The 55,608-nt window shown below is 63.2% G+C and carries 58 protein-coding genes (2 of these 58 only partly in view); 33 read left to right on the top strand and 25 right to left on the bottom strand.

All coding sequences use genetic code 11. The annotated features are described in order from the left end of the window. Together K289_RS0108260 and K289_RS0108255 are read right to left on the bottom strand one after the other, a co-directional pair. On the bottom strand, positions 1-897 hold the 5' portion of the coding sequence (locus K289_RS0108260; RefSeq protein WP_027551064.1) for an ABC transporter permease. 216 nt of this gene lie to the left of the window's left edge; the window shows 897 of its 1,113 coding nt (coding positions 1-897); its start codon is at positions 895-897; its stop codon lies off the left edge, out of view. Beyond that, entirely contained in the window at positions 894-2,003 is a 1,110-nt protein-coding gene (locus K289_RS0108255; RefSeq protein ID WP_027551063.1) for a BMP family ABC transporter substrate-binding protein, read from the bottom strand. The genes K289_RS0108260 and K289_RS0108255 overlap by 4 nt, the downstream gene beginning before the upstream one ends. A 405-nt stretch (positions 2,004-2,408) precedes the next feature. On the opposite strand from K289_RS0108255, the gene K289_RS0108250 reads away from it, so the two are divergent. Continuing rightward, the gene (locus tag K289_RS0108250) at positions 2,409-3,683 is read left to right on the top strand and encodes an allantoate amidohydrolase (RefSeq protein WP_027551062.1); all 1,275 of its coding nucleotides are present in this window, start codon (positions 2,409-2,411) and stop codon (positions 3,681-3,683) included. 102 nt (positions 3,684-3,785) lie between these two features. Then, positions 3,786-5,159 carry a hypothetical protein gene (locus K289_RS0108245; protein WP_027551061.1) on the top strand — a complete coding sequence of 458 codons (1,374 nt, stop codon included), beginning with the start codon at positions 3,786-3,788 and terminating at the stop codon, positions 5,157-5,159. Positions 5,160-5,177: 18 nt separating this feature from the next. Here K289_RS0108245 and K289_RS0108240 read toward each other — a convergent pair whose 3' ends face one another. After that, on the bottom strand, positions 5,178-6,497 hold the full coding sequence (locus tag K289_RS0108240; RefSeq protein WP_027551060.1) for a dicarboxylate/amino acid:cation symporter: 1,320 nt from the start codon (positions 6,495-6,497) through the stop codon (positions 5,178-5,180). 162 nt (positions 6,498-6,659) lie between these two features. Beyond that, the gene (locus K289_RS0108235) at positions 6,660-6,881 is read right to left on the bottom strand and encodes a hypothetical protein (RefSeq protein WP_027551059.1); all 222 of its coding nucleotides are present in this window, start codon (positions 6,879-6,881) and stop codon (positions 6,660-6,662) included. 369 nt (positions 6,882-7,250) lie between these two features. On the opposite strand from K289_RS0108235, the gene K289_RS0108230 reads away from it, so the two are divergent. Continuing rightward, positions 7,251-7,433: a hypothetical protein gene (locus K289_RS0108230; RefSeq protein WP_027551058.1), complete on the top strand. Its 183-nt coding sequence runs from the start codon at positions 7,251-7,253 to the stop codon at positions 7,431-7,433. Between the two features lie 36 nt (positions 7,434-7,469). Here K289_RS0108230 and K289_RS0108225 read toward each other — a convergent pair whose 3' ends face one another. From K289_RS0108225 to K289_RS0108215, 3 genes are all read right to left on the bottom strand, one after another. After that, positions 7,470-8,846 (bottom strand): VWA domain-containing protein, encoded by a 1,377-nt coding sequence (locus tag K289_RS0108225; protein ID WP_027551057.1) that lies wholly within the window; start codon positions 8,844-8,846, stop codon positions 7,470-7,472. Between the two features lie 5 nt (positions 8,847-8,851). Beyond that, positions 8,852-9,799, bottom strand: a complete 948-nt coding sequence (locus K289_RS0108220) for a MoxR family ATPase (RefSeq protein ID WP_027551056.1) — start codon at positions 9,797-9,799, stop codon at positions 8,852-8,854. A 147-nt stretch (positions 9,800-9,946) separates the two neighbouring features. Then, positions 9,947-10,147: a hypothetical protein gene (locus K289_RS0108215; protein ID WP_027551055.1), complete on the bottom strand. Its 201-nt coding sequence runs from the start codon at positions 10,145-10,147 to the stop codon at positions 9,947-9,949. Positions 10,148-10,371: 224 nt separating this feature from the next. Between K289_RS0108215 and K289_RS0108210 the strand changes: the two genes are divergently transcribed. Further along, positions 10,372-11,346 carry a quinone oxidoreductase gene (locus tag K289_RS0108210; protein ID WP_027551054.1) on the top strand — a complete coding sequence of 325 codons (975 nt, stop codon included), beginning with the start codon at positions 10,372-10,374 and terminating at the stop codon, positions 11,344-11,346. Between the two features lie 39 nt (positions 11,347-11,385). On the opposite strand, the gene K289_RS0108205 is transcribed toward K289_RS0108210, so the two are convergent. Both K289_RS0108205 and K289_RS0108200 read right to left on the bottom strand, forming a co-directional pair. After that, positions 11,386-11,661: a hypothetical protein gene (locus tag K289_RS0108205; protein WP_027551053.1), complete on the bottom strand. Its 276-nt coding sequence runs from the start codon at positions 11,659-11,661 to the stop codon at positions 11,386-11,388. 114 nt (positions 11,662-11,775) lie between these two features. After that, on the bottom strand, positions 11,776-12,384 hold the full coding sequence (locus K289_RS0108200; RefSeq protein ID WP_027551052.1) for a S24 family peptidase: 609 nt from the start codon (positions 12,382-12,384) through the stop codon (positions 11,776-11,778). A gap of 169 nt (positions 12,385-12,553) precedes the next feature. Here K289_RS0108200 and K289_RS0108195 point away from each other — a divergent pair, with 169 nt between their 5' ends. Both K289_RS0108195 and K289_RS0108190 read left to right on the top strand, forming a co-directional pair. Then, the gene (locus K289_RS0108195) at positions 12,554-13,087 is read left to right on the top strand and encodes a GcrA family cell cycle regulator (RefSeq protein ID WP_027551051.1); all 534 of its coding nucleotides are present in this window, start codon (positions 12,554-12,556) and stop codon (positions 13,085-13,087) included. Positions 13,088-13,132: 45 nt separating this feature from the next. Continuing rightward, positions 13,133-13,708 carry a hypothetical protein gene (locus K289_RS0108190; RefSeq protein ID WP_027551050.1) on the top strand — a complete coding sequence of 192 codons (576 nt, stop codon included), beginning with the start codon at positions 13,133-13,135 and terminating at the stop codon, positions 13,706-13,708. A 42-nt stretch (positions 13,709-13,750) separates the two neighbouring features. On the opposite strand, the gene K289_RS0108185 is transcribed toward K289_RS0108190, so the two are convergent. Further along, on the bottom strand, positions 13,751-14,107 hold the full coding sequence (locus K289_RS0108185) for a hypothetical protein (protein ID WP_027551049.1): 357 nt from the start codon (positions 14,105-14,107) through the stop codon (positions 13,751-13,753). A gap of 195 nt (positions 14,108-14,302) precedes the next feature. Here K289_RS0108185 and K289_RS0108180 point away from each other — a divergent pair, with 195 nt between their 5' ends. From K289_RS0108180 to K289_RS0108170, 3 genes are all read left to right on the top strand, one after another. Then, entirely contained in the window at positions 14,303-14,767 is a 465-nt protein-coding gene (locus K289_RS0108180; protein ID WP_027551048.1) for a hypothetical protein, read from the top strand. 459 nt (positions 14,768-15,226) lie between these two features. Then, positions 15,227-15,412, top strand: coding sequence for a hypothetical protein (locus K289_RS0108175; protein WP_027551047.1), 186 nt, complete (start codon positions 15,227-15,229; stop codon positions 15,410-15,412). 144 nt (positions 15,413-15,556) lie between these two features. Then, positions 15,557-15,898 carry a phasin gene (locus tag K289_RS0108170; RefSeq protein WP_027551046.1) on the top strand — a complete coding sequence of 114 codons (342 nt, stop codon included), beginning with the start codon at positions 15,557-15,559 and terminating at the stop codon, positions 15,896-15,898. 105 nt (positions 15,899-16,003) lie between these two features. On the opposite strand, the gene K289_RS0108165 is transcribed toward K289_RS0108170, so the two are convergent. The 3 genes from K289_RS0108165 to K289_RS0108155 all read right to left on the bottom strand — a co-directional run bounded on the left by K289_RS0108165 (position 16,004) and on the right by K289_RS0108155 (position 19,342). Beyond that, positions 16,004-16,312, bottom strand: a complete 309-nt coding sequence (locus tag K289_RS0108165; RefSeq protein WP_371260795.1) for a cytochrome c — start codon at positions 16,310-16,312, stop codon at positions 16,004-16,006. Between the two features lie 258 nt (positions 16,313-16,570). Further along, entirely contained in the window at positions 16,571-17,401 is an 831-nt protein-coding gene (locus K289_RS0108160) for an alpha/beta hydrolase (RefSeq protein ID WP_027551044.1), read from the bottom strand. A 144-nt stretch (positions 17,402-17,545) separates the two neighbouring features. Further along, the gene (locus K289_RS0108155; RefSeq protein ID WP_027551043.1) at positions 17,546-19,342 is read right to left on the bottom strand and encodes a ShlB/FhaC/HecB family hemolysin secretion/activation protein; all 1,797 of its coding nucleotides are present in this window, start codon (positions 19,340-19,342) and stop codon (positions 17,546-17,548) included. A 130-nt stretch (positions 19,343-19,472) separates the two neighbouring features. Between K289_RS0108155 and K289_RS0108150 the strand changes: the two genes are divergently transcribed. Together K289_RS0108150 and K289_RS0108145 are read left to right on the top strand one after the other, a co-directional pair. Then, positions 19,473-20,669 (top strand): FecR family protein, encoded by a 1,197-nt coding sequence (locus tag K289_RS0108150; RefSeq protein WP_027551042.1) that lies wholly within the window; start codon positions 19,473-19,475, stop codon positions 20,667-20,669. Positions 20,670-20,730: 61 nt separating this feature from the next. Beyond that, positions 20,731-23,475, top strand: coding sequence for an EAL domain-containing protein (locus K289_RS0108145; protein WP_027551041.1), 2,745 nt, complete (start codon positions 20,731-20,733; stop codon positions 23,473-23,475). 27 nt (positions 23,476-23,502) lie between these two features. Here K289_RS0108145 and K289_RS0108140 read toward each other — a convergent pair whose 3' ends face one another. Next, positions 23,503-23,763, bottom strand: a complete 261-nt coding sequence (locus K289_RS0108140; RefSeq protein ID WP_027551040.1) for a hypothetical protein — start codon at positions 23,761-23,763, stop codon at positions 23,503-23,505. Positions 23,764-24,047: 284 nt separating this feature from the next. Between K289_RS0108140 and rocF the strand changes: the two genes are divergently transcribed. After that, a complete protein-coding gene (gene rocF, locus K289_RS0108135) occupies positions 24,048-25,025 on the top strand; it encodes an arginase (RefSeq protein WP_027551039.1) in 978 nt (325 codons plus the stop codon). A 124-nt stretch (positions 25,026-25,149) separates the two neighbouring features. Further along, complete coding sequence (locus tag K289_RS0108130; RefSeq protein ID WP_027551038.1) at positions 25,150-25,440, top strand: hypothetical protein; 291 nt, start codon at positions 25,150-25,152, stop codon at positions 25,438-25,440. 2 nt (positions 25,441-25,442) lie between these two features. Here K289_RS0108130 and K289_RS0108125 read toward each other — a convergent pair whose 3' ends face one another. Then, the gene (locus K289_RS0108125) at positions 25,443-26,657 is read right to left on the bottom strand and encodes a mandelate racemase/muconate lactonizing enzyme family protein (protein WP_027551037.1); all 1,215 of its coding nucleotides are present in this window, start codon (positions 26,655-26,657) and stop codon (positions 25,443-25,445) included. Positions 26,658-26,831: 174 nt separating this feature from the next. Between K289_RS0108125 and K289_RS0108120 the strand changes: the two genes are divergently transcribed. Then, the gene (locus K289_RS0108120) at positions 26,832-27,020 is read left to right on the top strand and encodes a hypothetical protein (protein ID WP_027551036.1); all 189 of its coding nucleotides are present in this window, start codon (positions 26,832-26,834) and stop codon (positions 27,018-27,020) included. Between the two features lie 153 nt (positions 27,021-27,173). On the opposite strand, the gene K289_RS0108110 is transcribed toward K289_RS0108120, so the two are convergent. Together K289_RS0108110 and K289_RS0108105 are read right to left on the bottom strand one after the other, a co-directional pair. Beyond that, positions 27,174-28,460, bottom strand: a complete 1,287-nt coding sequence (locus tag K289_RS0108110; protein ID WP_027551035.1) for an NRAMP family divalent metal transporter — start codon at positions 28,458-28,460, stop codon at positions 27,174-27,176. A 249-nt stretch (positions 28,461-28,709) separates the two neighbouring features. Further along, a complete protein-coding gene (locus K289_RS0108105; protein WP_027551034.1) occupies positions 28,710-28,895 on the bottom strand; it encodes a hypothetical protein in 186 nt (61 codons plus the stop codon). Positions 28,896-29,227: 332 nt separating this feature from the next. On the opposite strand from K289_RS0108105, the gene K289_RS0108100 reads away from it, so the two are divergent. The 4 genes from K289_RS0108100 to K289_RS44075 all read left to right on the top strand — a co-directional run bounded on the left by K289_RS0108100 (position 29,228) and on the right by K289_RS44075 (position 30,681). After that, positions 29,228-29,437, top strand: coding sequence for a hypothetical protein (locus tag K289_RS0108100; protein ID WP_156917863.1), 210 nt, complete (start codon positions 29,228-29,230; stop codon positions 29,435-29,437). 329 nt (positions 29,438-29,766) lie between these two features. Further along, on the top strand, positions 29,767-29,985 hold the full coding sequence (locus tag K289_RS0108090) for a hypothetical protein (protein WP_245283866.1): 219 nt from the start codon (positions 29,767-29,769) through the stop codon (positions 29,983-29,985). Positions 29,986-30,137: 152 nt separating this feature from the next. Continuing rightward, on the top strand, positions 30,138-30,473 hold the full coding sequence (locus tag K289_RS0108085) for a hypothetical protein (RefSeq protein ID WP_245283865.1): 336 nt from the start codon (positions 30,138-30,140) through the stop codon (positions 30,471-30,473). A gap of 37 nt (positions 30,474-30,510) precedes the next feature. Next, complete coding sequence (locus tag K289_RS44075; protein WP_198024681.1) at positions 30,511-30,681, top strand: hypothetical protein; 171 nt, start codon at positions 30,511-30,513, stop codon at positions 30,679-30,681. Between the two features lie 723 nt (positions 30,682-31,404). Here the strand turns inward: K289_RS44075 and K289_RS0108075 are convergent. Next, a complete protein-coding gene (locus K289_RS0108075; protein WP_027551030.1) occupies positions 31,405-31,740 on the bottom strand; it encodes a GYD domain-containing protein in 336 nt (111 codons plus the stop codon). Positions 31,741-32,167: 427 nt separating this feature from the next. Between K289_RS0108075 and K289_RS50280 the strand changes: the two genes are divergently transcribed. Continuing rightward, a complete protein-coding gene (locus K289_RS50280; protein ID WP_156917861.1) occupies positions 32,168-32,434 on the top strand; it encodes a hypothetical protein in 267 nt (88 codons plus the stop codon). A gap of 47 nt (positions 32,435-32,481) precedes the next feature. Here the strand turns inward: K289_RS50280 and K289_RS0108065 are convergent, their stop codons facing one another. Continuing rightward, entirely contained in the window at positions 32,482-32,946 is a 465-nt protein-coding gene (locus K289_RS0108065) for a GNAT family N-acetyltransferase (protein WP_027551029.1), read from the bottom strand. Positions 32,947-33,120: 174 nt separating this feature from the next. Between K289_RS0108065 and K289_RS0108060 the strand changes: the two genes are divergently transcribed. The 4 genes from K289_RS0108060 to K289_RS0108045 all read left to right on the top strand — a co-directional run bounded on the left by K289_RS0108060 (position 33,121) and on the right by K289_RS0108045 (position 36,978). Further along, positions 33,121-33,411 carry a hypothetical protein gene (locus K289_RS0108060; RefSeq protein WP_371260794.1) on the top strand — a complete coding sequence of 97 codons (291 nt, stop codon included), beginning with the start codon at positions 33,121-33,123 and terminating at the stop codon, positions 33,409-33,411. A gap of 386 nt (positions 33,412-33,797) precedes the next feature. Next, positions 33,798-35,066 carry a CaiB/BaiF CoA-transferase family protein gene (locus tag K289_RS0108055; RefSeq protein WP_027551027.1) on the top strand — a complete coding sequence of 423 codons (1,269 nt, stop codon included), beginning with the start codon at positions 33,798-33,800 and terminating at the stop codon, positions 35,064-35,066. Positions 35,067-35,175: 109 nt separating this feature from the next. After that, positions 35,176-36,405: an acyl-CoA dehydrogenase family protein gene (locus K289_RS0108050; protein WP_027551026.1), complete on the top strand. Its 1,230-nt coding sequence runs from the start codon at positions 35,176-35,178 to the stop codon at positions 36,403-36,405. 9 nt (positions 36,406-36,414) lie between these two features. Continuing rightward, positions 36,415-36,978 (top strand): flavin reductase family protein, encoded by a 564-nt coding sequence (locus K289_RS0108045; protein WP_027551025.1) that lies wholly within the window; start codon positions 36,415-36,417, stop codon positions 36,976-36,978. Positions 36,979-37,004: 26 nt separating this feature from the next. On the opposite strand, the gene K289_RS0108040 is transcribed toward K289_RS0108045, so the two are convergent. Next, a complete protein-coding gene (locus tag K289_RS0108040) occupies positions 37,005-37,913 on the bottom strand; it encodes an NAD(P)-dependent oxidoreductase (RefSeq protein WP_027551024.1) in 909 nt (302 codons plus the stop codon). 157 nt (positions 37,914-38,070) lie between these two features. On the opposite strand from K289_RS0108040, the gene K289_RS0108035 reads away from it, so the two are divergent. The 6 genes from K289_RS0108035 to K289_RS0108010 all read left to right on the top strand — a co-directional run bounded on the left by K289_RS0108035 (position 38,071) and on the right by K289_RS0108010 (position 44,429). Beyond that, positions 38,071-39,054, top strand: a complete 984-nt coding sequence (locus tag K289_RS0108035) for an ABC transporter substrate-binding protein (protein WP_027551023.1) — start codon at positions 38,071-38,073, stop codon at positions 39,052-39,054. A gap of 76 nt (positions 39,055-39,130) precedes the next feature. Continuing rightward, the gene (gene ilvD / locus K289_RS0108030) at positions 39,131-40,825 is read left to right on the top strand and encodes a dihydroxy-acid dehydratase (RefSeq protein WP_027551022.1); all 1,695 of its coding nucleotides are present in this window, start codon (positions 39,131-39,133) and stop codon (positions 40,823-40,825) included. A gap of 127 nt (positions 40,826-40,952) precedes the next feature. Then, a complete protein-coding gene (locus K289_RS0108025; RefSeq protein WP_027551021.1) occupies positions 40,953-41,798 on the top strand; it encodes an ABC transporter ATP-binding protein in 846 nt (281 codons plus the stop codon). After that, entirely contained in the window at positions 41,795-42,580 is a 786-nt protein-coding gene (locus tag K289_RS0108020) for an ABC transporter permease (RefSeq protein WP_027551020.1), read from the top strand. The genes K289_RS0108025 and K289_RS0108020 overlap by 4 nt, the downstream gene beginning before the upstream one ends. Further along, on the top strand, positions 42,577-43,344 hold the full coding sequence (locus K289_RS0108015) for an ABC transporter permease (RefSeq protein ID WP_027551019.1): 768 nt from the start codon (positions 42,577-42,579) through the stop codon (positions 43,342-43,344). The genes K289_RS0108020 and K289_RS0108015 overlap by 4 nt, the downstream gene beginning before the upstream one ends. A gap of 38 nt (positions 43,345-43,382) precedes the next feature. Next, positions 43,383-44,429: a peptidase M29 gene (locus K289_RS0108010; RefSeq protein ID WP_027551018.1), complete on the top strand. Its 1,047-nt coding sequence runs from the start codon at positions 43,383-43,385 to the stop codon at positions 44,427-44,429. Here the strand turns inward: K289_RS0108010 and K289_RS0108005 are convergent. From K289_RS0108005 to K289_RS0107985, 5 genes are read right to left on the bottom strand one after another with little or no spacing between them, the layout of a single operon-like run. After that, on the bottom strand, positions 44,426-45,418 hold the full coding sequence (locus K289_RS0108005) for a 3-hydroxybutyryl-CoA dehydrogenase (protein WP_027551017.1): 993 nt from the start codon (positions 45,416-45,418) through the stop codon (positions 44,426-44,428). The two genes, K289_RS0108010 and K289_RS0108005, sit on opposite strands and share 4 nt — an antisense overlap. Continuing rightward, the gene (locus K289_RS0108000) at positions 45,415-46,509 is read right to left on the bottom strand and encodes an NAD/NADP-dependent octopine/nopaline dehydrogenase family protein (RefSeq protein ID WP_027551016.1); all 1,095 of its coding nucleotides are present in this window, start codon (positions 46,507-46,509) and stop codon (positions 45,415-45,417) included. Before K289_RS0108000 ends, K289_RS0108005 begins: the two co-directional genes overlap by 4 nt. After that, positions 46,506-48,041, bottom strand: a complete 1,536-nt coding sequence (locus K289_RS0107995; protein WP_027551015.1) for a class I adenylate-forming enzyme family protein — start codon at positions 48,039-48,041, stop codon at positions 46,506-46,508. The genes K289_RS0108000 and K289_RS0107995 overlap by 4 nt, the downstream gene beginning before the upstream one ends. Before the next feature lie 2 nt (positions 48,042-48,043). After that, positions 48,044-49,333, bottom strand: a complete 1,290-nt coding sequence (locus K289_RS0107990) for an acyl-CoA dehydrogenase family protein (RefSeq protein WP_027551014.1) — start codon at positions 49,331-49,333, stop codon at positions 48,044-48,046. Then, positions 49,330-50,160 carry an alpha/beta fold hydrolase gene (locus tag K289_RS0107985; RefSeq protein WP_027551013.1) on the bottom strand — a complete coding sequence of 277 codons (831 nt, stop codon included), beginning with the start codon at positions 50,158-50,160 and terminating at the stop codon, positions 49,330-49,332. Before K289_RS0107985 ends, K289_RS0107990 begins: the two co-directional genes overlap by 4 nt. A 198-nt stretch (positions 50,161-50,358) precedes the next feature. On the opposite strand from K289_RS0107985, the gene K289_RS0107980 reads away from it, so the two are divergent. The 4 genes from K289_RS0107980 to K289_RS0107965 all read left to right on the top strand — a co-directional run. Beyond that, positions 50,359-51,120 (top strand): SDR family NAD(P)-dependent oxidoreductase, encoded by a 762-nt coding sequence (locus tag K289_RS0107980; protein ID WP_027551012.1) that lies wholly within the window; start codon positions 50,359-50,361, stop codon positions 51,118-51,120. Between the two features lie 42 nt (positions 51,121-51,162). Then, on the top strand, positions 51,163-51,999 hold the full coding sequence (locus K289_RS0107975; protein WP_027551011.1) for an enoyl-CoA hydratase family protein: 837 nt from the start codon (positions 51,163-51,165) through the stop codon (positions 51,997-51,999). Between the two features lie 101 nt (positions 52,000-52,100). Further along, a complete protein-coding gene (locus K289_RS0107970; RefSeq protein WP_027551010.1) occupies positions 52,101-54,452 on the top strand; it encodes a bifunctional salicylyl-CoA 5-hydroxylase/oxidoreductase in 2,352 nt (783 codons plus the stop codon). 51 nt (positions 54,453-54,503) lie between these two features. After that, on the top strand, positions 54,504-55,608 hold the 5' portion of the coding sequence (locus K289_RS0107965) for a flavin-dependent oxidoreductase (RefSeq protein ID WP_027551009.1). 146 nt of this gene lie beyond the right edge of the window; 1,105 of the gene's 1,251 nt are visible here — the first part of the coding sequence; the start codon lies at positions 54,504-54,506; the stop codon falls past the right edge of the window.

Genomic DNA, 55,608 nt, shown 5'->3' with positions numbered 1-55,608 from the left:
GGTGAAGCCGTAGCCTGCGGCAAGGTTCGCATTGGTGCGCCCCTGCACCGCCGCGACCTCGACCATGCCGGCAAGGCCCGCGGCGCCGCCGGCGAGAAAGCAGATGGTGAGAATGAGCTTGCCGACGCCGAGGCCGACGATCTTCGCGGCGCGGATGTTGCCGCCGGCAACCCGCGCGGCGAAGCCGAACACGGTGTGATAGATCAGGATATAGGCGGCGACCGCGGCGACCAGGCCGAAGACGAGACCCCAATGCACGTCCGTGCCCGGGATGGTGCCGATCATGTTGACGGCACCGATCTCGCGGGTCGACGGCTTGTTGAGGCTCGCGGGATCCCGCATCACGCCTTCGACGAGATGGTTGAGGATCGCCAGCGCGATGTAGACGAGCAGCAGGCTCGAGATGGTCTCGTTGACGCCGCGATACTGACGCAGCGCGCCTGACAGCATGATCCACAGGCCGCCCCCGATCACGCCGGCGCAGACCATGGCGATCTGAATGACGAGCGGCGGCATGCTCTGAAGCGCCAACGCGGCGCTGGTCGCCGACAGCGCGCCGATCAGAAGCGCGCCTTCGCCGCCGATGATGACCATGCCGAGCTGCGCCGGCAGTGCGGTGCAGAGCGCGGTGAGGATCAGGGGCGCCGCGCGCGTCAGCGTGTTCTGCCAAGAGAACCAGGTGCCGAAGGCGCCCTGGTACATGTAGAAATAGAGATCGAGCGGGTTCTTGCCGAACAGCGCGACGAAGACACCGAACAATGCGAGCGCGCCGACGAGCGCCGCGCCCGGGATCAGAACATACTCGATGGTCGCGCCGTGACGCTGGAGAAATCCCGCATCGGCGGCCGGAGCGACGGCTCCGACCGCACTGACCGGATCCGCCGCTTCCGTCGTCACGAAGTCGCCCCGAGCACGCCTTCGACGAGATAGTCCATCTTCTCGAGCTCGGGATCCTGCTGGCTGCGTTCGGTGCCGGCCGTGATCACCGTGTTGCCCTTGTTGTCGGTGATCGGGCCCTTGAAGATGACGTAGTTGCCGGCCGCGAGCTTCGCCTTGATGTCATCGGCGTGCTTGCGCGCCTCGGCCGAGACCGCCTCGCCATAGGGCGAGACCTTGACGACCTCTTCCTTCAGGCCACCGCGATAGAAGTTCGGGATGACCTCGCCCGCGGCGATCATCTTGACGAACTTCGGATAGAGCACTTCCCAATTCCATTCGGCGCCGGTGAGATAGGCTTTCGGCGCCAGCGCCGACTGGTTGGTGTGATAGCCGCAGACCATGGCGCCGCGGCGCGCCGCGTTCTCGACCATGGTCTTCGGGCCGTCGACATGGCAGGTCAGCACATCGACGCCCTGGTCGATCAGGCTGTTGGTGGCTTCGGCTTCCTTGACCGGCATCGACCAGTCGCCTGTGAAGATCACCTGCGTCGTGGCCTTCGGATTGGCGAGCCTTGCGCCGAGCGTGAAGGCGTTGATGTTGCGCAGCACCTGCGGGATCGGCTTTGCAGCGACGAAGCCGAGCTTGCCGCTCTTCGACGTGTAGCCGGCGACGATGCCGGAGATGTACTGGGCCTCGTCGATATAGCCGAAATAGCTGCCGGCGTTCTTCGGGTCCTTGTCGGACCAGAGGCCGCCGCAGTGCTCGAAGCGCAGCTTCGGGTACTTGTTGGCCATCTTGACCATGTGTGGATTGTAATAGCCGAACGAGGTCGGGAAGAGCAGGGTGGCGCCGTCGAGATTGATCATGGACTCGATCGTCTTCTCGACCGCGTCGGTCTCCGGCACCTTCTCTTCCTCGATGACCTTCAGGCCCGGGATCTTCTTCAGCGCCGCTGCCCCCTGCGCATGCGCCTGGTTGTAGCCGTAGTCGTCGCGCGAACCGACATAGATGAAGCCGATGGTCGTCTCGGCCGCGAAGGCCGGACGGGCGCTGACTGCGGCGCCGAGGGTGAGGGCCGCGCCGCCCTGCAGCAATTGCCGTCGTGAAATCCTGCCAAAATCCATTGGTTGCTCCCTTGGCGGATGAACCGCTTAAATCTCTGGCGGCTGCGCCGGTCTGGCGGAGCCCAAGCCAAGGTGTCGCAAGCTTCGTGCCAGAGGCTAGCGCGGGGGCATTCAGGATTAAGATATTGATTTTACGATAAAAGGAGGTTCGTCTGAATCTTGGGCAGACGAGGTTTTGCTTATTTTTTAGGCTGTATTTTTTAATTGTATGCAAGGGAGTTAAGCAACCTTAACCGGCTGGTGCGTGTGCAGTGTTGGCTGGAAGATCTGCCGGCCGTGGCAACCGTGCTAACCAGTCGCTGACTTGCTCGGGCGCCGGTCGCCGATTTCGCTGGCACCGAATTTGTATCGATTGTCACCGGGACTGCTCCTTGGCGGGTCCTTAGGATGGAAGCTTTGATCGCGATGGCTGCTGGTAGCGCCGTTCAAGATGCATCGCTCGGCGAACAGATCGTGCGCCGGATCGACGAGCTTGCTGGGATCTCGGAAGAGGCGGGCAGGCTCACCCGCATCTATCTCAGCAAGGAGCTGCGCGCGGCCTCGGAGCTCATCCTCGGCTGGATGCGCGAGGCCGGCATGAGCGCACATCTCGATGCGATCGGAAATGTCTGCGGCCGCTACGAGGGCGAGCGTGTGGGTGCGCCTTGCCTGATGCTGGGCTCGCACTACGACACCGTGCGCGACGCCGGCAAATGGGATGGGCCGCTCGGCGTGATCACGGCGATCGCCTGCGTCGCCGACCTCAACCGCCGCGGCAAGCGCCTGCCGTTCGCGATCGAGGTAATCGGCTTTGCCGACGAAGAGGGTGTGCGCTTTGCCTCGACGCTGCTCGGCAGCCGCGCGGTCGCCGGCACTTTCGATGAGAGTGTTCTGAATGTGCGCGACCGTGACGGCGTCTCGATCCGCGATGCGCTCGTGCAGTTCGGCCTCGATCCCGACCGTCTCGGCGCCGCGGCGCGCACCCGGGGCGAACTGCTCGCCTATCTCGAGTTGCACATCGAGCAAGGGCCGGTGCTGGAAGCGCAGAACCTGCCTGTCGGCGTCGTCACCGCCATTGCCGGCGCGACGCGGCTCGCGGCGCGCCTGACCGGCATGGCCGGTCACGCCGGAACGGTCCCCATGGCGCTGCGGCGGGACGCCCTGACCGGCGCCGCCGAGTGCATCGGCGCGATCGAGCAGTTCTGCCGCACCGATGAAAGCGGGCTGGTCGGCACCGTCGGCTATATCCGCGCCATGCCCGGTGCGACCAATGTCATCCCGGGCGAAGTGTCCTTCACCATCGATATGCGCGCGCCGACCGACTTGCATCGCAAGCGCGCGGTGGCCGAAATCGTCCGCCAGATCGAGGCGATCGCGAAGCGCCGGCAACTCGCGCTCCAGCTCGACGTTACCCATGAGAACCGCACGGCACCCTGTGCGCCCTGGCTCAAGGAGCAGATCGCGCAGGCGGTCGCCGCGGAAGGTTTTGGCGTGTTCGAACTGCCGAGCGGCGCCGGCCACGACGGCATGGCCATGATCGTTATCGCCGACGTCGCCATGATCTTCGTCCGGTGCCGCGGCGGCATCAGCCATCATCCCGACGAGCATGTCGATCTGGCGGACACGGACGCCGGTGCGCGCGTGCTATTGCGGGCGATCGAGAATTTTAGGCCGTGGGAGGGCCGCGCCGGCGCGAATTGACCGTCAGGAGCCCGCAAGTCACCGGGTAGAGACACGAATCAGACATGTTTAGAATGGTGACGGCCATCACCGGGATCACGAGACACCAGCCGACTTACGCAGATGAACAGCGACATCTCTTTTCCACCACATCGCGAGAACCGATTTTATCAGGGCATGGCCGCGACCTTCGTCGCCAACGCCATTCAGGCGGTCAACTTTCTCGGTGATCGATTCCTGAGAAAGTCGCATCTATTGTCGACGGCGATCGAGGACCTTTACCGGCACTCGATGGACAGCGCCTTTTCGGTGACCGAGGCTTTCCTCGTCACGGGCGCACCGCACGCATCGGCCTATTACCCACGCGATTTCGCCTGGTTCTATCCCGACGTTCTCGATCCCGAAACAATCATGGATTCGCAGGACGCGATCCGGCGTGTCCGATTGCTTGAAAAAAGCGTCCGTCTGTTGCTGGAGGCAGTTCGTGCCGACGTCGTCACGACGACCATCGTGCCGGCGGGACGCGGCCGGTATCTCGGCGTAAACTATTTCTCGCGGCCCTCGGACACGCTGCTCGGCATTCTGGCGGGTCTCCAGCAGATGATCTCTGCCGAGGAGAGGGCGTCGTCCTATCTGGCGATGTCACAATGTGCACATGCCGGCCGTCTGTTGCTGGCGGAATACGGCGTCGACCTGAAGCGCGCGATCTTGCAGCTCGCAAGCGAGCTGGATTCGTTCGATCACAACGGAGCCAGGTATTTGCTTTGCGATGTCACCACCCCGCGTTCCGCGGCAACGGACACTCGCGCCGAACGCCAGCGTTTCGTGACGAATGCGTGCGTCTACACGACGTTTGTGTGGGGCGTACAGCTCGGAGTGGTCGACGAGAACGAGCTGAAGATGCTGCTCGGGCGTGACCTCGCGCAGTACAAGAGGGACCTGCTCCGTCTGTTCGGCAAGGACGGCTATATCAGGCATTCCCTGGACGGCCCGGCGGACTCGCCGGTGTCCTCGGTTGCGCTGGATTTCGTCAGCGTGCATCGCGGATTTTGGAATCTGAACGATGCCAGCGAGCGCGCGCTGTTCGCGGCCACGACGGATCTGATCATCGCCGAACCGCGGTTTCGCATACCCGGGACGTTCCACTTCCTGGTGTCGGCGGATAATCCACGAAACAAGGTGATCCACAAGATTGCGGCGCCGGCCTACCAGGGGCGTTCCTCCTGGCCGACATTCAACGTCGAATTTGCCGATCGCATGCTGGACTATGATGCAGTTTCAGGGACCGATACCTACCGGTCCTACGCCCAGGGGATATTGAAGGACATTCGTACCGCGACCGAGGTTCACGGCGGATATCAGGAGCTGCTGTCGGAAGAAGGCCTGAAATATCGCACCTGGGCCTATAAGGGCGCGGTTGCTCATTCCTGGTTTCCCCGCTTCCTGTCCGTGTGGAGCAGGGCCTTCGGGACGCCGCTGCTCCATTGGAATGACTGACCCGCCGGGTCGATCTCGCTACCCCGCCGTAACATCCACCATCTCGCCGCCATCAAGCACCTGAGTCGCCTTGGCGCGGTCGAGGTCGCCTTCCCAGGCAGCCACCACGACGGTCGCCACGCAATTGCCGACGAGATTGCCGAGCGCGCGCGCCATGCCGATGAACCAATCGACCGAGAGCACCAGCACGAGGCCGATCGCAGGGATGCTCGGCACCGCGTTCAGCGTCGCCGCCAGAATCACGATCGCCGAGCCCGGCACTCCGTGCGCGCCTTTCGAGGTGATCAGCGATACGCCGAGCACGAGGAGGAGATCGCCGAAGGACAGCGGCGTGTTGGTCGCCTGCGCAATGAAGACGACGGCGAGCGTGAGGTAGATCGAGAACGCATCGAGGTTGAAGGAATAGCCGGTCGGGATGACCAGGCCGACCACGGAATCCTTCACGCCCATCCGCTCCAGCTTCTTCATGATCTGCGGCAGCACCGCGTCGGAGGAAGCGGTCGCCAGCACAATGGTCAGCTCCTCGCGCAGGTAGGCGAGGAATTTGAGGATGTTGATTCCGGCGAGCGCCATCACGCCGCCGAGCACGCCGAGCACGAAGATGCCGACCGAGATGTAGAACAGCATCACCAGCGAGACGAGCTGCTTCAGCGAGCCGACGCCGTACTTGCCGACGGTGTAGGCGACCGCGCCCAGCACGCCGAGCGGAGCCACCCGCACAATCAGGCCCATCACGCGGAACAGCACGGTGGAGGCCGCGTCAATGATGGAGGTGACGAGCTTGCCCTTCTCGCCGCCGACGAGCGCAAGGCCGACGCCGAATAGGACGGCAAAGAACAGCACCTGGAGCACGTCGTTGCGCGACAGTGCATCGAACGAGGTGCTCGGGATCACGTTGAGCAGGAATGCCCCGATGCCGCCGCCTTGCAGCTTGTGGGCGTTATCGGCATAGCTGTTGAGCGCCTTGGCGTCGAGCGCCGACGGATCGATGTTCATGCCGTGGCCGGGGCCGAAGATGTAGGCGAGCAGGAGGCCGACCACGAGCGCGACCGTGGTCATCACCTCGAAATAGACCAGCGCCTTGACGCCGACCCGGCCGACCTTCTTGAGGTCGCCTGCGCCGGCAATGCCGTGCACCACGACGCAGAACACGATCGGTGCCACGATCATCGAGATCAGCTTGAGGAACGCATCGCTGAGGATCTTGAGGCCGATAGCGAAGTCCGGGACGGTCACGCCGAGGATGATGCCCAGGATCAGGGCCGCCAGGACCTGAACGAACAGCGAGGTATAAAGCGGCTTCGGCTCGGTGGCCGGCGCAGCGACGATCGTAGACATGGTGGGCTCCCCCGGTTTGACGCGTCTTGGACGTCAAAAAAGGAGCAACAACCGTGCCAGATTGTCGTTGCCTAAGGCAGGGCAGTCCGATTTCGGAGAGGAGAAAAAGAGACTACCTTGCTGTTGGGGTCTTCGTCCGGCCCGCGCCAGAGGCAACCTTCGTCATGCCACAAGATCCAGCAGCCGGCACGATCCCCGCACCAGCACCTTGCGCCCGGTCGGCGTTATTGCGGGCACGCCATCGTTGATAACGATGAGGCCGAGCTTGACCAGGCCTTCGACGACATAGGCCTTCGAGAGGCGGCCGGTCGACGCCGGATTGCGAAGTCCCTTCAGCACTTCCCATTGGTCCGATGAAAGATCGAAGTCGACGTCGTTGCTCATGCTGCCTCAAGCGATAGTACGGTTCGCACGCACCACTTAGCCGCGGTGCATGAAAACCATGCGACGACATTGAGTCCGGAATTCGGTGAGGTGTTTGGAACCTCTCTTCACAAATTGCCGCACTTCATTGCACCACAAGAGCTTCATTGCGCCACAAGGGTTAAGATCGTTCGCGTATGAAGATCGTCCCAGTTCTTCGATCACTAATTGCTGATCCGCACTTGATGTTGCGCCGCGAACTACCGCAGTGCACGGGAAGCACGCCTGTCCCATTCTGGTCGCGATGTGCACAGAAATCTGAAACGAGCCCTTCAAGACTCTGTTACGGTGATTCCCGAGGAATGGCTTCACACGGCAGGAGTGGAGTGCATGAACAGGCTGGTGGAAATCCGCAGTCAGGAGTCCCTCTGTCGCGAACGTGCGGCGTTCGATTCAGAGCGCCGGGGTTTCTGGCTCGCGCAGGCCGAGGAATGGAAACAGCGCGGGCTGGACGAAATCGCCTATCACTTCCGGGAATGCAATCATGCCCACACGGAGCTGGCGCGAGGCTGACCGCCGGCTCGTATTTTCCGCTAATGTGATCGCCGTTTACTGGTAGGTCGCCACGATATCGGACACCGCGCGCTCGAGCTGCTGTGCGGTGGCGCACTGACGCACCACGCTGCAGAAGGTCGCATAGCGCGGCATCTCGGAATCGCCAAATCCCCAGGCGAGCCGTCCTTCCGGATTGAGCCAGACCAGCCGCTTCGAGCGCTCGGAGATGCGTCGCAGGATGTCAGCGCGCGGATCGAGATTGTTGCTGCGCGCGTCGCCGAGCACGATGACCGTGGTCTGCGGTGTCAGCGTGCTCATGAACTCCTTCTCGAAATCGACCAGCGCAGATCCATAGTCGGATGAGCCGAAGCCGACCTTGGACATGATCTCCTGCATGGCGTCCTCGGGCGACTTCGTCTCAAGGATGTCGCTGACCTCGATCAGGTGCGAGGAGAAGGCAAAGGAGCGGACGTCGTCGACCACCTCATGCAGCGAGTGGATCAGGAGCAGGAAGAAGTCCGATACCTGCGCCACCGAGCCCGAGACGTCGCACAGCGCAACGATCTTCGGCCGGTCGCGGTGCTTGCGCTTCCAGGCGGTGAGGAAGGGCACGCCGCCCCAGGCGGCATTGCGGCGCAGCGTGCGGCGAACGTCGAGATGGCCGCGGCGCTGGCGCTTGCGGGGCTTCGAGAAGCGCTCGCGCAGGCGCCGCGCGATCTTGCGGATGAGCGCGCGCATCTCCTCGACCTGCCGCCGCTCGATGCGCGCGAGCGGCGCGTTGCGCAAGATGTCGTTGCGAAGGTTTTCGGCCTCCTCGCGGGCGTAGAGCGCGAGCCCCTGCGAGACCGTATCACGGACCGCTTCGCGCAATGCGTCGAGCCCGGCGCGCAGGCGCTCGGCGAGCGACGGGTTGGTCGCGGTCAACTCGTCGAGATCATCGCGCAGGCGCTGGAGGCCCATGGCGTCGAGAATGCGGCTCGAGAAGATCCCGCGCTGGGTGGAGTAGCGGATGTCGGACAGCGAGGCCGCGCCCGCGGCGCTGGCGATCGCGGCGGCGATCGCATTGCGGTCCTGCGACAGCAGCATTTGCGCCAGCGAGCCCAATCCCTCGGGCGGCTCACCGCCGGCTGCCTCGCTGGCCGCGCCGGACGAGGGGGATTGATCGGTCTCTTGCGCAGTGTCGTCGCTATCGGCTTCGGCCTGCTCCTGCCGAGGTTCCGGCTGGCTGAAGAACAGATCGAAGCAGTCGCCGAGGGCGAGTTTCTCGTCCTGCGACTTGGCGAGCGTCAACAGCAGGGCATCGCGCAGGACGGCGCGGTCGGATACGCCGACCTGCGCGACGGCGCGCATCGCATCAATGCTTTCTGCGGGCGAAACACGGACACCGGCGCCCCGCGCCGCCCGAAAGAAACGATGGAGGTTCTCGCGCATCGGCGTCAACCGAAGACGTTGGACCGCGCCGCCTTGGCAATGAAGGTCGTGACTTGAGGCGCCGCCGCCTCGATGTCGGCCTCGTACTTCAGAAGCACGTTGAGCGTGTCCTTGACGATCTCGGTGTCGAGCTCGGAAGCCTGGAGCAGCACCAGCACGCGGGCCCAGTCGATGGTCTCGCTGACCGAGGGCAGCTTCTTCAGGTCGAGCGAGCGGATCTCGTGGATGAAGCCGACCATCTGCCGGCGCAGCGTCTGGGAGATGCCGGGCACACGGCTCTCGACGATGCGCTCTTCGAGCCGCTGCTCGGGGAAGCCGATATGCAGATGCAGGCAGCGCCGCTTCAAGGCGTCGCCGAGATCGCGCTCGCTGTTGGAGGTGAGGATCACGGTCGGCGGTGTGATCGCGGAGACGGTGCCGAGCTCGGGGATCGTGACCTGGAAGTCGGAGAGGATTTCCAGCAGCAGCGATTCGAACTCGGCGTCCGACTTGTCGATCTCGTCAACCAGCAGCACGCAGCCGCCGGGCTGCTCCAGGGCCTGGAGCAGCGGCCGCGGTTCGACGAATTCCTTGGAGAAGAACACGTCGCCGAAATCGTGGAGCTGGTCGAGCGCGGCGTGCAGGGTCTGCGCGCCGCCGAGAACTTCGCCGAGCTTGTCCTTGAGGATCTGGGTGTAGAGAAGCTGCTTGGCGTACTTCCACTCGTAGAGCGCCTTGGCCTCGTCGAGGCCTTCGTAGCATTGCAGGCGGATCATCTTCATGCCGCGCCAAGCGGCGATCGCCTTGGCAAGCTCGGTCTTGCCGACGCCCGCAGGACCTTCGACCAGGATCGGCTTTTCGATCTGTTGCGACAAATAGACGGCGGTCGCGATCTGCCGGCTCGCGATATAGCCCTGCGCGGCGAGGCCGCTCTCCACTGCCTCGATCGAGGTCGAGGCCTTCTGATCAGCCACGAATGGGCGCTCCCAAAGGTCTTGCTTGCGGCTTGTTCTGCCTGCGTCCCCGGCAAAGAACAAGCCTCGTTTGGGAGGAACCAGATCCGCGTGAGCGGCGGATTTTCCGTTTAGCGCAAATAGATAACCGGACGAAACGCGTTCCGGTCAGTGCCGCAGCAGCTCCGGTTTGCGGAGTGTCTGCCTGAGCTCGGCGCCGCAATCGGCGCACTCATAGACGAAGTCGATCGTGGCAAGGCTCCAGTGCGGCTCGACCTCGCGCACATACATTGGCAGGAAGCCCATGCAGGTCGGACAATTCACGGGCGCGATATCGATATCCTGATGATGCTGTACATAGGCTGGCATCTCGGGTCTCCTTCGCAGACAACCACCGAACCCCGCGCAGAAGGTACTGCCGAGCTTTCTGATACCGTCATCAACTCTTTCGAACAGAGGTGGAACGACGGGCGTTTGTCGTTCGCTGTGACATTCTTGTTACGTCTCTGTACTGTAACGGGCGGATTAAATGCCTATTTCACAGCCCGAACCGATTGTCCGGTCTCAACTCCAACAACAAGGGAGCAACGTCCATGACGCATGCCATTCGCTTTCATAAGACCGGCGGTCCGGAAGTCCTGGTCTGGGAGGAGGTCAATGTCGGCAAGCCCGGGCCGGGCGAGGCGCGCATCCGCCACACCGCCGTCGGTCTCAACTTCGTCGACATCTACAACCGCTCGGGCCTGTATCCGGCGCAACTGCCAAGCGGGCTCGGCAGCGAGGCGGCTGGCGTCGTCGAAGAGGTCGGAGCCGGCGTTACGGATCTGAAACCCGGCGATCGCGTCGCCTATGGCGCCTCGCCGCTCGGCGCCTATTCCGAGGCGCGGCTGATCCCCGCCGATCGCCTGCTGAAGCTGCCTGACGGGGTCGACGACAAGACCGCGGCTGCGATGATGCTCAAGGGGCTCACCACGCAATATCTGATCCGGCAGACCTATCGTGTGAAAGCCGGCGATACCATCCTGCTCCATGCCGCGGCCGGCGGCGTCGGGACGATCCTGAGCCAGTGGGCGAAGCATCTCGGCGCGACGGTGATCGGCACGGTCAGCAACGACGAGAAGGCCAAGCTCGCCAAGGCTCATGGCTGCGACCATGTCATCATCTACACGCGCGAGGATTTCGTGAAGCGGGTCGACGAGATCACCGGCGGCAAGAAAGTGCCGGTGGTCTATGATTCCGTCGGCAAGGACACGTTCCTGAAGTCACTGGACTGCCTCGCGCCGCTCGGCGTCGCAGCGCTGTTCGGCCAGTCCTCGGGCGCCGTCGAGCCGCTCAATCTCGGCCTGCTGGCACAGAAGGGGTCGCTCTACGTCACCCGTCCGACTCTGTTCACCTACGCCGCCAAGCGCGAGAATCTCGTGGCGATGGCCAATGAGCTGTTCGATGTCGTCAAGTCCGGCGCGGTCAAGATCGAGGTACACCAGACCTATCCGCTGAAGGACGCCGCCAAGGCGCATGCCGATCTCGCCGCGCGCAAGACGACGGGATCGACCGTGCTCTTGGTGTGAGGTGCTATCGGACGGTGACGCGGGCGTTCCACGCCTGCGTCACGTCCGTTCGTGCTTGCACAGGTCGCGGGCGTGATCCAGGCGGACCGCCTGGAGGTCGACCTCGTCAGGCGGGACCTGGGGCAGGGCGGCCTCGGTCAGGATGGCCTCGGTCACGTCCTCGACTGAACTGTCCACGATCTCGTGAATGAACGAGACGTTGCTGTATTCACCCGAGGCGACGCGGGAGATGACCTCGCGCCGCGTGATCTCGGGATCGACGATCGCCTCGCGGCCGCGCCGCCCATAGTCGATCATCACGACGAAATACTGCATCTAGGGTTGACCCTGCCGCGGCCCGCATGTCGCAGGCTCTGCGGCAGAGTATTTCCGAAAAACGGAATTAGGTCAAGTGCGATTTCTAAAAATCGGAAATCGGCCGGGCTTGCCTTACCTGCCCTTCTTGCGCGGCCGCGCGGACTTCGCGCGCAGCCGCTCGAGCTGCCCCTTGGGCATCGAGAGGCAGATCTCGCCGACCCACTCCAGCTTGACGCCGACGATCGGCTTGGCGTTGAAGCTGGTGAGGTTGACGACGGACGGACTTTTGCCGCGCTCGATGGTCTTCAGGTAGCGTTCGCCGGTCTTGAGGCGGACTACGGCCTCCTCGCCGTAGAAGCTCGACAGCGGGTAGCGCTGATCCTTGTAGACCACGATCACGTCGCCGCTCTCGTATTTGGGCAGCATCGAATCGCCGACGATCTCGAAGGCGACGGTCTCTTCCATGATCGGGAAGGGCAGCACGACCTCGCCGAGCCCTTCCGGCGGAACCTGCTCGAAATCCGGCTCGATCACGGCGCCGGCGCCGACGCGGCCCATGACCGGCGCGAGATTGAGCTCAAGATATTCCATGATCGGCAGAATTTCGGACGCTTTCACCAGGCGTTCGCCGCCGAGGATCTCCGACACCGCGCCCGGGCGCACGCCCATGGCCGCCGCCAGCCCGCCCTTGCTCTTGCCCGTCTTCTCCAGGCCCCGCTCGATCATCGCAACGTCCAACATGGTGATTCCCTCGATTACCCATGGTCCTGCCTCTTCTAATCCGAAATTCGGAATTGATGCAATTATGAATATCAGAAGTCACGCTTGACTTGTGTTTCGGAATACCGGAATATGTGTTTCGCCATCCCGGCCGTGACGGTTTGTGAATGGCGTATCACAGGACAGCAGCATGGAACCGGGCAGTTGGCCGTCGGAGCACTCCGACGCGCTTCGCGACTATTTTCTCAAAGGGATGTCTTACGCGGAGATCGGACGGGAGATTAACGCAAGATTCGGAACGGTTTATACGCGCAGCGCGGTGGTCGGCCGGGCCAAGCGGCTCGGGCTCGCCGCGCCCGCACGGATGAAGAGTCCCTCGATCGTGCCGCGCTTGCCGGGCGCAATCTCCCCGCTCGCGCCGCGCGCGCCGGTGTTGCCGAACCCGAGCCAACCGCCAGAATCGGTGCTGAAGCCCGCTCGGCCGGTGAAGTTGCGCTGCGTCGGCATCAAGCCGCGCCTGATCTCGCTGATCGAACTCGCACCTGGCGATTGCCGCTATCCCTATGGCGGCGACAAGGACGGGGAGGAGATCGCCTTCTGCGGTCATCCCCGACAGCCCGGCACGAGCTATTGCACGCCGCACTTCCATCTGACCCGCGGGCCGGGATCGGCATCGACGCGCTGCGCGGGCCCCCTCGTGCTGAGACTGGTCTCCGCCGCCTGACGGGCGGACGTCCTCTCAATTGTCAATTTTACATGGAGCATCCGAGTGGTACGCGCCAGACGCAACAAGTCCTATAGGTTGGCAAGGCTCAACGACTGGCCCTCGCACGATCTGCCATTCAATGCCGAAGTGGCCGAGGTCGCGGTCGACAATCCCCTCGCGCTCGAGCCGGGCGAGAAGATCGTCGCCATGCGCTCGATCCGCAGCGATCCGCTCGGTCGGCTGCATTCTCATCGCCAGATCGACGAGGCCCAATACCGCGGCGGTCGCGCCTTCCAGAACGACTGGGAGAGGGCGGAGCGCGGTCCCCAGGCGGTGGATCCGACCCGCGAATATGTCGACGGCACGCGCACGCGCGAGGCGGTCACCGAGAGCCAGCGCCAGGCGGTGCTGCGGCTGAACCGCGTCGAGCGCGAACTCGGCGCCGACGGTGCCGCGCTGGTGCACGACGTGCTGGTCCTGGGACTGACGATGGATCAGATCGGGCAGCGCCGCGCCGTGCGCAGCCAGCGCTGGAACGACTACTTCGCGCGACGATTCCGCGAATGCCTCGACCGGCTCGCGCTGGTCTACGGCTTTGCGACGGAAATTGGACCGCAGCGCACGGAGCGGCGCCGATGAGAGCGGCGCGCCGGCAACGCCGCCGGCGCGCCCGTTCGCCGCTTACGGATGGGGCACGATCTGGTAGGGCGTCGTGTAGGGCTCGACGCGGAGCGAGGCGTTGGCGAGGAGCCCGATCTTGGCGGTCGGCGCCTGCTGCAATTCGCCGTTCTGGCCGCGATGCACATTGTACTGCCAGACGGTGAGGTCGCCCTTCTGCGCCAGCGCATGCGCAACCGCGCTCGCATCGTTGCCGCCGATCGCCTGGAGTTCCTCGGCTGACAATCCGATGATGATTTCGTCCTTGGTGGTGACGATCTTGAAGAGGTTCATCTTGGTCTCCTGCGCCCATGCGCCCTGTATCGAGAGAGTGAAAAGCGCAACCGCGGCGCCCTTGATGACATCGCAGCGAGAAAGCATGCCGTCGTCCTTTGGTGCTGACGCGCGCCCGAATCGAAGAGGTCCAGCCATGGCGCCCGTGATCTGCGTGGCCGTTTCGCAACGGCTTGGTCGTTCGATCTTGAATCACGGTTCACGCATCGGAAAATATCGGGGATTGGTGAACCGTGACGCGGAGAACCGAGTCCAAACCTAGAGCTTGAGGGGGCACACCGGATGAAATTGATTGTCACGCTTTGCATTGTTGCGTCACTCGGCGTGCCCGGCACCGCCATGGCGGCCGATCCCTTCTATCTCGGGAACTGGACGGTCACGACGGCTGTGGTTGCGCCATGGGCCGATCCGCATCGTAAGCCCGACGGCAGCGAGCAGGCGCGGCTGATGGGCAAGGCGCTGGCCATCAAGGTGAAGGAGATCTCCGGGCCGCGTCCCTTGGCCTGCGCCAAGCCGCAGTACAAGGTGACGGACTACGGTCCCGACATGATCTTCCAGGGCGCTTTCGACGAGATGCAGCGCGCCAACAAGAAGGCCGATCCCAAGGCGCTCGCCGCATCGCTCGGCTTTGTCGGTGGCAAAATCAAGACGCTGGAGACCGGGTGCGAGATCGAGTTTCACTTCGTCGACGATGCAACCGCCGAAATCGGGCTCAACGATTACGTGTATACGCTGAAGAAGCAATAATTCGCTCGGACGGTATCCGGCGAAGGGCTCCGACGCCCCCGGATCGGCCGCCATCGCTCAAATCGAGACAATATGTCCGCATTGCGATGCGTGGCTCCGTTCACATTCAGACACAAAACAAAGGGCAAGCCCGCGGCATCGAGCTCGATCAAGGCAGTGTGTGCACCGATGTCGCTTCTTGACGCAGGTGGGTGACGTCGGTGCATATTCCTGTTATCCGGAATTGCCGTGGTGCGATGCCGACCAAGCATCGCTGCCTCGATAGATTGGCTTGCCGGAAGGGTTGTTCCTTGGCATAGTTGCAACCTCTCGGGTTGAGCCGATCCGTTCGGATGTGCAGTTCAGCGTACCAACCCCCTGGGATGCCCTGGCCGAGAATTCTTCGCCGCCACGGCGTCCAACTCTCGAGCGGGAGCTCGACGTCAGACCGCCAAGGCCGATCCTTGTCATAGGTGCGAGATGAAAAACCTCAATTTCGCGGCTGAACTGCACCTGAAGCTCGGCGCGCCCGCGAGTAGCACCGTCGAAAGCCTGCGCCTGCTGCGCGCATTTCTGAAGCTTGCGCCGCGGCAGCGTTTTGAGGTCATCAAGCTCGTCGAAGATCTCGCCACAGACGACTCTCTCCCTGAGCATCCCCTGTCGTAAGCCGGGCTACGCGCCCACGTCATGCCTCGACCACCGTCCGTCCCGCCCACGCCGGGCGTCCGGCTGCGCCTGCAGCCTGGTCTGGCCGCTGGAAGCCGACGCTGCAAATGTGATAATCAGTAAGAAAAAAGGGAGGAGTGCGACATGATTGAACCGAAGCTCGAAGTTCCGGCCGAATTGCGCGACCTGGCCGAGAAGACGATCGACCAGGCGGAAAAGGCATTCGGCCTGTTTTTCGATGCCGCCACCAAATCGATGGCGACGGTGCCGGGAGCGGGCACGGAGGTGTCGAAGCAGGCGCTCGCTTTCACCGAGCAGAACATGAAGTCGGCGTTCGAGCATGCGCGCAAGCTCGTTCACGCCACCGATCTTCAGGAAGCCATGCAGATCCAGTCCGAGTTCCTGCGCAGCCAGTTCACCAGCGCCGGGGACCACATGCGCCAGATGACCGGCAGCATCATGCAGTCCGGCAAGGGCAAGTCCTGATTGACTGGACAACTCTCGCTTGCCGCCAAATTGGTCTTGTCCACCCCTGTCGGGCTCGACCGGCAGGGGTTTGACTTTGGTAAAATGTGACGGCGTGCCCGGATTTTATCGGCGCAAGGATGCGATATAGGCCGCGATGTCGGCAGCTTCGGCCCGGCTCAGGGGAAAGTTGGGCATCTTCGGGTGCGGGTCGAGCAGGAAGAAGGCGAGCTTCTCCACGCTGAAATCGGGCCTGCGCGCGATGGAGGCGAAGGAGGGCACATCGGCGCTGGCTTGCGTCTGGGCGCTCCTCACCACGTGGCAGCTGGCACACCAGCGCTCCGCAAGGTCGGCGCCATGGTCGGCATCGGCCGCAAGCGCTGGTGTCGTGCCCAAGATCGACGCCGCGGTGAGCAAAATCCAACTCCGTCTCATGCGCGCGTGCATTGGGCGTCCCTCAAGCCATGCTCAACCGCAGCACGATCCTGGAAATTGCGAGAGATCGATGCGGGCGATGATCGATCGGAAAAGTTTGCGGGCCGAACGATAGAGATGGCGAATGAATCCTGACGTCCTTGCCGTGGGCAGGCCAAGGCTTTCAATGTGATAGGACAAAAGGTTTCTCCGATGCTCTAACACCCATTATCGCGCCTTCGCCCCGGAACTGCGTTGATCTGGCGCAAGGCTGGCGGGCTAGTAATCGGCGGGGTTCATGATCATCGGGCTCGTCGTATCGGCCGGCGCGAGCGCGTTGCTGGCGCTGTCGCGCAGGAAGCGGTCGAGTGTCGCCTGGATCTTCTCCTTGACCGCGTCGGGTCCGCGGTCGCTCATCTCCGTGTGCTGCGCGCCGGTATGGACGATGTCGATGCCGCGCGCCTTGGCCTCTTCGGGCGTCGGCAGGACGCCGGGGTCGGTCACGAAGTGCGGATCCTTCGAGCGGAACGACAGGATCTTCAGGTGGTCGTTGACCACGAAAGGCACCCGCAGATTGTCCAGCGTGATCACCTTGGACACCAGCTCCGGATGCTGATGAGCGACATACATCGAGACGTCGCCGCCGTTGGAATGGCCGACCAGCGTGATGTGATCGTATTCGACGTGCTCCTGCCTCTTCTTCAATTCGCCGAGCACGAAAAGGATGTTGGCTTCGCAGCGCATATAAACCTGGCGCCGGCCGACATACTGCTCGCCGACATGGGTCATCAGCGGTGGATCGCTCGGCAGGTCCTGCTGGATGCTCGCGACGAGATAGCCGCGCGCGGCGAGCACATTGGCGAGGAACGAATACTCGGTGGCCTTGACGGTATTGCCGTTGCTGATGATGGCGAGCGGGAGCTTCCAGAGGCCGAGATTGGCCTTGGTCTCGTAGTCACGGCGCACTGCGACGTCGACAGAGATCGGCCGCTGGCGCGTGGCGTCGAACAAGGTCACCGTCTCGTGACGAATGGCGAACTTGCTGACGACGAAATACTGGCCCACGCCAAGCACGCCGAGAAAGGCCAGAATTGCCAACACCCTCTTCATGGTTGCTTCCCAATCACTTTTGACTGAACGTGGTCATTGGGAACTCCCGGATCGAGCGATCGTGAGCAGGCTACGGGATTAAATTTAGGCAAGTCTGTGAGAAAGGTCCCAGAAGGAGCGCGTGCAGCGCAAAAAGCGGAGGGCTTAAGGACAGCCAGCCCTGCCGCGTTCCGGGCAAACCCGCAGCGCGCTGGAAAGCGTGAACAGAAAGCGCGGGGTGCGGCGCGTATTGTCCGGTGCCCGGTAGCTCAAGGGGACGGCGACGCCGAGATCGGCCTGGAAATCGTCCAAGAGGAAGAACCGCGCGCCGGCGCCGGCGGAGGTCAGTGACAGGCCGTCGCTCAGGCGGTAGCCATCGTTCCAGACTGCGCCGGCGTCGCCGAAGGCGTAGATCTGATAGCCGCTCCAGTAGCGGAAATTGACCTTCTGGTCGAAGCGCAGCTCGAACGAGCCGGCGAGGCCGTTGTCGCCGCTGATCTCGGCTGCGCCATAGCCCCGGCCGAACGCCGCGCCGCCGAGGTAGAATTGCTGCGAGGTGAACAGCGGCCGCGATGCGGTCTGGCTCGCCGCGGAGAGCTTGATCGACCAGGTGTCGTTGAGCGCCTGGTAGCGCGTGAACCAGAGGTTCAGCACCGAGAAATTCGACGAAGCGCCGTCGCGCGACAACAGATCATCGTCGAAATGCGAGGCACCAAAGATGTCGAGACCCTGGCGATAGGTGAAGGTCGCAAAGTTGGTGCCGCCGAAGCGATCCTGGAGTCGGTAGTCGGCGGTCAGGCTCGCCGTCCTGATGTGGTCGCTGTAGTACGGGCCGAACAGATCGTGTTCCGACACGTTGCTGAAGGTCCCGGCCATCGTGAGCGTGAGGGCCGACCATTGCGACATGAAGGGTACGGTGCTGGCCCGCACCTCGAAAGCTTCGGTCGTGGTGATGTCGCTGGCAAGGCGCCGGACGTCGCCCGGCCGCACCGCGCTGTACAGAACGGAGGCGCCGAGGCGCACGCCGTCGACGCCGACCGGCGCATCATAGGACAGCCGCGCGAAGCCGAGCTGGCGCGGATCGTTGGCGATGGTCGACAGGTTGACCGCGAGGGTGTCGCCCGGCGTGAGGTAGGAGTTAAAGGCGCCCGTCGCATAGGTCTGCCAGGGACCGACCGACGATGATCCGAGATTGTCCAGTCCGAACGACGTGAAGACGTGCCAGGTCTTCAAGGAGATGGTGAGACGAAAGCGGCCGGTGGGGCCGCCGATCTCCTCAAGCGCGGTATCCGTGATCCGGACGCCGGGTCTGCCGTTGATGAGGAATAGCTGGCGTTCGAGCGTTGCGAAACGCGACGGCTGCTCGGCCAGAACCGGTCCAAGCATCGGCCTGACGCCGAACCGTTCGGCATCGTCGCCCTTCAGCTCGGCCTGGACGATTGCCCCTTCGATCACGCGGATCTGGACACGGCCGTCGGTGATGTCCTGCGGCGGCACGATCGCCCGGCTCAGATGGAAGCCTTCGGCGCGGTAGAGCTCGCTGATCGCGCCGGCGATTGCGGCAAGGTCGGCCTGCGTGACCCTCTTGCCGAGATAGGGCTGATAAGTCCCGGTGATGCGCTCGCGGGAGATCGCATGGGCACCGCTGACGTTGATGCCGCGCAGCACGAATTGCGGCCCGGCATCGGCCGCGACATTCGGCTGACCGATCGTCGGCAACTTGACCGGGGGCCGGCTGAGCGATTCCTGATCGGATTGGTTATCGAAATACTTCTCGGGCTGGCGCGGATCAAACCCCGGCTGGCTCGCCTGCTGCGCGAGCGCGTGCGGCATTCCCGTAAAGATCGGTGCCAGCAACGCCAAGGTGGCAAGGAGATGCGATCTCTCACCGCGCCCACCGAACTTCTCCCCGTAGTTCAACGGAGAGGTTCGCAAGAACCGGTAAGCATTCGTTAGCCGCATGATTTTTCTTAGTTTTTTATGGTCAATGAAAGGTTAATGCGACGGTTCCGCTTGCCGGTTCCGGCTAATTCTCTCTTGAGCTATTTGGCCTATGCCTCAGGTCCGACTGGACCACGGACTGAGGATCCTCATGCTCGGCAGAGTTGGAATGCGGCGCGCTTTGATGGCGGTGCTGATACTGGGAACTGCGTCCGGCGCATCCGCCGCAGAGGATGGCGTCTGGTCGATCAGCAAGGCGTCGGGCGAAGTCTGGCGCGCAACCGACGGCGCACGGCAGGTCTCGTTGAACCAGGAAGAGACGCTGAAGCCTGGCGATACCATTCGCACCGGGCGGAACGGGCGCGTGCTGCTCGTCCGCGGCGAAGAAACGATTCTGATCTCTCCCAATTCGGTGGTCGGCTTGCCGGCCGAGAAGAAGGAGGGCCTCTCGACCACGATCATTCAGCAGGCCGGTTCGATCCTGCTCGAAGTCGAGAAGCGCAACGTCAAGCATTTCGAGGTCGAGACGCCCTACCTCGCCGCGGTGGTCAAGGGAACGCAGTTCAGCGTCACGGTGAGCGCCGGCAGCACCAAGGTCGGCGTAGTCCGGGGCCAGGTTGAAGTCTCCGACTTCAAGACGGGGCAGATCGCCCAGGTCATGCCGGGCCAGGCGGCCACCGCCTTCGAGCATGGCAAGCCGGGCCTCAGCCTGAGCGGCGCCGGTACCTTCAATCCCATCGAGCAGGGCAAGCCGCGCGCCTCGACGGTCGAGCGGATTCCCGTGCCGAAATCAGGACTGTCCGCGCCGCGCAATGCGGCCACCGGACATGCGATTCATGCGCTCGGCCAGATCGACAAGGGGACCAGGGCGGCCGGCGTGCCGACGCAATCCCATCAGGGAGCCGGTGGCGCCGGGTCGTCCAAAGCGGGCACGGTGCACATCTCAAGCTCGCTCGGCGAGGTCAAGCTCAACTTCCACAAGGTTACGCATGGGCTAGCCCATGGTGCCGCCGCAACAGGCCACGTGCACAATGCCGCCAATAGCACCGACACGGTCTGGAGCGACACGAAGCCAAGCACGACGACCGCATCCAGCAACAGCTCGACCATGACGGCGGCGACCGTGAGTAACGGCGCCGCCAGCAGTACCACAACGACGTCGTCAAGCGGGACGACCACGGTGGCCACGACTGCCGGTTCGACCAGCGACGTGTCCGGCGGAAGCTCCGGCAACGGAAACAGCGGGAATGGCGCAACCGGCAACGGGAGCGGCGGCAACGGTAATAACGGTAACAACGGCAACAATGGTCACCACTACGGGTGGTCTTGGGGCAGCGGCCATCACTAGCATCACGCGGTCAACATGAGGGGGCACATCACGGCATTGGCCGGATGTGTGGGGGAGCAAGGTGAAACGCTACAGGCCGCACATTCTGGTCGTGATTGCGCTGGCGGTCGTTCTGTCCACGGGATGGCACGCTGCGCTCCGCAACGCGCTCACCGATCTGCGCTTCACCTGGCAATCGCGTGCGGCCAGCGGCAACGTTGTCATCGTCGCGATCGATGCGCCCTCGATCGACCAGATCGGTGTGTGGCCGTGGCCGCGCCGGCTGCATGCCGAGCTGCTGCAGAAGTTCGAAAGTGCCGGCGTCCAGGACGTGGCCTTCGACGTCGATTTCAGCACGCCATCCGATCCCGCCTCCGACGAGGCCTTCGTCAAAGCACTGAGGGATGTCGGCGGCGCGACGATCCTGCCCTCTTTCAAGCAACCGGTGCCAAATGGGGGCGCGGCACATATCAATCGCCCGCTGAAGCCGTTCAGCAACCAGTCCTGGCCCGCCGTCGTCAACGTCACGGTCGAGCCTGACGGCCTCGTACGCCGCTATCCATTCGGAGAGAAGCTCGGTGACAGTTTCGTGCCGTCGATGGCTGTCGTACTGGCTGGGCAGAATGCAAGCCGCACCTCTCCGTTCCTGATCGATTTCGGTATCCGCGCGGCGTCTATTCCGCTCATGTCCTTTGCCGACGTGCTGCGCGGGGACCCCGCGACCCTGGCGAGCCTCAAGGACAAGAGGATCATCGTCGGTGCCACTGCGCTCGAGCTCGGCGATCGCTTCAGCGTTCCGAACGGCGGCATCGTTTCAGGCCCCGTCCTTCAGGCGCTCGCGGCGGAATCGATCATTCAGCAGCGCATGCTGCGCCGGACCTCGGACCTGGGCACGGTGCTCGGCCTGTCCGTGATCTGCCTCCTGATGATATTCTCATGGCGCCGCGTTGCTCCCGGCGTCCGCGTCGTGATGCTGGTCGCGGCGGGAGCTGCGATCGAGCTGATCGCAGCCCTGGTCCAGTCGAAATGGCCGTTCGTCATCGATACGTCACTGCTTCACATCGCCATCTTCGCTTATCTGACGGCGATCGCGCTCGACGAGATCGACTTCCGCAGCCTGCTCGGGCGAATCGCCGAAAGCCGCTTCCACCGCATTGCGATGTCGCTCGGCGACGGGCTCGTCTGCACCGACGAGGATCATCGGATCACGGTGTGGAATCCCGGCGCCAGCGCGATCTTCGGTTACATGCCGGCCGAAATGATCGGCCAGCCCTTCGAGGCGCTCTGTGCAAAGCCGGCCGAGGGCAGCGCAAAGCCCTTCTCCATGCGTGACGCCGCGCGGCAGGCGCTGCTCGTCCCGGGCGGTGCGGTCGTGGTCGAGTTCGAAGGCCGGCGCAAGAACGGCGAGACGTTCCCGGTCGAAGCGAGCTTCTCGGGCTGGCAGGGCACGGATGGCTTCCAATACGGCGCGATCCTGCGCGACATCTCGGTGCGCAAGCGCGAGGCCGAGCGCGTCAGATATCTTGCCGAGTATGATGCACTGACCGGTCTTGCCAATCGCAACACGCTGCATGCCGGGCTGGTCGGCCTGATCGCGGATGCCGATCCGCAGTCCTGCGAGGTCGCGCTGCTCGTGATCGGGCTCGACGGCTTCCAGCGCATCAATGACACGCTGGGACACGCGGCCGGAGATCTCGTGCTGCGGGCGGTCGCCGCGCGTCTGAAATCAGAGGCGGGGGACGAGACGGTCATTGCGCGGCTCAGCGGCGACGAATTCGCCATTGCGCGCCAATGCACGGAGGACGGCGAGCCGGTTGCGGAATTCGCCGAGCGCATTGCCCGCGCATTCGAGCTGCCGCTCGCCGCGGGCACGCGCCAGCACCGCGTCAGGGTCAGCGTCGGCGTTGCCGTCTATCCGGACGGCGGTCACAGCGCGGAGGATCTCCTGAGCAACGGCCATCTCGCGCTCTCCAGGGCAAAAGCGACCCGGCGCGGCAGCCATGTGATCTTCGAGAGCACAATCAGGCAGGAATTGGAGAACAGGCTGACGCTCGAAAGCGAGCTCGCGCTCGCCGCGGACCGCGGCGAGTTCGAACTGTTCTACCAGCCGCAGGTTCGCCTGGTCGACGGCGGTCTGGTCGGAGCCGAGGCGCTCATCCGCTGGCGGCATCCCGTGCGGGGCTACGTCTCGCCCGGCGAGTTCATGCCGGTGGTCAACACCTCGGCACTGTCCGAGCGGATTGCGAGCTGGGTGATGGAAACCGCCTGCTGGCAGGCGCGGGCCTGGGAGCTGTCCGGCCAAAGTGTGCGCGTCGCGATCAACCTGTCGCCGTCGCAGCTTCACTCCGGCGATCTCGCGCATTCGGTCGCGACGCTGCTCGATGCCACTGGGCTTACGCCCTCGCTGCTCGAGCTCGAGGTCACCGAGGATATCCTGCTGCTCGACGAGGACCGCGTGCTAGACATGTTCAAGCGGATCCAGGAACTCGGCGTCCGTATCCTGTTCGACGATTTCGGCACGGGTTACGCGAGTCTGAGCTATCTCAAGAAGTTTCCGCTCGATGGACTCAAGATCGACCGGTCCTTCGTGCTCGACCTGCTCGCCGATTCCGACGATGCCGCGATCGTCAGCTCGACCATTGGCCTCAGCAAGCAGCTCGGTCTCACCGTCGTTGCGGAGGGGATCGAGAACCGCGCTACGGCAGACTTCCTCGTCAGCATGGGATGTGCGGAAGGGCAGGGCTATTTCTTCGGCCGTCCGATGCCGGCCGATGCGTTGGAACGTCAGTTTCTGGTCGTCGAGCGCGAATCCGTCAGTGCGGCCTGAGCGGGCATCAGTGACGGATTCCGATCGCTAGCGCCGGCGCGCAATCGCAACGCCGAAGAGGAAGGCGACGAAGAGGCTGGCTAGAGGCGCTTCGCGCGTAATTGCCGCGACGGTCGCGAGCGGCCGGCCGGGCTTTCGTGCCTGCTCGATCGCAAGGGTGAGGCGATCGACGGCGGCATGCAGACCTCCCGCGACTTCGCCGATCGTCCGCGACACGTCAGTTGCCGCGTCGATGGCGCGCTCGGCCATGCCGGGCTGCGAAGTGGGTTGCGGTATGTCCGTGCTCAAACTCGCGACCTCCACGCTCGACAATGGAAGCCGGCACCTTTGGCTATCCGCGCGAGCGCTTATTCTTGAACAGCGGGTCGGAACGACCTTTGGCTATCCGCGACAGGCGCCGTGGTGAACGGCGGGTGCCGGCCTCGGACTGGCAATTCGGCGCACGGGATTTTGTTCCGGTGCGGAGGCTTGCTCCCCGTGAAACGACGGATACGAATCTCTGTTAGGCTGGCGCCAAGGAATACCTTGAGGCACGATCTCGAAGCTCGACCTTGCTGACCCAGGAGGCTGCCGTGAACGATCGAACCATGACGGATCGAGCCCGGCGCATCGCATTGCTCGGCGCGCCCATCGACATGGGCGCCTCGCAGCGCGGCACCCTGATGGGACCCGCGGCGCTGCGCACTGCCGGCCTTGCGACATTGCTGGAGAACCTCGATTTCGACGTTGTCGAGTACGGCGATCTCTCCGTTGCCGAGATCGAGGATCTCGCCGACCGGCCGCCCGCCAAGGCCAATCACTACCGTGAAATCCAGCGCTGGACGCGCGTGCTGAGCCGCCGCGGCTACGAGATCGCAAAGACCGGAGCGATCCCGATCTTCCTTGGCGGCGATCACACATTGTCGATGGGCTCGGTCAACGCCATGGCTCGCCTTTGGCAGGAGCGCGGCCGCGAGCTGTTCGTGCTCTGGCTGGATGCGCATGCCGATTACAACACGCCGGAGACGACGATCACGGCCAACATGCACGGCATGTCGGCGGCATTCTTGTGCGGCGAGCCGGGCCTCGACGGTCTCCTGGGCGAGGATCCACGCGCCTCGATCGCTCCCGACAGGCTTGATCTGTTCGGAACGCGTTCGATCGACAAGCTTGAAAAGGATCTGATGCGTGCGCGCCGGATCAGGGCGGCCGATATGCGCCAGATCGACGAGTTCGGCGTCGCAGTGCTGATCCGGCGCGTGATCGAACGCGTCAAGGCGAGCAACGGCGTGCTGCATGTCAGCTTCGACGTCGACTTCCTCGATCCTTGCGTCGCGCCGGGCGTCGGTACCACGGTGCCGGGCGGAGCGACCTATCGCGAGGCGCATCTGATCATGGAGCTCCTGCACGATTCCGGGCTGGTGGGGTCGGTCGACATCGTCGAGCTCAATCCGTTCCTCGACGAGCGCGGGCGCACCGCCCGAACCGCCGTCGAGCTGATCGGCAGCCTGTTCGGACAGCAGATCACCGACCGGCCGACGCCCAGCAACGCGATTGCGCCGGGCGAGTGAAGGTATTGCGAAACGCTCCCGCGTGAGGGGGACGGGTGCCAACGGCCTGGAACCCGCGCTGGAGGCGGAACCCGCTGCGGTGCAATTGAATTGACCTTGAGAGGAAACGACTCAGGTCATCTTGATGGAGCGAAATCGCATCAGGAATCGCATCGCTATCGACGAGGCGCTTCGGCACCCCGGCGTGATCGCACTGATCGTCGCGGGCTTGACCATCGCTGCGATGCTGCTGGTGGACCACGGGCCGTGGAGCCGGGCGAAGGTGCAGCCCGCCCATGTCGCGATGTATCACACCACGGGCGAAGCGGCGCGTGCCGCGGGCGCCCAGGTGTTTCCGACCGACCCGAGATCGCGGATCGAGCCGGCGCGGCCGGGGCCCAAGACGTCCTCGACCGTGAATCCCGTGACGCCGTAGGCTCAGCTCTTGCGACCGTAATTGAGAAGGCCGCCGCTCGTCTTCGGCGGATGGGCGCGCAGTGCCTCCTCGTTCGGCTCGGTGCCCCAGCCGGGCCGGTCCGGAATGACCAGATGTCCGTTCTGGATCTCCGGCTCGTGGGTGAAGAGCTCGCGATCCCACGCCAGACGATCGATATCGATCTCCATGATGCGCAGGTTCGGCACGGCGGCGCAGAAATGCGCGTTCATCATCGAGCAGAGATGGCCGTAGAAATTGTGCGGGGCGACGTTGACCTCGAAGGCATCAGCGGCGGAGGCGATCTTCATCGATTGCCAGACGCCGTTCCACGGCGTGTCGATGATCGCGACGTCCATCGCCTGTTCGCGGAAATAGGGCAGGAATTCGCGCAGGCCCAAAAGCGTCTCGCAGGATGAGATTGGATGCGGGCTCTGCCGGCGGATGTAGCCGAGCGCTTCGGGATTGAAACTGTCGATCTCGACCCAGAACATGTCGATGTCGGCAATCGTGCGCAGGATTTTCAGATAGCCCTCGGTCTTGGCGTTGAAGTTGCAGTCGAGCAGGATGTCGACGTCGGGACCGGCGCCGTCGCGAATTGCCTCGAGATGCATGTGCAGGTCGCGCAGGATCTTGCGGTCAACGTTGATCTCGGGCGCGAAGGGCGAACCGAAGCCGGGCCGCCAGCCCGTCGGCTTGCCGTCGTCATAGGAGAAGATGTTGGTCTTGAGCGCAATGAACTTCTTCTCACGCACCTCGCGCCCCATCGCCTTGACGCCGTCGAGGCTCTCGATCGGCGGCTTGTACCAGGCCGGATGATTGATCCGCCAAGTGGCGCAGTGTGACCAGTAGACCCGGACGCGATCGCGGATCTTGCCGCCGAGCAGGTCGTAGCAGGGCACGCCCAGACACTTCGCCTTGGCGTCGAGCAGCGCATTCTCGATCGCCCCGAGCGCCTGCGCCACCACGCCGCCGGCGGCCGGCCGCGTCGCCGCGTACAATTCGGCGTGGATGCGTTCGTGCTGGAAGACGTTCTGGCCGATCACGCGGGCGGAGAGGCGCTGGATCGCAGCGCCGACACCGGGCGAACCAAAACCCTCGTCAAACTCGCTCCAGCCGACGATGCCGTCGTCGGTCGTCAGCTTGACGAAGTGGTAGTTTCTCCAGCCGGCATCGCAGGCGAGGATTTCGAGACTTGTTGCTTTTGATGATCTTGTCATGTCGCTCCCTGCGGCTCGGCCGGCCTTGTTTTTGTTATGGCCCGGTCGCAAGCCCGGCCCCAGCTGCACTGTTAGGCTAACGACGGACCGTCGTGAAGGCCGCAGAGGCGCCGCCGAGAGCGCTTTTCGGCCGCCTTTTGTCGGATAACTCCGTAAAATTCGATGGGGACAGCCATGATCTTTCCGGGGACCGTCCCGAAATTGAACCAGGCTCTGACGTTTTTGGCCACAATCGGCACCGACCCTCCGGCCATGAAATTTCTGGGCATGATTTCGATTCTGGCGCTGCTCACCATGAGCGGGGCCGCCATTTCCGATCAGCTTCTGACCGCGGATCAGCACGTCGCGCAAAGGGTGCAGTAGCCGCGGGGGCAGAAGGCGCTTTGTCATTGGGGGATGACAGCTATGCTTTCGAGAGACCAGTTCTTGAGGTTCATCAGCGTGCCTGCCGTGTTTGCGGCGTTCATCATCGCTTCGCAGATCTCGGCGGCGCTGTCGCCAGTCTAGCGCTCCTCGTCAGCCGATCGCGGAAGAGCCGAACAAGGCGAGGACGGCGAGCGCCATCAGCGCGGTGCCGAGCCAGCCGAGCGCGACGAGCCATGTCCGCGCCTTGAAGCGGCCCATGAGCGAAGCGCTCGAAACGATCAGCATCATCATCACCATGATGGGTACGGCGACGATGCCGTTAAGCACGGCGCTCCAGACCAGCATGTGGATCGCGTCGATGCCGGTGTAGCCGAGGCCGAAGCCGATCACGGTCGCCGTCGCGATGATGGTGTAGAAGCCGACCGCCTCGTCCGGCTTCGCCTCCAGCGTGGCGCGCCATCCAAGAATCTCCGCGACGCCATAGGCCGCCGAGCCCGCCAGCACCGGGATCGCCAGCATGCCGGTGCCGATAATGCCGAGCGCGAACAGGAGGAAGGTGAAGTCGCCGGCGAGCGGTCGCAGCGCCTCGGCGGCTTCCGTGGCCGAATTGATGTTGGTGACGCCGTTGGCGTGCAGGACGGATGCCGTGGTCAGGATGATGAAGAAGGCGATGCCGTTGGAGAGCAGCATGCCGGCCGTGGTGTCGACCCTGATGCGCGTGAGCTCCGGATCGCCGCCATGGGAAAGCTCGCGCAGCGGGCGACGAAGCTTGCCCTTGTTCATCTCCTCGACCTCCTGGGACGCCTGCCAGAAGAACAGGTAGGGGCTGATGGTGGTGCCGAGCACGGCGACCACCATCATGAAATAGTCGGCGCTGACATTCGCCTGCGGCCACACCGCGGCAAGCAGCGCCGTGCTCCACGGGATCTCCACGGTGAAGGCCGTCGCCACATAGGCGAACAGCGCCAGCGTCAGAAATTTCAGCAGCGGGGCATAGCGGCGGTAGGGCAGGAAGACCTGGAGCAGGGTCGAAGTGGCCGCGAAGATCAATGCGTGCTCGTGGTTGAGCCCGCCAATGACGAGCGAGAGCGCCTCCGCCATCGCGGCGATATCTGCGGCGATGTTGAAGGTGTTCGCCGCGACGAGAAGGGCGATGAGACCGATCACCAGCCAGCGTGGCGCGAGCGCCATGACGTTGGCGGCAAGCCCCTTGCCGGTGACCCGCCCGATCCGCGCGCTCACAAGCTGGATGGCGATCATGAACGGCGTGGTCAAGAACACGGTCCAGAGCAGCCCGTAACCGAACTGCGCGCCTGCCTGCGAATAGGTGGCTATCCCGGACGGATCGTCGTCGGCCGCGCCGGTGATCAGACCTGGGCCCAACCTTTGCAGCAGCGTCGGCGCGGATTTCGTCGGCGTGCGGGCGCTGTCGTGCATGGAGGGGCGTCTCGGCTCTTTTCCGGAACGGCGAAGTCTCGGAATCAAATGCAGCGCGGGAACGATAGTTCCACGGCGAACCGGCGCAATGCGATGCATCGACGCGCGCGCAACGGCACCAGTTGCGCGCCCATGTCCGGTTTGACACGTCGGGCAAAACACCTGTAGAGAGGCATCATCGCAAAGACCATCGAGCCCGCGCCGTCACCGGTTGCGGGCTTCGTCATGTCTGCGGAGGGAGCTCCGCCGCTATTTGATGCTGACGAACATGCCCCAGGCGGCTGCGAGCGCAGCGCCCGAAAAGACGATCATCGGGTTCTCGCAGAACGCGCTGCCATAGGTGCACATGGTGACGCCGAACGAGCCGATCTCGTGATGGCTCGCCGAGTAGAACAGTCCCGACAGCACCAGCAACGCGGCGGCGACGTAATACATCGACCATCTCTCCTCGGTTGCCCTGGCGTCCTCGTCGCCGATGCGATGAATGCCGCGCCGGCCGGAAGGGGCATGCCGACAGCATGACGCAGACAGATTTCATTCCGCCGAATCCGATTTGCTGCATTTGGATAAAGTTTGACCCGTCGGGCAAAACGTCGGGATCATCGGAGTTTGATCCCGTGTAACCTAGGCTGGATTTTGCAGGGGCCCTGTCTGCCCGCGTTCTGCGCAGGATGTTCATCAGCCAAATGGATTACCTACCGAATAGAAAGTGCGGTCTGACACGGCCTGTGGTTGCGTGCTCTCGCTTCAAACAGAGGGAGCATATGATGAAGAACCTTCTTGCAGTCATAGCCGTTGCTGCTCTCGCTATCTCTCTTTCGCAGGAGGTATTGGCGCAATCGGCGCCACCTTCCAGCGGGGCGACAAAGTCCACTGCCGCGACGCAGCAATCCGGCAAAGGCATGGCCGGACAGAAAAGGCCGATGATGACCACCTGCACGCCCCGTCAAAAGATGTCGGGGAAACCTTGCTCGTAACAAGGTCAGGCCGCCTCAGTTGCGGCCGCTTTGATCCGTCATAAGGCGATGGTCGAGAGGTCGCGCTCCGGCGTGTTGGCTGGCTGTCCTTTCGACGAAACACTTCTGAAACACATCTGAAACCAGATAATTCTGAACTCCGCTCGCCGTCGGCTCGACCAAACGAAGCGAAAAGGAGACAGCCATGATCCAGGTCGGTTCGAAGGAAGAAGTCGCGTTTCTGTTGGCGCTGTTTGGGACGCATACGCAGCCCATCAAGAAGCCGAATCCGAAGTCATCACGCGGCCAGAACTGAAGTCATGCCACGTCTAGACGATTGCCAGCGCCTTTTGCGCGGGCTGATCTCCAAGGGGGATCCGAGCGCGATCCCGGCGGCCGAAAGTGCCATCAATGAGTTTCTGAACCTCACGCCGGGAAGTGCGCGCAAGAGTGGCCTGCGCCTTCTCCAGCAAGACGCATTGGATCAGTATGGTGCTGCGGCTGGCGTGCAGCGGTCCTTCGCTGAAACGGTGAACGCCTACATCGAGAGGAAGCTTGCGGAAGAGTAGGGCGGCTCGCCGACGCGGTATCGTCTCTGGCCCCCGCTGATCGGCTCGTCCAGGATGTCGGCGGACCGGATCGCGCCGGCTTTGCATCACGCGAGCATCCCAATTGGGGTACCTCCGATTCTCCCTATGCGGCTGGCGAGGCAGGCTCCAGCATGTGTGTGAAGAAGGAGTCGCGCATGCCTCGGTCGCCGTCCATCGTGCCGCAAGGTGCCGACCATGACGTCTATCTGGTCATGAACGACTTTGGCAGACTTGGCCGCGCCTGGTGCGAAGCAGATGAGGAAGGCACCAACCGCGAAGCGGTGATCCGTCAGCTGTTCGAAGATCATTACAGCCACCCGGTTCGCATCGTGGCGTTCAACACTGCCGAGGGATGGTCGCGCGATGTAACGGTCGATATCGCCGACGAGGTGCGTCGGCGGTTCTCCGAATACGACGACGTGCCGCGCTCTGTTGCAGAATTCCTGGAAAGTGCCGTCCGGCGCTGAGCTGCTTCGTTCTGCAGGCCTTGGTGTGGGGACGATGATGCTGGACGACGAGTTTAACAGGCAGCGTGCCAAGATCTTGCGCGATCTTGCAGAGCAGGCGGACCCGTTCATCAGAAGGCGCCTCTTGCTGTTGGTGGAGCGCTACGAACCCGCTTCGCCGCCGGCACCGAATGATCCGCAGCCCGCACGCCCCCGCAAACGGCGCTGAGCACTGAGCAGGCTGTCTTTCATCGCGACCTGCGCTCCCCGGGGCAGTCCGATTTCATCGAGATCCGCGGTTCGGCCTGCCGGGCCGCCAACTCTTGGGTTGAACCTGGAGGTTGTGTGCAAATCTCCGGTTGGTTGCGAACGGGGAAGCGAGGCGTACGATTCGAATGATTTGATTCGTGTGATTTGCAAAGAGTGGAGGTCAGCTTGGCAGCGGTCCTCGTTTTCAAGATCACCATTGTCGGATTGGGCGTCTTTTCGACAGTCCTTGCCTGCATGCTGATAAGCACATGAAAAAGAGGCCGCCCCGGTTGGCGGCCTTTTTCATTTTCCGTACGCGCCGAAGGGAAGTGACTTCGGTAAAGGCGGCTCGCGCGCCAATGAAAGGGCCCCAGCACCTGGGGTAGGCAATGAGGGGCTGGGAGTGCTGGGGCCAAGGTGCCCGCCGAATTTTCATCCGACAGGCCGCCGTGATCATCCACGCTTCCAACCGCCGTGCATTAAAGCAGGTAAATCCGGCGCATTCCGGGGGCAGCCCCCAAACGCGAAAGGGGCCGCCTTGCGGGCGACCCCTTGCCGGTTGAAATCGCTTTCGGGATGAAATCCAGCCCCGGCAGGATCAGCTTAGGCCCTTCCAGCGGTTGGAAAATTCCGGATAACTACTGTGCGCAATGCTGACCTATTTTGGCACCTGGTTACCGTCCGGATTTCGGAAATTCAGGCATCAGCTGCCCGGCGGGCTGTAGGACGGACGCAGCTTGGCCGCGTTCTGGCGCACCTGCTTGATCTCGTCCTGCGTGAACAGCCGGGTCAAATGTACGTTCTGCAATGTGCCGGCCGTGACGGTGAGGCCCGAGATTGCTGGCGCCGCAGTCGGATCGGGCACGTCGAAAATCACCATAACACCAGGGCCGTCGGCCGCGACGCTGTACATCGAAACCAGCTTTCCGCCGGCCGCCTCGATGAGTTTTCTCGCCGCTTCCTGGCGATCGGTCGTGGGGTTCTCCAGGATGGCGTTGAGTGCGCGTTGCGTATATTGCCCGGTAAGACAGAAATGCATGAGTACTCTCCTGTTAAAATAAAGTGGCCATTGACGTTCGTGCCGTGACGAGCTCGTCACGACGGCCGTATCTGACAATGAGGAGTACAATGCCCGCCGTGGGCACAAACGCCGCCAGTAATTCACAAGGCTTCGGCACGTCTCGTTGGCGGCTCGCGCGCACGATACACCAGCTAACCGGCGTGCAGAAAGCTGACATGCAGCCTGTGAGCCGAACTGTCGCACCGTCGCAGATCGCGCGACGAGAGATTTCGCTGCGATGATCGATGCGATGGCAACGAAGTACCGTCGATGAGCTGCAGGCGTTCACCGCCAATGACTCGCTTGCGACCAACGTGGACATCGTTTGCCACCGGTTTTGATCGTCCGCCGCAACAGGAACTGAGGGTGGCCTCGCCTGTTTGGTAATCAGACAGACGGGGTCGTAGTGCGGATCATTCTGATAACGACGATTTGCTGGGCGTTGTCGTGCGGATGTGCAACGGCACAGGCCGATCCGAAGAAAGACTTGAACTCGCCAACCGGCCGCTCGGCGCCGGAAGAGAAAGGCCAATTGCAGCCACAGGGCTGGACCGGACCGCTCGACACGAAATCGGCTGGTGCGCCACCGGAAAGCCCGCAAGGTCAAAGCCCGCCGGGGATGCAGGCGGCACCGGAGGGATCAACAAAAACAGTTGTTGAGCCCCGGAAGTGAGTCCGGCCTGCTTTGTCGGTTGAGAGACCGCAGCTTTGCCGGGAGGCTCAGGCAAAGAGCTGAAGGTGGAGGAATTGATTGAAGGCGCTCGGCTGGTAATCGGCGAAAGCCTCGCCATCGACGAAGCCATGCTTGCGATAGAGCGCCAGTGCCGGCTCGAAGGCGGGGCCGCTCCCGGTCTCGAGGCTGAGGCGGGTCAGCCCGCGCGCTCTGGCTTCGCCTGCGATGTGCGCCAGCAGCAGCGCCGCGATGCCTTTGCGCAAGTAATCGGGATGAGTTCGCATCGACTTCACCTCGGCGCTGCCATCGCCGAGATCCTTGAGCGCGCCGATACCGACCACCTCATTGCCCTGCCAGACTGACCAGACGGTGATGCCTGGTGCCCTCAGCCCCGACAGGTCGAGCGCGAACACGCTTCCGGGCGGCGAGCTCGCATGCATGCCGACGAGGTGCAGCGCCAGCAGGCGCCGCGTCGCTTCACTGGAGAGATCGTCTTTGCGGATTTCGAACATGGGTTGGCCTTGCTGTCTTTGCGAGGGCGTATCGGGATCTGCGAGCGTCTGATGGGCAGGGGCGACAAATTGTGGCCTCGGCTCGACGGATGCCTTGGCGGATTTGCCGCAGTCACGACCATCTCGTGCCCTCCCTTTATTTCAGAACGTGGCAAGAATCCTTAAGCGGTGAACATGCGCGACGACGATATCCGGACGATAGTGACCGAAACGCTGGCCGAACAGCAGAAGCTTCAGGAGAGTGTCGACGCGATCGTGCTGAAAGCAGTGGTATCGGTGCTGGCCGCCTTTGGGATCGAAGACGATGACCGAAAAGAAGTCAGGGCAGATCTCCAGCATTTGCGCCGCTGGCGGAAGGGCATCGAACAGGCGCAGAGCTACACATTCAAGGCCGTAATCACTGTCATCGTCACCGGAGTGGCCGGTGCGGTCTTGTTAGGTATCAAGGTTATGCTCAGCAAGTGAACGCGCGGTGACGGCTGTTAATTCGCTCGCTCGAGGTTCTCTCTAGCATGCGATGAGCCATGTACAGAATTCATATCGTCGACACTGCCAACGAGGACATTACAGATATCGACCGACCTGTGACATTCTTCGATGGTGATGGGTAGCCATTTGGTTCTGTGCCGTGTCGCGGAACGCCGCTCCCCGCTGGCCGATGCTAACAAGTCGTTCGGCGTTGGCGTGACCAAGGATGCGCTCTTGAAGAGGCCCGGCAGCCTGAGGCTGCCGGGCCTCCTTCTCGTTTTGGAACTGAGCAAGCCGAGGGCCCTTGCGAAGTCGGCGGCGGGCTTTAAGTTGGTCGCGTATGAAAATTCGGCGAGCACAAGCCGATGTCGGGAGCGCTGCCCATGTCCACCAGGCCTAAATTGCCGGAACGTTCGTCGCGGGCGACGGCAGGGCCCAGTGCACTGGATGGCCTGCTGGTCGTGGATTTCACGCGGGTGGTTGCCGGCCCGGCGTGCACGCAGACGCTCGGCGATTTCGGCGCGAACGTGATCAAGATCGAGAATCCGGATGGCGGCGACGACACGCGCGCCTATGAGCACGCCCAAATCGGGGGTGAAAGCGCAGCCTATCTCAGCTTGAACCGGAACAAGCGCGGTATCGCTCTCGATTTCGGTGTACCGGAGGCGCGCGAGGTCGCGCGCGATCTGATCCGCAAGGCGGATGTGGTTGTCGAGAATTTTTCGAGCGGGGTCATGAAGAAGTTCGGCCTCGACTATGAGGCGGTCGCGCCGAGCAATCCACGACTGGTCTACTGCTCGATCTCGGCCTACGGACGCAGCGGACCGTTCGCCTCGCGTCCCGGTTTCGACCCCATTACGCAAGCGGAAAGCGGCTTCATGTCGCTCAACGGATTCGCGGATGGTCCCGCGGTTCGCACCGGGCCGCCCATCGTGGACATGGCGACGGGCATGGCCGCATGCAATGCCATCCTGCTGGCCCTGCTTGCGCGGGAGAGGCTTGGCCGCGGGCAGCATGTCGAGGTCGCCCTGTTTGACATCGCCATGGCGATGACCGGCTTCTATGGCATGGCCTATTTGATTAACGGCCAGAACCCGGGACGGTTCGGCAATTCGCCGAACGGGTCCCCCACCGTTGGCGTCTATGAGGCATCGGACGGGCCGCTCTACATGGCATGCGCCAACGACCGGCTGTATCGCCGCCTGGTGGTCGAGGTGCTGAACCGGCCCGATCTCATCTCCGATCCGCAATTCGCCACGCGGAAGGCGCGTTCCGAGAACAAGGAGCTCCTGCGCGCGGCCATTGCGGAGGTCTTTGCGAGCGACAGCCTCGAGAACTGGATGGCGAAGATGAAGCTCGCCAATATCCCGGTTGGCTATCTCCGGACCGTCGAGGAGGGGTTCAACGCTCCCGAAGCGCGCGAGCGTCATCGCTTGAGCCGGATTCCGCATCGTACGGCAGAATGGGTGCCCAACATCGAGCCGCCGATAGCCATGAGCTTGACGGCGGCGGTAGATCCGATTGCTGCACCGCTGTTGGGCGAGCATACGGAGGACGTCTTGCGTGATACGCTTGGCTATGATGAGCGCCGGATTGCGGAGTTGGTCGGGAAGGGGGCTTTTGGCACGCGCAGGGTCCCGACGCCGGTCTGAACCGAACGCTTGGTCTGATTGGAGGTTGCGGTTTGCGTACCGTTAAGCTTGCGTCAGCTTGATTTGGCGAGGTTCCCGCCGCATAACTATCTCGAAGCGAGGGACATGAATGGCGCCTGGTCGAGAGCCGAGCACGGGCCAGCCTACAGGGCCGGACACCGATGAACGTGCCTATGCGGCAATGATCGCAAGTGCCCGGGCGCTCTTGCCGCAATTGCGCGAGCGCGCAGCCCGGACGGAGGAGTTGCGGCACCTGCCGCCGGAGACCGAGCGGGATCTGCACGATGCGGGCCTGTTTCGGATGCTCCAGCCCAAGCGCATTGGCGGCGCCGAGCTTGATTATGTCGCCCTGATCGACTGCGCGGGCTTGCTCGGTCAGGCGGATGCATCGGTGGCCTGGAATCTCGCCAACCTGGCAAGCCACCATTGGATGCTCGGCATGTTCGAGCCCAAGGCGCAGGATCTGGTCTGGAGCAAGGATCCAGACACGTTGATTGCGTCGTCGTTCATCTTTCCCGCCGGCCGCGCCACGAAGGTCGAAGGTGGATACCGGCTGCACGGGAGCTGGCCGTTCTCCTCGGGCGTTGCCTCCTGTGCATGGAACATGCTGGCAAGCATCGTTTCGTCCGATGATGAGGCGGACGGCATCGAGTACCGGATCTTTTTGCTTCCCAAGAGCGACTACAAGATCCTCGATACCTGGAATGTCGCCGGGCTGCGCGGCACTGGTTCATGCGACGTGGAAGTCAGGGAAGCCTTCGTTCCCGATCACATGACGGTCGCCGTCGGCGACCTAGCCGGCGGTCGGACACCGGGAAGCAAAGTCAATCCCAATCCGCTCTACACATTGCCGGTGTTCTCGCTATTTCCTTACGTCCTTTCCGGGGTTGCGCTTGGCAATGCGCAGGCGTGTCTCGACGACTATGTCGAAGTCGTCCGTCATCGCATTTCGACCTACAACCGCGCCAAGCTGAGCGACTTTCAGAGTACCCAGGTCAAGATCGCGGAAGCCTCTGCCAAGATCGACGCTGCGCGTTTGATCATGCGTTCGGCGTGCGCCGATGCCATGGAGGATGCGCGACATGGCCGTAATCCGAGTATGGCCATCAAAACCAGGTATCGGCGTGATGGCGCCTTCTCGGTCAATCTGTGCACCGACGCAGTCTCGATGTTGTTTGCGGCGAGCGGGGCGCGCGGCTTGTTCACGACGGGCGTCCTGCAGCGACAGTTCCGCGATGCTCACGCGATCAACTCTCACCTCGCGTTCAATTTCGATGCGGCCGGAACCAACTACGGACGTGTGGCGCTTGGCCTGCCGTCCGAGAATCTCACGCTGTGAGGCCGGCCGATGAATGATCTACCAAAGCAGCCGGCCGTACGCGATCCCGCCAACGAATTCGCGAGCGACAGCTCGCCGATCGATCCTCGCGATTTTCGCAATGCGCTCGGCACCTATGCAACCGGCGTGACGATCATCACGGCCGCGGCGCCGGACGGCAGGCCTTACGGCCTGACGTGCAACTCGTTCGCCTCGGTCTCTCTGAATCCGCCGTTGGTTCTCTGGAGTCTCGTCGTCTATTCGTCGAGCCTGACCGTGTTTCAGAACGCCAGCCATTTTACCGTCAACGTGCTCGGTGCTTCGCAACAGGCGCTTGCCAACAAATTCGCCAAGTCCGCCGATGACAAGTTCGCGGGCGTTGACTGGACGCCGGGCCTTGGCAACGCTCCGGTCCTCGCCGAAAGTATCGCGAACTTTCAATGCCGCTCCGTCAATCGCTACTATGGCGGCGACCACGTGATCTTTCTCGGCGCTGTGGAGGCGTACGCCTATAATTCGAAAGAGCAGCTGCTCTTCGCGCGTGGGACGTATGGTCGATTCACCGCCGATCATGAACCCAAGAAATCGTCATAAGGCGATTCAATGGCATGCTCGTCAGCTCAGCGATTGGCTGCGGACAGCTTGTAGATCTCGAGGGCGTCGGCCTCCGCGCCACGCGCGGCCTTGGCCAGCCTGAAAAGCTGCCCGGCGAGCGTAGCCATCGGCACCGGCGTTGATGTTGCCTGCGCGACGTCAGCGATCGTATCGAGGTCCTTGAGCATCGTCGCGATGTGGCCCAGCGGTGGCGAGTGGATTTCCTGGACCATCCGCGGCACGAAAAGCTGCAGCGGGATCGAATCCGCAAAGCCGCCGGCGAGGGCTTCGGGCAACCGGTTTGCGTCAATTCCCGCGTTCACGGCAAGGCGCGTCGCCTCGGCGAGAACGGCCATCGCGCATCCGACGATTACCTGATTGCAGAGTTTCGTGGTCTGGCCTGCCCCGATCGGGCCCATGTGGGTGAACCTGCGTGCCATCGCCAGCACATAGGGCCGCACCCTCTCGATGTCGTCTGCTTCTCCGCCGGCCATGATCGCGAGCGTTCCTTCCTCCGCGCCCTTGGTGCCGCCCGATACCGGCGCGTCGATCCAGCCCGCGCCGTTCGCGGCTTTCAACCGGCTGGCCAGGTCGCGTGCGGAATCCGGATGGATCGAGGAGAAGTCGACCACGAGCTTTCCGGCGCCGGGTGCCGCTGCAAGGCCCTCGGGACCGAAGATCACCTCTTTCACGGCGGCGGCATCCGTCACGCACATGAAGACGATGCCTGCGGTTGCCAACACGTCGCGGGGCGCGGCCGCTCGTTTGGCGCCGGCCTCGATCAGCGAAGCGAGCTTGCCATGTGAGCGGTTCCAGACGGTGACCTCATAACCGGCATTGAGCAGGCGGCGGGTCATGGGTGTCCCCATCAGTCCGAGGCCGATGTAGCCGAGCCTCTCGACGCTCTGCGGGTTTGTTCTGCTTGATTCAGCCATTGGTTGCTCCTTCTTTCGCCGCGGCACCATACATCGCACATCGTGACGCGAAAGCGGGGTGGCTTGCTTGGCTTGCCTGAGTGTTTGAACCATGAAACATTTGGGGGCGGTCGGGTTGGGTGGCGCCAGTCGGCGCCGAAGCAGCGGAGTGGGCACGATGCGAACCGTTTCGAGGTGGATCCTGGCATTGGGGGCGGCCGCCGCCGTGGTGGCGGGCGCAAGCCCCTCGCGGGCGCAGCAGACGATCCGTGTCGGCTGGACGATCCCGGCGGAGGAGTCCAAATACTGGATGATGCGCCGTCCGGCCGAATTCCCCGATATCGGCAAGACCTACAATATCGAATGGACCCAATTCCAGGGCACCGCGCCGATGACGCAGGCGCTCGCGGCCGGCGCGCTGGATTGCGCGACGCAGGCGCCGCTGTCGCTCGCCAATGGCGTGGTCGGTGGCAATCTCAAGGCCTACATCGTGGCACAGCACGTCTTCGAAAAGCCCGGCGGCTTCTCGGTGTACTGGGCGGTCATGGACGACTCGCCAATCAAGACGATTGCCGATCTCAAGGGCAAGACGGTCGGTATCTCCGTGATCGGGGGCGGCACGCAGGGGCCGTTCAATCTGCTCCTGAAGCAGAACGGTGTCGACCCGGCGAAGGACATCAAGCTGGTCGAAGTCGGTTTTGCCGTCTCCGAGGATGCGCTGCGCCAGGGCCGTGTCGATGCAGTCAACATGAACCAGCCGTTCGCCGCGCGTGCGGAGGCGAAGGGTGGCACCCGAAAGCTGTTCTCGCTGTCTCAGGCTATGCCGAACATCGTGCACATCCTGGAGGCCTGCCGCGCCGATTTCGTCGACAAGAACCCGGAACTGGTGAAGGCCTATGTGCGCGATATCACCTCGGGCATGAAGAAGGCGCTCGCAAACCGTGAAGAGACGCTGAAGGTGGTCTCGGAGGTTCTGAAAGCGCCCGTTCCGGTGCTCGACACCTATCTGCTCAAGGACAATGATTTCGGCCGTGACCCTGGCGCTGCACCGAACTTTCCGGCTATCCAGAAGATGCTGGACATCTACGCCGACACGGGAATGCTGCCGAAGCTGGATGTCGCGCAGTTCAAGCACCCGACGATCGTCGCGCCGCTGCAATAGGCGACCAGGCTGTTCGTTGATCAAGGAGATCGCGATGTCCGGCATATCCGGGACGTCGCATGAAGACGATGCACGTATGAAGAAATTGCGATCACGGGTCACGAGAGAGGGTTTGGACCGAGCGCCACATCGTGCGTTCATGCGCGCGATGGGTCTGGACGATGCAGCTCTCGCCAAGCCGATGGTGGGCGTCGTCAGCATGAAGGGCGAGCAGACGCCCTGCAACATGACCCACGATTTCCAGGTGGATGCAGCCAAGGCCGGAATCGAGGAAAGCGGCGGCACACCGCGCGAGTTCTCGACCGTCTCCGTCTCCGACGGCATCAGCATGAATCACGAGGGGATGAAGTTCTCCCTGTTTTCGCGTGAGTTGATCGCGGACTCGATCGAGGCCGTCGTCCAAGGCCTCGCTTACGACGCTCTGATCGGTTTTGGTGGCTGCGACAAGACGCTTCCTGGCGTGATGATGGGAATGGTTCGTTGCAACGTGCCATCCATCTTCATCTATGGCGGCAGTGCGCTGCCGGGCCGTCTGGACGGCCGGACGCTGACGGTGCTGGACTCTTATGAGGCCGTCGGCAGCTTCATGACAGGGGAGATCGACGCGGTCACGCTCGATCGGATCGAGCGCGCCTGCCTGCCGACCATCGGCGCATGTGCCGGCCAGTTCACCGCGAACACCATGGGGATGGTGTCGGAGGCGATGGGCCTCACCATTCCCAATGTCTCGATGGTGCCCGGCGTCTACGCCGAACGCGCCCAAATATGCCGGCGTGCCGGCCGGCTGGTGATGGAGATGCTGGAACGCGGCGGGCCGCTGCCGCGCGACATCGTGACGCGGAAAGCCCTGGAGAACGGCGCCGCGATCGTCGCGGCAACTGGCGGCTCGACCAATGCCGCTTTGCACTTGCCAGCGATCGCGAATGAAGCCGGCATCTCGTTCACGATCGACGACGTCGGGGAGGTTTTTGCCAGGACGCCGCTGATCGGAAATCTGCGGCCCGGGGGCAAGTATACGGCGAAGGACGTATACGACATCGGTGGCGCGGCTGTCGTGATCCGTGAGTTGATTCACAGCGGGCACGTCGATGGAAGCTGCCTGACTGTCACTGGGCGCACGCTCGCCGAAGAATACGGCGCAGCCAACGCGCCGGATGGAGAGGTTGTCTATCCAACCCGCGCGCCGATCATGCCCGATGGTGGCGTGGCGGTGTTGAAGGGGAACCTCTGTCCCGACGGCGCGGTGATCAAGGTCGCAGGTCTGAAGAGCCAGTGCTTCGAAGGCGTGGCGCGCGTCTTCGAGGACGAAGAGTCCTGCGTCGAAGCCGTTCGCAACCGCAGCTACAAGGCCGGCGAGGTTCTGGTGATCCGCAATGAAGGGCCGGTGGGCGGTCCCGGCATGCGCGAGATGCTCGGCGTCACCGCGCTGATCTATGGCCAGGGCATGGGCGAAAAGGTCGCGCTGATCACGGATGGGCGGTTTTCCGGTGCGACCCGCGGCATGTGTATCGGCTATGTGTCTCCGGAAGCGTTCGTGGGCGGCCCGCTGGCGCTCGTGCGCGACGGCGACAGGATCCGGATCGACGCGGCCGGACGCCGCATGGACTTGCTGGTCGACGAGCCGGAACTTGCGACACGACGACGGGATTGGAAACCGCGGCCGCCACGTCATCGTGCCGGAGCGCTCGCGAAATACGCGCGGCTGGTTGGCCAAGCGCCCGGCGGAGCCGTCACGCATGAGGGCCCGGCGGAATGGCCCTGGTTCGAATGACTCGTCGCGGCTCGCGTGAAAACGGCGCGCCGCTTGGCAGGTTTCTTGCTAAGCTCGTGCCGCTGATGGAGAACATTCAGCAGGTCGGTCGCGCGATATTCGCACACGGGTGAGGCGAGAGACGGAAATGAAGGTGGCGCCCTCGAGATCAAGCGAAATGGCGGAGCCCGTGGCGACACGAAAGCCGGTTTCCTCGATCATCGAGATCGAGCATGTCTCGCAGATATTCCAGACGTCGGCGCGCAAGGATCATCTGGCACTATCGGACATCTCCCTGACGATCGAAGAGGGAGCCTTCGTCTCCATCCTTGGTCCGTCCGGCTGTGGCAAGTCGACGCTGCTCTACATCGTCGGAGGCTTCGTCAGTCCAACCGGTGGCGCGGCGAAGATGAAGGGGAAGACGATCGCCGGGCCAGGCCCGGATCGAGGACCGGTGTTTCAGGAATTTGCGCTGTTTCCTTGGAAGACCGTGCTGGGCAATGTGATGTACGGGCCGCGTCAGCAAGGTATGTTGGCTAGCGAGGCGGACGCGCAGAGCCGGGCCCTTATCGAAATGGTCGGTCTCAAGGGTTACGAGAGCTTCTATCCCAAGGAGCTGTCCGGCGGCATGAAGCAGCGCGTCGCGCTGGCCCGAACGCTTGCCTATCATCCCGAAGTCCTGCTGATGGACGAGCCTTTCGGCGCGCTCGACGCTCATACCCGGACACGCCTCCAAAACGATCTTCTGAATATCTGGGAACGCGACCGCAAGACTGTCTTGTTCGTGACCCATTCGGTCGACGAAGCCGTCTTCCTCTCAGACAAGGTCGTGATGATGTCGAAGTCTCCCGGCCGCATTCGGCAGGTCATCGACATCGATCTGCCAAGGCCGCGTCGCCGCAACGAGCTGCTGCTTGATCCGCGTTACCAGAAATACGTCGTCGATATCGAGCGCATGTTCGACGAGAGCGACGAAGTCGGGTCTCGCTCATGATGCCGCCGACAACCCTGGCCCGACGCGCTGCTCCGGTGCTTGCCTGCATCGGGCTGTTGGCGCTGTGGCAGGTTGCCGCCCTCGCACTGAAGAACGACAGCTTTCCGACCGCGATTGAAGCGATCCGGGCGATCCCGTCAATTCTTGGCGACAAGGAGGCCCTGATCAACATCATCGCATCGCTCCGCCGCATGGCGATCGGATTTGGCGTCGCGGTGTTTGTCTCGATACCGCTGGGCCTCATGATGGGCCGCAGCCGGGCGGTTGCGGCTTTCTTCAATCCGCTTCTGATGGTGATCTACCCGGTGCCAAAGGCGGCCTTGATGCCCATCATCATGCTGTGGCTGGGTGTCGGCGACATCACGAAGACGCTGGTGATCTTCCTCGGCGTCAGCCTCCCGGTCATCTATCACAGCTTCGAGGGCGCCAAGGCCGTCGAAGAGAAGATGCTGTGGTCCGGGGCGGCCATGGGGCTTTCCGCCGCACAACGCATGGTCCGGATCGTGCTGCCGGCGTCGCTGCCGGAGATATTGACCGGGTGCCGCACCGGACTCGTGCTGGCACTGATCACGATGATCACCAGCGAGATGATCGCCCGTCAGTCAGGGGCCGGCAACATCCTCTTCAACGCACTCGACATGGGGCAATACGACACCGTCTTCGCCATGATCATCATCGTGGGAGCAATGGGAATTGGCCTCGATGCGCTGTTCGAACGCGTCCGCGCGAAGCTCGTGCGGTGGTCTGAGCCCCAGTTCGACATGCCCTTGAGCTTCTCATGACATCGCGCCTTTCCCCCATAAATGCCATCCTTGGGCTCGCGCCGATCGCGCTGTTGATCGCAGTTTGGCAAGGCCTCGTGTCATTCGGTGTTGCGCCTGCGACCTTGCTGCCGCCGCCCGGATATGTCTTCGGTCGCCTGCTCCAGCAGCTCGTGACGGCAACGTTCCAGCAAGAGATCGCGGCGACCTTGGTCCGGCTGTTTGCCGGCTTTGCAATCGCGGTCGTGCTCGGCGTCAGCATAGGCATCGCGGCGGCGGCCAGTCCCGCGATCAATGCCGCGGTTCGGCCGATCGTGCGCGTTTTGGCGCCGCTGCCCAAGGTCGCGCTTTATCCAGCGTTGCTGCTGTTGCTTGGTTTCGGTCACGGATCGAAGATCACGCTGGTAACTGCGGACGCATTGTTCCCCATTTTGCTGTCTACCTATTATGGTGCCTCGACGGTCGAGCAAAAGCTGATCTGGTCAGCCATGGCGGCGGGAACGCCGCGCTATGAAGTCCTCTTCAAGGTGGTGCTGCCGGCGGCGATGCCGTCGATCCTGACCGGCTGCCGGATCGGCCTTGTCATTTCCTGCATCGTGGTGTTTCTGGCCGAAATGATCACGTCGACGGACGGGCTGGGTCACGTCCTCGTCACGGCGGCCCGCACGTTCCAGGCCGTCGACATGTTCGTGCCGCTGATCACGATCTCGCTGCTGGGTCTGATCCTGAATGGTCTGTTGGGGGCTGTCCGATCGTACCTCTTGCGGGGCTTCCCCGAAGCGTGAACTGACCGAACAAAAATCCAGAACACCGGGAGTGGACCATGCTGGCAGATCGCATCGAGGCAAAATGGATCGACGCATTTTGCGAGATTTTTGAGCGATGCGCCGTCAAGGCCGGCGACACCGCCGCCATCCTCTCGGAGACCCAGTCGCGTGCATTGAATGTGCATCTCGCTGAGCTCGCTTTGCTGCGCATGGGGGCGCGGCCGTTCCATGTGGTCGTGCCGACCCCGCGCAACCGCCACATTGTGCCGGTGCGCTCGACAGGGGCGAGCGAGGCGATCCAGCGGTTGACGCCGGTCGTTAGCGCGCTTCAGCAAGCCGGCTTTGTGGTGGATTGCACTATCGAGGGTCTGATGCATGCAGTGGAGACGCCCGAGATCCTGAAATCGGGTGCGCGGATCCTGGTGATCTCCAACGAGCATCCTGAAGCCCTGGAGCGGATGGTGCCGGATCCCGCGCTCGAGAAGCGCGTCCGGGCGGCAGCCAAGATGCTGCGCGGGACCAAGCGCATGAGGGTCACGTCGAAGGCCGGGACGGCGCTCGACGTCGATATGCTGGGGGCTTCGACGGTCGGCGTGTGGGGCTGGACCGACAAGCCCGGCACGCTGGCGCACTGGCCGGGCGGCATTGTGGTCAGCTTTCCCAAGAGCGGGACGATCAATGGCACGCTGGTGATGGCGCCGGGCGACATCAATCTGACCTTCAAGCGCTACCTGACCTCGCCGGTGAAGATGACGCTGAAGGACGACTATGTCGTCGAGCTGGAAGGCGAGGGCACGGACGCCGCGATGATGCGGTCCTATCTGGCCGCGTGGGGCGACCGCGAGGCCTATGCGGTCTCGCATGTCGGGTTCGGCATGAACCCGGGCGCACGTTATGAAGCGCTGTCGATGTACGATCAGCGTGACACCAACGGCACCGAGCTGCGCGCCGTTTCCGGCAACTTCCTGTTCTCGACCGGAGCCAATGAATTCGCGGGACGCTACACGGCGGGCCATTTCGACCTGCCGATGATGGGAACCACCATCGAGCTCGATGGCGTCGCGGTGGTGCGGGAAGGCGTACTCCAGGATGTCTTCGGCTAGTTGCGATCGAGCACGGGCGGTCGCGCCAGTCTGAAGTGCCGAAGCAGGTCGACCATGGCCTTGAGCCGTTCGGTGCGATAGGCGTCGACATCGAGGCCGGAATAATCGAGGAAGCCGGCGCCCGTGCGCAGGCCGATCCTGCCCTCGTTCATGTTGCGCGAAATCACGTCGGGCGCCCGATAGCGGTCGCTGCCGAGGGCACCTTCGAGGTAGCGGCTTGCGTAGTAGAGAATGTCGCCGCCGCCCCAGTCGATGAATTCGAGCAGCCCGAGCACGGCATAGCGGAAGCCAAAGCCATAGCGGATCGCCTTGTCGATCTCCTCCGCGCTGGCGACGCCTTCCTCAACCATGCGTGCAGCTTCATTCATCGCAAGCGCCTGGATGCGCGGAACGATGAAGCCGGGCGTTGCCGCGCAGACGACAGGGACCTTGCCGATCTCTTCGAGCAGCCTTTTGACCGCGTCGACGATTGCAGGGTCGGTTGCCGCGCCGGGCGAAACTTCGACGAGTGGGATGAGATAGGCCGGATTGAGCCAATGCACATTGAGAAAGCGTCGGGGATGCTCGATTGCGCCCGATAGATCGTCGACGAGGATCGTGGACGTCGTGGACGCAATGATCGTGTCGGGGCCCACGTGACGTGAGGCGGACGCCAATACCTCGCGCTTCAGTTCGACAACTTCTGGGACGCCCTCGAAGACCATGCCGGCGTCGGACAACGCCGCACGGCTCTGACCGGCCGGCACTACCGAAACCCGCTCGATGAGAATATTCGTGTCCGTCTCGGCGATCAGCCCCAGACTTGCAAGACTGGCGAAGGTCTTTCTGACCTCGCCGACCGCGTCCGCCTCCAGCTTGGCAAAGTCCTCCGCGGAACGATCCTTCACGTCGATCATTTTGACCGTGTGCCCCGCGTAGGCGAACGCGACGGCGATGCCTCGTCCCATGCGGCCGGCCCCGAGGCAGGCGACGTTGGCACGGATCGTCATGAGCCAAACCCCTTGCGCAGGAGTTTTTGCAACTCGGCTTTGCTGAAATCGTCGAGAGCCAACGTTTTGAGCGTTCGGCCATCATGCGCGAAGTCCTCGCCGCAGATCGCACCACCGATCGCCAGAAATGCGCTGGCAAGCGGCGTAGGCACGCCAGCCAGCCCGGCAACGGAGACGAGGAGCGAAAGTCCGAGCCGCAGATCCTCGCGCATGTAGCGGTGCTCGGTCAGCGCGATCCGTTCGCGCCAGTCGCCGGAATCGGTCAGGCGGTCATGCGAGCCGCGGCCATACATCCAGATCTCGCCTTCCTTGGCGTAATGATGAGCAAGCGGGAAATGCGGTGCGCCGTATCCGAGAGCTTCGCGCACCGCCATTCGCTCGGCATCCAGCGCATCGGTGACCCGCCGGATCGAGGCTTGCGTTCCTTCCTTGTGGATGTCCCAGCGATCGAAATGCTCGATCGGGCCCGCATTCATCACGATCAGGGGCGGGTGGATGATGGGGCCGGCATTCATCAGGGCGCCCGAGAGCGCGTCTCCGCACGGCTCGATCACGCCGGGGAAGGCACGTCCGATCACCTCAAGCGCATGCGGCGCCTGGTCGAGCGGAAACACGCCGACCGGCAGACGTTTGGCGCGGATCGTGATCGCGACTTCGAATGGTCCGTGCTTGCGGGTCAGCCAGGGCAGCGTGCCGGTTTCGGCAAAGCTCACCTTGGCACGGTTGCCGGCATCTCTCCCGGACTGGGCAAAGATCATCGAGCCGAATGTAGCCGGGGGCAGAAACACGACCTGCCCGTCTTGCAGGTGCGGAGCGAGCAGGCGGGCAATATCAGACTGCGCGAAGGCGGGGGCGGGGCACAGCACCAGCTCTGCGCCGCCGGCAGCTTCGGCAATGTCGGTCGTGACCAGCGCAAGCTTGACGTCGTGGCGACCGTTGTGATCATTCACCAGGATGCGGGAGCCGGCGGCGCGGTGTGCAGCGACCTGATCCGCATCGCGACGCCAGAGTCGAACCTCATGCCCCGACAGCGCAAAGTCGCCAGCGGCCGCGAAAGAGCCATTGCCGCCGCCCAGAACCGCAATCTTCAAGATGTCTCTCCTTGCGTGCGCGACTGGGCATCAAGCTGCTTCAGCAGGAAATGCTGAACCTTGCCCAACGCGGTACGCGGCAGGTCGGTGACGAAAATGATGTCGCGCGGAACCTTGTAGCGAGCAAGTTGGGCCTGAACGTGCGCTCTCAATTCGTTCGGCTCGAGTCGGCAGCCGGGCCGCCGGATCACATAGGCGACCGGAATCTCGTCCCAGCGCGGGTCCGGCCGGCCGATGACGGCGCATTCGCTGACATCCGGATGTTCCAGCAAGACCCGCTCGACCTCGGCCGGATAAACGTTCTCGCCGCCGGAAATGATCAGGTTCTTCTTGCGGTCGCGGACCCAGAAGTAACCATCCGCATCGCACAGGCCGATATCGCCGGTGCGATACCAGCCGTCGTGCAGGGCATCGCGGGTGGCATCCGCATTGCCCCAATATTCGAAGAACACATTGGGACCGCGCACTGCGATTTCTCCCGGTGTGCCCGGCGGCACTTCAGCGCCGGCTTGATCAATTATCCTGGCTTCGCAGCACAGGCCGGTGAGACCAGTCGATCCCGCGCGCGAAAGATCGCCGCCAAGCCGCGTGTAGACCGCGATGGGGCAGGTTTCCGTCGAGCCGTAGACCTGAAGCACGGGAACGTCGCGTGCGACGATCCGATCGATCAGGTACGGGGGCACGATGGTCGAGCCGGTCGCGACAGCTTTGAGGGACGATAGATCGGTAATCCCCCAGGCTGGATGATCGCTGACGGCCTGGATGATCGCTGGCACCATCACCGTGAGTGTCGGGCGATCGCGTGCGATGGCAGCGAGTGCCGTATCCGGAGTGAAGCGTGCGTGGATCGTGACGGTAGCGCCCAGCTGAAGCGCCGGTGTGGTCTGAATGTTGAGCCCGCCGACATGGAATAACGGCAATACGGTCAGCACGTGATCGTTGGACGTCATGTTGTGCATGTGTTGGCTCATGACGCCGTTCCAGAACAATGCCTCCTGACGCAGCACTGCGCCTTTCGGCCGTCCCGTCGTTCCCGATGTGTAGACGATGAGCAGCGGGCAGGAGAGATCGGTATGCGGATTGCGTCCGCCACCGTCGCCAGATGCCAACAGATATTCGAATGTCCTTCCACGAGGCGGCGTGAAGTCGAACGCGACAACGGCCATTCCCGGCGAAGCGCGCTCAAGCTCAGGCAGAACGCCGCCAAAAGCCTGCTCGAGCACCAGAACTTTTGCACCTGCATCTAAGAGAATGAAGAGCTGCTCGGCGACGGCCAGCCGCCAGTTCAATGGCACCATCATCGCGCCGAGCCGCGCGCATGCGTAGAGCAGAACGAGATAGTCCGGCCGGTTCAGGCTGAGGATCGCGACGCGGTCGCCCCGGCCGATGCCGAGTTCATTCTTCAATGCGCGGGCTGTGCGATCGATGCGCGCGGCGAACGCCGCATAGCTCAGCCTCTCCCCTTCAAAGGCAATGGCGGTCTTGTCTGGTGCAAATGCCGCGTTGCGTTCGATCAGACTACAGAGATCCACCGTCAATCGTCCGTTTCGCCGGCCTCATAGAGCGCCTCGCGGCCGATACGGTCGAGACAGAGCTCGGCCGTCCAGGGGAGCATCAGTGAACCGCAGCGGCTGTCGCGGTAGATGCGCTCCAGCGGTAGCGATCGGAGCATGGCTTGGCCGCCGCAGGTGCGGATCGCCAGAGCCGCGAGCTCATTGGCGCCCTCCATCACCGAATATTGCGCGGCATAGGCGCGCAAGACTTGCTCCTTGCTTGGATTGGCGCGGGCCTCCGTGACCGCCTGGAACCAGACCGCCTTGATCTGCTCGAGCTTGATCTGCATCTGAGCGACCGCGATCTGCTTGGTCGGATACATCCTGCGTTTGACCGGCGGCATGCCCGGGACCTCGCCGCGCAGATAGCGCACGGTGAAATCATAGGCCGCCTGCGCGAGGCCCATATAGGTCGGCGACAACGTCAGGAACATGTGCGGCCAACGCATCGCAGCCTGGAAGTAGACGCCGCGCGGCATCAGGGCTGCGTCGTCCGGTACGAATACGTCCTTGAACAGCAGCGTCCGCGATACGGTCCCGCGCATGCCGAGCGGATCCCAGTCTCCGACGACCGAAACACCTTCCGACTGGGCGGGGATGGCCAGATAGAGCGTGTTGCGGCGCGAGGCCTTTTCGCCTTCCTCGATCTCGGTGCAAAGCACGCCGTAATAGTCCGCATGGCCGGAGAGCGAGGCAAAGATCTTCTTACCGTTGATGACCCAGCCACCGTTGACCGGCCTCGCTTCCGTGCCAAAGGCAACGCCGCCCGCGGCCGCAGCGCCACCCTCGGAGAAGGGCTGGGAATAGATCGCACCGTCCTCGACAATGCGCTTGTAATGGATGGCGCGCCGGCGTTCGTGCTCCGCGCGGGTCTCCGCATCCATGTCGAGATCGTCCGCGAGTGGACCCGACCACAGGGTCGAGCAAACATGCATGTTCCAGGTGAGCGCGGTTGCACCGCAGTAGCGGCCGATCTCGGCGGCAGCCAAGGCATAGGTCTGGTAATTCGCGCCAAGTCCGCCGTGCTTCTTGGGGACGGCGATTCCGAGCAGGCCGACGCGATGCAGGTCGCGATAGTTCTCTGTCGGGAACGTCGCCTCCCGATCATAGGTGGCGGCGCGACCGGCAAACACGGTCTGTCCGATCTCCCGTGCCCGCGCGATGATCCCGGCCTGCTCGTCGCTCAAGCGGAATGCGACGGGATCGAAGATCGGCGCATCGAGCGCAACCTTGTCAGTCCTGCCGATGGTCTTGCTGACTTGCATGGTCATTGCGCAGTCACCTGTGTTTTGGTCACGAAACCCTCCAGGAACCCGCCAATAGCCTCATCGAAAGCACCGGGACGTTCGAGGTTGGCGAGATGGCCGACGCCGGCCAGCTCGACATATTCGGCCGCGGGAATGTAGGTTGCCATCTTGGCCATCATCGGCGCCGGCGCGTTGTTGTCCTTGGAACCGGACAGCAGCAGTGTCGGCACCGAAATATCCTTGAGGGTGCTGCGTTGATCGAACCCGATCAAAGCCAGCATCATGGCGCGATAACTCGCCTCCGGCACGCTCGCCATGCACTCGTGCGCGAGCTTCATCCCGTTCGGATCCGGCTCATCGCCTACCAGCTCGCGCACCAGGGAAGGCGCCAATGACTTCATCGTCTCACCGCGATCGAGCGGCCCGAGCCGCGCCGCGATAAAGGATTTCTGCCAGTCGCCATCAGCCTTGCCGAAGGCTGGGCTCGTCTGTGCGAGCACGACGGCGCGCGCCAGTCGAGGAGACTGAGCCAGCAATTTCTGTACGATCATGCCGCCGATCGAATGTCCAACGAGAACGGGATTTGCCGCACCGATCTGCACGGTGAATTGCTGGAGAGCCTCCGCCAGGGCAGCGATGCTGACGCTGGCAAGCGGCGCCGATCCGCCATAGCCCGGCATGTCCCACGCGATTGCGCGGAAGCGGTCGCCAAATGCCGCGAGCTGATGCCGCCAGGCCCGTGCCGCGCCGCCAATGCCATGCAGGAATATCAGGGGTATCGCGCCAGGATCGCCCGCAGCTTCGTAGGCGAAGCGACCGTCTTTCGTTATCATCGGCGCAGGTTTCGACACGCGATATCCTTTGCTTGGCCAGGTGATGCTAACAGGCTTGTCGGTGATGGGAAGCGATAATTTTATACCTAAAGCAATTTTCGGGCCGGGCAGGCTGGACGTGCGTCGGCGACTGCGACGGACGCGGCTTCATTTGCAAATGTTTGAAGGTTAAAATATATCGGAGTGAACGGTCGCAGTTGCCCAGGGAGCAAGCGCATGTCCGGATTGCCGCATTCGCCGCACGCGCTCGTGACTGGTGGCGGTCGAGGCATTGGTCGTGCAATCGCCGCCACGCTCGCTGGTGCCGGCGCCACGGTGACGGTGCTCGGTCGGAATGTGGCCGCGCTGCAAGAGGCTGTTGGCGCAGGGGCCGCACATTTTGCAGTCGTGGCCGACGTCTCGGACGAAGCTGCATTGAAGGCTGCAATCGCGGAAGCGAGCGCGCTCCAGCCAATCGATATCCTTGTCGCCAACGCCGGCAGCGCAGAATCGGCGCCGTTCGTGAAATCGGACAGCGCCCTTTTCGCGCGCATGATGGACGTCAATTTCATGGGGGTGGTTCACGCCGTCCGGGCCGTCTTGCCCGGGATGAAGGACCGTCCCTATGGGCGTATCGTCGCCATCGCGTCGACGGCCGGACTGAAAGGTTATGCCTATGTCAGCGCGTATAGCGCCGCAAAGCACGCCGTGATCGGGCTGGTGCGTTCGCTCGCACTTGAGATGGCAGGCAGCAACGTGACGGTGAATGCGGTGTGCCCAGGCTTCACCGACACCGACTTGGTCGCCGGCAGCATCGAGAACATCATGAAGAAGACCGGGCGAAGCCGCGAGCAGGCCATCGCCGAGCTCGCACGCCACAATCCGCAGGGACGGCTGATCACACCTCAAGAAGTGGCGGACGCGGTGCTCTGGTTGTGCGGCGAGGGTGCTGGCGCGATCACCGGGCAGGCGATTGCCGTGGCCGGCGGCGAGATTTAGCCTGCGCGGCACAGGCGCAGAACAGGGAAGTAAGGAGATCGCATGAGCAGACCAGCCAATCCCGTGACCGTGCCGCTCGCGGACTATTCACCGCAGCACTTCCTGCTGGCCGTGATCGACGGTGTTGCGACGGTGACGCTCAATCGTCCCGAACGGAAAAATCCGCTGACCTTCGAGAGCTATCGGGAACTCACCGATTTCTTCCGCGCCTGCGCGTTCGACGACGCGGTGAAGTCCATCGTCGTCACCGGCGCTGGCGGCAATTTCTCGTCGGGCGGAGACGTGTTCGAGATCATCGGCCCGCTGGTAAAAATGGACACCAAGGGGCTGACCGCGTTTACGCGGATGACCGGTGATCTCGTCAAGGCCATGCGGGCGTGCCCGCAGCCGATTGTTGCCGCGGTGGAGGGGATTTGCGCCGGCGCCGGCGCGATCATCGCCATGGCGTCGGACATGCGGCTCGCGGCAACCGGGGCCAAGGTGGCGTTCCTGTTCAACAAGGTCGGCCTTGCCGGCTGCGACATGGGCGCCTGCGCGATCCTGCCGCGGATTATCGGACAGTCCCGCGCTTCCGAGCTGCTCTACACCGGGCGGTTCATGACCGCGGAGGAGGGCGAGCGCTGGGGCTTTTTCAGCCGCATCGTCACGCCTGAGCAAGTGCAGGCGCAGGCGCAGGCGCTGGCAAGGCAGGTCGCGGAAGGCCCGACTTTCGGCAACACCATGACCAAGCGGATGCTGGCCATGGAATGGGCGATGTCGGTGGAGGAAGCGATCGAGGCGGAAGCCGTGGCGCAGGCCCTGTGCATGACCACGGCCGATTTCGAGCGCGCCTTCGAGGCTTTTGCCAACAAGGTCAAGCCGGTCTTCAGGGGCGACTGAGCCGGCGGCTACCGGCCGCCACTAATCCGCCTACGGGGGCTTGTCAGAAATTATTTTAGGGTTAAAATAATTTCATTGCCGGATAGATTGGCGAGGCTCCCATGAAAGTCGCGATCATCGGTGGCGGACCTGCGGGTCTCTACGCTGCGATCCTGCTCAAGAAGCAGCGCCCGAGCGCCGAAATCACGGTGTATGAGCGCAACCGCGCCGATGACACCTTCGGCTTCGGTGTGGTGTTCTCGGACGCCACGCTGGATAATTTCGAGAAGCACGATCTTCCAAGCTATCGCCGTATCACCCAGGAATTCGCCTACTGGGACGACATCGCCGTGCATTTTCGCGGCACGGTGCACCGCGTCGGCGGCAACGGCTTTTGCGGCTGCTCGCGGCGCAAGCTGCTTCTGATCCTGCAGGAGCGGGCGCGCGAGCTCGGCGTCAACCTGCGTTTCGAAGTCGATATCGACGACGAATCCCGCTTCGCAGACGCCGATCTGATCCTGCTTGCCGACGGCATCAACAGCCGCTTCCGCGAAAAACATGTCGATCATTTCCAGCCGGAGATCGACGTTCGCACCAATATGTTCGCCTGGATGGGGTCGACCAAACCGCTCGATGCCTTCACCTTCATCTTCCAGGAAACCGAGTGGGGACCCTTCATCGCCCACGCCTATCAATACGAAGCCGGTCATTCGACCTGGATCTTCGAAACCGATCCGGAGACGTTCGAGCGAGCCGGCTTGAAGGGACTGAACGAGAGCCAGTCCGCCGCACGGATGGCCGAGATCTTCGGCTGGTTCCTCGATGGGCATCAACTGCTCACCAACCGCTCGATGTGGCGCAATTTCCCGATGATCCGCAGCAAGCGCTGGGTCAAGGACAACATGGTGCTGCTCGGCGACGCCAAAGCAAGCGCGCATTTCTCGATTGGGTCGGGCACGAAGCTCGCGATGGAAGACGCGATCGCGCTCGCCGACGCGATGCAGGCCGCGCCCAACATCAAGGCCGCGCTTGAGCTTTATGAGCACGGCCGCCGCGAGGAGGTGGAGAAGACGCAGCACGCCGCCGACGTCTCGCTGGTCTGGTTCGAGCATGTCGATCGCTTCTGGGACTTCGACCCCGTGCAGTTCGCCTTCGGCGTGATGACGCGCTCGAAGGCGATCACCTACGACAACCTCAAGCTCCGCGCGCCCGATTTCGTCGCCGAGGTCGACAAGTCGTTCGCCAGGCGGGTTCGCGACAGTGGCTTCGATGTCGACGCCGACAGGCCGTTGGTGCCGCTGTTCCAGCCGTTCCGCTTGCGCGAGATGGAGATTGCCAATCGTGCCGTGATGTCGCCGATGTGCATGTATTCGGCGAAGGAAGGTGTTCCGACCGATTTCCATCTGGTGCATTACGGATCGCGTGCGATCGGGGGGGCCGGACTGATCTTCACGGAGATGACCTGCGTCAGCCGTGACGCCCGGATCACGCCCGGCTGCGCTGGCCTTTGGAATGACGAGCAAGAGGCCGCCTGGCGGCGCATCGTGGATTTCGTTCACGTCAATTCGGCTGCGAAGATCTGCCTGCAATTGGGACATGCCGGCCGCAAGGGCGCGACCAAGCTGATGTGGGACGGAATGGATCGGCCGCTGGAGGAGGGCGGCTGGGAGGTGTTCTCGGCATCGCCGCTGCCGTATTTCCCTGACAGCCAAGTTCCGCGCGAACTCGACCGCGCCGGAATGAACGCCGTGAGAGGCGCCTTCGTCGCGGCGGCCGAGCGCGGCGAGCGCTGCGGCTTCGACATGCTCGAATTGCACTGTGCCCACGGCTATCTGCTGGCGAGCTTCATCTCGCCGCTGACCAACACTCGCACAGACGAATATGGCGGCCCGCTCGCCAACCGCCTGCGTTTCCCGCTCGAGGTCTTCGAGGCGCTGCGGGCGGTGTGGCCATCGCACAAGCCGATGTCGGTGCGCATTTCTGCAACGGATTGGGCTGAGGGTGGCATCAACGGCGATCACGCGGTCGAGGTCGCGCGCGCCTTCGGCGAGGCCGGTGTCGACCTCGTGGACGTCTCGACCGGGCAGACTGTGCGCGATGGGCAGCCAATCTATGGCCGCATGTTCCAGACGCCGTTTTCCGATCAGGTGCGCAACGAAGCGCGCGTGGCCACCATGTGCGTCGGCAACATCACGACCGCGGATCAGGCCAACACGATCCTGGCCGCCGGCCGCGCGGATCTCGTCGCGCTCGGCCGGCCGCATCTGGTCGATCCCTTCTTCACCATGAAGGCAGCCGCCTGGTATGGGGCGGACGAGACGTTCTGCCCGCCGCAATATCTGCCGGGCAAGGACCAGATCTTCCGCAACAGCGTGCGCGACCGGCAGGATCTCGAGGAGCTGAGAATTAAGGCTAAGCCCAAGACCCGGGCCGAGCTCAAGGCGGAGGCGACAAAGCCGCTTGCGGCGGAGTGACCGCCCGTGCGACGTTAACCCATTGCCTGTGTTTCGAGTGGAGTTGGGGCGATGAAGGCGATTATCGTCGGCGGCGGTATCGGAGGTCTCACCACGGCTTTGATGCTGCGCTCGCGCGGCATTGGCTGCGAGATTTTCGAGCAGGCCGATACCATCCGCGAGCTTGGCGTCGGCATTAATACGCTGCCGCATGCCATGCGTGAGCTCGCCGGGCTTGGCCTGCTGCAGAAGCTCGACGACGTCGCGATCCGCACCGACCAGCTCTATTATCTCAATCGCCACGGCCAGGAGGTCTGGCGCGAGGCCCGTGGCATCGATGCCGGCCATGATGTGCCGCAATTCTCGATCCATCGCGGGCGCCTCCAGGGCGTCATTCATCGCGCTGTCGAGGAGCGGCTTGGGCCTCAGTCGATTCATACCGGTTGTCGCCTCGGTGCCTTCACGCAGGACGAGGGCGGCGTCACGGCCTACTTCTTCGATCGGTCGGGCGCACACGTCCACACCACGCGCGGCGACATTCTGGTCGGCGCTGACGGCATCCATTCGCGCGTGCGCGAAACGCTGTTCCCGAATGAAGGGCCGCCCTGCTGGAATGGCCTGATGTTGTGGCGCGGTGCGCGGGACTGGCCGCTGTTCCTCACCGGAAAATCCATGATCGTCGCCGGCGGCCTCAACGCCAAGGTCGTCATCTATCCGATCGCGGAAGGTTCGAGCCCGGCGAGCCGTCTCACCAACTGGGCGGTGCTGGTGAGGGTCGGCGAGGGCAATGCGCCGCCGCCACGCAAGGAGGATTGGTCGCGGCCGGGCCGGCGCGAGGAACTGATGCCGCATGTGGCACGCTTCTCCGTGCCCTATATCGATGTGAAGAGCCTGATCTCGGCCACGCCCGAATTCTATGAATATCCGACCTGCGACCGCGATCCCTTGCCCTATTGGTCGTCGGGCCGGGTCACGCTGCTCGGCGATGCCGCGCATCCGATGTATCCGGTCGGCTCGAACGGCGCGTCGCAGGCGATCCTCGACGCACGCTGTCTCGCCGACGCGCTGGTGCGCGCCGAGCATCCGCGCCAGGCGCTGGTCGAATACGAGAAGAAGCGCCTGCCGATGACCGCGGAGATCGTCCGCTCCAACCGGCGTGGCGGTCCGGAAGGCGTCA

This window comes from Bradyrhizobium sp. Cp5.3 (assembly GCF_000426265.1).
In the GTDB taxonomy this organism is placed as follows: domain Bacteria; phylum Pseudomonadota; class Alphaproteobacteria; order Rhizobiales; family Xanthobacteraceae; genus Bradyrhizobium; species Bradyrhizobium neotropicale.
Note: the sequence above shows the minus strand (reverse complement) of the source record. Positions and strands in the feature narration are given on the sequence as shown.

Coding starts and splice junctions, on each gene's coding strand:
- K289_RS0108255 (WP_027551063.1), bottom strand. CDS start 2,003: ATGGATTTTGGCAGGATTTCACGACGGCAATTGCTGCAGGGCGGCGCG.
- K289_RS0108250 (WP_027551062.1), top strand. CDS start 2,409: ATGGCTGCTGGTAGCGCCGTTCAAGATGCATCGCTCGGCGAACAGATC.
- K289_RS0108245 (WP_027551061.1), top strand. CDS start 3,786: ATGAACAGCGACATCTCTTTTCCACCACATCGCGAGAACCGATTTTAT.
- K289_RS0108240 (WP_027551060.1), bottom strand. CDS start 6,497: ATGTCTACGATCGTCGCTGCGCCGGCCACCGAGCCGAAGCCGCTTTAT.
- K289_RS0108235 (WP_027551059.1), bottom strand. CDS start 6,881: ATGAGCAACGACGTCGACTTCGATCTTTCATCGGACCAATGGGAAGTG.
- K289_RS0108230 (WP_027551058.1), top strand. CDS start 7,251: ATGAACAGGCTGGTGGAAATCCGCAGTCAGGAGTCCCTCTGTCGCGAA.
- K289_RS0108225 (WP_027551057.1), bottom strand. CDS start 8,846: ATGCGCGAGAACCTCCATCGTTTCTTTCGGGCGGCGCGGGGCGCCGGT.
- K289_RS0108215 (WP_027551055.1), bottom strand. CDS start 10,147: ATGCCAGCCTATGTACAGCATCATCAGGATATCGATATCGCGCCCGTG.
- K289_RS0108210 (WP_027551054.1), top strand. CDS start 10,372: ATGACGCATGCCATTCGCTTTCATAAGACCGGCGGTCCGGAAGTCCTG.
- K289_RS0108205 (WP_027551053.1), bottom strand. CDS start 11,661: ATGCAGTATTTCGTCGTGATGATCGACTATGGGCGGCGCGGCCGCGAG.
- K289_RS0108200 (WP_027551052.1), bottom strand. CDS start 12,384: ATGTTGGACGTTGCGATGATCGAGCGGGGCCTGGAGAAGACGGGCAAG.
- K289_RS0108195 (WP_027551051.1), top strand. CDS start 12,554: ATGGAACCGGGCAGTTGGCCGTCGGAGCACTCCGACGCGCTTCGCGAC.
- K289_RS0108185 (WP_027551049.1), bottom strand. CDS start 14,107: ATGCTTTCTCGCTGCGATGTCATCAAGGGCGCCGCGGTTGCGCTTTTC.
- K289_RS0108180 (WP_027551048.1), top strand. CDS start 14,303: ATGAAATTGATTGTCACGCTTTGCATTGTTGCGTCACTCGGCGTGCCC.
- K289_RS0108175 (WP_027551047.1), top strand. CDS start 15,227: ATGAAAAACCTCAATTTCGCGGCTGAACTGCACCTGAAGCTCGGCGCG.
- K289_RS0108170 (WP_027551046.1), top strand. CDS start 15,557: ATGATTGAACCGAAGCTCGAAGTTCCGGCCGAATTGCGCGACCTGGCC.
- K289_RS0108165 (WP_371260795.1), bottom strand. CDS start 16,312: ATGAGACGGAGTTGGATTTTGCTCACCGCGGCGTCGATCTTGGGCACG.
- K289_RS0108160 (WP_027551044.1), bottom strand. CDS start 17,401: ATGAAGAGGGTGTTGGCAATTCTGGCCTTTCTCGGCGTGCTTGGCGTG.
- K289_RS0108155 (WP_027551043.1), bottom strand. CDS start 19,342: ATGCGGCTAACGAATGCTTACCGGTTCTTGCGAACCTCTCCGTTGAAC.
- K289_RS0108150 (WP_027551042.1), top strand. CDS start 19,473: ATGCTCGGCAGAGTTGGAATGCGGCGCGCTTTGATGGCGGTGCTGATA.
- K289_RS0108130 (WP_027551038.1), top strand. CDS start 25,150: ATGGAGCGAAATCGCATCAGGAATCGCATCGCTATCGACGAGGCGCTT.
- K289_RS0108125 (WP_027551037.1), bottom strand. CDS start 26,657: ATGACAAGATCATCAAAAGCAACAAGTCTCGAAATCCTCGCCTGCGAT.
- K289_RS0108120 (WP_027551036.1), top strand. CDS start 26,832: ATGATCTTTCCGGGGACCGTCCCGAAATTGAACCAGGCTCTGACGTTT.
- K289_RS0108110 (WP_027551035.1), bottom strand. CDS start 28,460: ATGCACGACAGCGCCCGCACGCCGACGAAATCCGCGCCGACGCTGCTG.
- K289_RS0108105 (WP_027551034.1), bottom strand. CDS start 28,895: ATGTATTACGTCGCCGCCGCGTTGCTGGTGCTGTCGGGACTGTTCTAC.
- K289_RS0108100 (WP_156917863.1), top strand. CDS start 29,228: ATGAAGAACCTTCTTGCAGTCATAGCCGTTGCTGCTCTCGCTATCTCT.
- K289_RS0108085 (WP_245283865.1), top strand. CDS start 30,138: ATGTGTGTGAAGAAGGAGTCGCGCATGCCTCGGTCGCCGTCCATCGTG.
- K289_RS44075 (WP_198024681.1), top strand. CDS start 30,511: ATGCTGGACGACGAGTTTAACAGGCAGCGTGCCAAGATCTTGCGCGAT.
- K289_RS0108075 (WP_027551030.1), bottom strand. CDS start 31,740: ATGCATTTCTGTCTTACCGGGCAATATACGCAACGCGCACTCAACGCC.
- K289_RS0108065 (WP_027551029.1), bottom strand. CDS start 32,946: ATGTTCGAAATCCGCAAAGACGATCTCTCCAGTGAAGCGACGCGGCGC.
- K289_RS0108060 (WP_371260794.1), top strand. CDS start 33,121: ATGCGCGACGACGATATCCGGACGATAGTGACCGAAACGCTGGCCGAA.
- K289_RS0108055 (WP_027551027.1), top strand. CDS start 33,798: ATGTCCACCAGGCCTAAATTGCCGGAACGTTCGTCGCGGGCGACGGCA.
- K289_RS0108050 (WP_027551026.1), top strand. CDS start 35,176: ATGGCGCCTGGTCGAGAGCCGAGCACGGGCCAGCCTACAGGGCCGGAC.
- K289_RS0108045 (WP_027551025.1), top strand. CDS start 36,415: ATGAATGATCTACCAAAGCAGCCGGCCGTACGCGATCCCGCCAACGAA.
- K289_RS0108040 (WP_027551024.1), bottom strand. CDS start 37,913: ATGGCTGAATCAAGCAGAACAAACCCGCAGAGCGTCGAGAGGCTCGGC.
- K289_RS0108035 (WP_027551023.1), top strand. CDS start 38,071: ATGCGAACCGTTTCGAGGTGGATCCTGGCATTGGGGGCGGCCGCCGCC.
- ilvD (WP_027551022.1), top strand. CDS start 39,131: ATGAAGAAATTGCGATCACGGGTCACGAGAGAGGGTTTGGACCGAGCG.
- K289_RS0108025 (WP_027551021.1), top strand. CDS start 40,953: ATGAAGGTGGCGCCCTCGAGATCAAGCGAAATGGCGGAGCCCGTGGCG.
- K289_RS0108020 (WP_027551020.1), top strand. CDS start 41,795: ATGATGCCGCCGACAACCCTGGCCCGACGCGCTGCTCCGGTGCTTGCC.
- K289_RS0108015 (WP_027551019.1), top strand. CDS start 42,577: ATGACATCGCGCCTTTCCCCCATAAATGCCATCCTTGGGCTCGCGCCG.
- K289_RS0108010 (WP_027551018.1), top strand. CDS start 43,383: ATGCTGGCAGATCGCATCGAGGCAAAATGGATCGACGCATTTTGCGAG.
- K289_RS0108005 (WP_027551017.1), bottom strand. CDS start 45,418: ATGACGATCCGTGCCAACGTCGCCTGCCTCGGGGCCGGCCGCATGGGA.
- K289_RS0107990 (WP_027551014.1), bottom strand. CDS start 49,333: ATGACCATGCAAGTCAGCAAGACCATCGGCAGGACTGACAAGGTTGCG.
- K289_RS0107980 (WP_027551012.1), top strand. CDS start 50,359: ATGTCCGGATTGCCGCATTCGCCGCACGCGCTCGTGACTGGTGGCGGT.
- K289_RS0107975 (WP_027551011.1), top strand. CDS start 51,163: ATGAGCAGACCAGCCAATCCCGTGACCGTGCCGCTCGCGGACTATTCA.
- K289_RS0107970 (WP_027551010.1), top strand. CDS start 52,101: ATGAAAGTCGCGATCATCGGTGGCGGACCTGCGGGTCTCTACGCTGCG.